We start from the raw sequence: 56,163 nt of genomic DNA on the forward strand, positions 1-56,163 counted from the left end.
CGTCCGCCGCTTGGATCGGGTGATCATCCGGTTCGCGGGTGACTCGGGTGACGGTATGCAGCTCACCGGTGACCGCTTCACCTCGGAGACGGCGTCGTTCGGGAACGACCTGTCCACGCTGCCGAACTTCCCGGCTGAGATCCGGGCCCCCGCGGGCACCCTGCCGGGTGTGTCGTCCTTCCAGCTGCATTTCGCGGACCACGACATCCTCACTCCGGGGGACGCGCCGAACGTGCTGGTGGCGATGAACCCGGCGGCGCTGAAGGCGAACGTCGGAGACCTGCCGCGTGGTGCGGAGATCATCGTCAACACCGACGAGTTCACCAAGCGCGCGATGCAGAAGGTCGGCTACGCCGCCTCCCCGCTGGAGGACGGCTCGCTGGACGGCTACCACCTGCATCCGGTGCCGCTGACCACGTTGACGGTCGAGGCCCTCAAGGAATTCGACCTGTCCCGCAAGGAGGCCGAGCGCAGCAAGAACATGTTCGCGCTGGGCCTGCTGAGCTGGATGTACCACCGGCCGACGGAGGGCACGGAGAAGTTCCTGCGGACGAAGTTCGCCCGGAAGCCGGACATCGCGGCGGCGAACGTGGCGGCGTTCCGCGCGGGCTGGAACTTCGGTGAGACGACGGAGGACTTCGCGGTCTCCTACGAGGTGGCCCCGGCCGCCAAGGCCTTCCCCGTCGGCACGTACCGCAACATCTCCGGGAACCTGGCCCTGGCCTACGGTCTGGTGGCGGCGTCCCGCCAGGCGGACCTGCCGCTGTTCTTGGGCTCGTACCCGATCACCCCGGCCTCGGACATCCTGCACGAGCTGTCCAAGCACAAGAACTTCGGTGTGCGGACCTTCCAGGCCGAGGACGAGATCGCCGGCATCGGCGCCGCACTCGGGGCCGCCTTCGGCGGGTCCCTCGCCGTCACCACCACCTCCGGCCCCGGCGTGGCCCTGAAGTCGGAGACGATCGGTCTCGCGGTGTCGCTGGAGCTGCCGCTGGTGGTGGTGGACATCCAGCGCGGCGGCCCGTCCACCGGCCTGCCGACCAAGACCGAGCAGGCCGACCTGTTGCAGGCGATGTACGGCCGCAACGGCGAGGCACCGGTCCCGGTCGTCGCCCCCTGCACCCCGGCGGACTGCTTCGACGCCGCCCTGGAGGCGGCCCGGATCGCGCTGACGTACCGCACCCCGGTGTTCCTGCTCTCCGACGGCTACCTCGCCAACGGCTCCGAACCCTGGCGCATCCCGGACCTGGACGAACTGCCGGAGCTGAGCGTGCAGTTCGCACAGGGCCCCAACCACACGCTGGACGACGGCACCGAGGTGTTCTGGCCGTACAAGCGCGACGCCGAGACCCTGGCCCGCCCGTGGGCGATCCCGGGCACGCCGGGCCTGGAGCACCGGGTCGGCGGCATCGAGAAGCAGGACGGCACCGGCAACATCTCCTACGACCCCGCCAACCACGACTTCATGGTCCGCACCCGGCAGGCCAAGATCGACGGCATCGAGGTCCCCGACATCGAGGTCGACGACCCGGACGGGGCACGCACCCTCGTCCTGGGCTGGGGCTCGACCTACGGGCCGATCACGGCAGCGGTGCGCCGGCTGCGCGCGGCCGGGGAGTCCATCGCGCAGGCCCACCTGCGCCACCTCAACCCCTTCCCGAAGAACCTCGGCGCCCTCCTGAAGCGTTACGACAAGGTGGTGATCCCCGAGATGAACCTCGGCCAGCTCGCCACTCTGGTGCGGGCGAAGTACCTGGTGGACGCGCACTCGTACAACCAGGTCAACGGCATGCCGTTCAAGGCGGAACAGCTCGCCACGGCTCTCAAGGAGGCCATCGATGGCTGAGACGTCCACGGAAGGCACGGGCACGGCCGAGGCGCTCTCCCTGGTGCCGAAGGCCCAGGCCCGGCAGTCCATGAAGGACTTCAAGTCGGACCAGGAAGTGCGCTGGTGCCCCGGCTGCGGCGACTACGCGATCCTGGCGGCCGTCCAGGGCTTCATGCCCGAGCTGGGGCTGGCCAGGGAGAACATCGTCTTCGTCTCCGGCATCGGCTGCTCCTCCCGCTTCCCGTACTACCTGAACACCTACGGGATGCACTCCATCCACGGCCGCGCCCCCGCCATCGCCACCGGCCTGGCCACCTCGCGGCGCGACCTGAGCGTGTGGGTCGTCACCGGCGACGGCGACGCGCTGTCCATCGGCGGCAACCACCTCATCCACGCCCTGCGCCGCAACGTCAACCTCAAGATCCTGCTGTTCAACAACCGGATCTACGGTCTGACCAAGGGCCAGTACAGCCCCACCTCCGAGATCGGCAAGATCACCAAGTCGACGCCGATGGGCTCCCTCGACGCCCCCTTCAACCCGGTCTCCCTCGCGATCGGCGCCGAGGCGTCCTTCGTCGCGCGCACCATCGACTCCGACCGCAAACACCTCACCGAGGTGCTGCGCCAGGCCGCCGCCCACCCCGGCACGGCGCTGATCGAGATCTACCAGAACTGCAACATCTTCAACGACGGCGCCTTCGAGGCCCTCAAGGACCGGCAGCAGGCCCAGGAGGCCGTGATCCGCCTGGAGCACGGGCAGCCGATCCGCTTCGGCGCGGACCGCGAGCGCGGTGTCGTCCGGGACGCGCGCACCGGTGACCTGTCCGTCGTGGACGTCACCCCGGACAACGAGTCCGAGATCCTCGTCCACGACGCCCACGCGGCCTCCCCCACCACGGCGTTCGCGCTGTCCCGGCTGGCCGACCCCGACACCCTCCACCACACCCCGATCGGCGTCCTCCGGTCCGTCGACCGCCCGGTCTACGACACCGCGATGGCCGACCAACTGGACGAGGCGATCGAGCAGCGGGGCAAGGGCGACCTGGCCGCGCTGCTGGCCGGCGGGGACACCTGGACGGTCGTCGGCTGAGCGGCCCACTCCGTCTCACGAGGCCCGGGTCCGTGCGGCCCGGGCCTCGTCGTCGCGCCCGGGGCTGAGCGGCACCGGGGAAGTACCGGGGAGGACAGCGGGAAAACCGTCACCCGCCCGTCATGACCGTTTGGCCATACGGACATGACAGGCGGGGGCGCGTGGCGCTACCTTCTTTGATGCCCGTCGCACGGCACGCGGCCGGCACGAAGGAGGAACGAGTGAGCGAGAAGCCGAGGGGTGAACGGCGCACAGGACTGCTGAACGGCATCGCCGCCTACGGGATGTGGGGCCTCGTCCCCATGTTCTGGCCGCTGCTCAAACCCTCCGGGGCGATCGAGATCCTCGCCCACCGCATGGTGTGGTCCCTCGCTTTCGTGGCCGTCGCCCTGCTCGTCGTACGCCGCTGGGCCTGGGCCGGTGAGCTGCTGCGCCAGCCGCGCCGGCTGGCCCTCGTCGTGATCGCCGCCGCCGTGATCACCGTCAACTGGGGCGTCTACATCTGGTCCGTCAACAGCGGGCACGTGGTGGAGGCCTCCCTCGGCTACTTCATCAACCCGCTGGTCACCATCGCGATGGGCGTGCTGCTCCTCAAGGAGCGGCTGCGGCCCGTGCAGTGGGCGGCGGTCGGCACCGGCGCCGCCGCCGTCGTCGTGCTCACCGTCGGCTACGGCCGCCCGCCGTGGATCTCCCTCTGCCTCGCCTTCTCCTTCGCCACCTACGGCCTGGTGAAGAAGAAGGTCAACCTCGGCGGCGTCGAGTCGCTGGCCGCCGAGACCGCGGTCCAGTTCCTGCCCGCCCTGGGCTACCTGCTGTGGCTGGGCGCGCACGGCACCTCGACGTTCGCCGCCGAGGGCGCCGGGCACGCCGCCCTGCTCGCCTCCACCGGCATCGTCACCGCGCTGCCGCTGGTCTGCTTCGGCGCGGCCGCGATACGGGTGCCGCTGTCCACCCTGGGCCTGCTGCAGTACATGGCCCCGGTCTTCCAGTTCGGGCTCGGCGTCGCCTACTTCCACGAGTCCATGCCGGCCGAGCGCTGGGCCGGCTTCGCCCTGGTCTGGCTGGCCCTGACCATGCTGACCTGGGACGGACTGCGTACCGCCCGACGGGCGGCACAGCTCAGGGCCCGGCTCGCCGCCGCCCCCAGGACCGCGGCGACGGCGCAGGCCGACCCGGTGGACGCATAGCCGCTGCCGCGGACGTGCCGCGGGCGGCGCGTCCGCGGCACGCTAGGGCCTGTCGGGATGGCCCGCGTCGAGCGTGCGCGGGGTGCGGGCGCGGTGGGCTCGCACCTTCTCCCGGTTGCCGCAGTGCTCCATCGCGCACCAGCGCCGCCGGCCCGGACGTGAGGTGTCGACGAACAGCAGGTAGCAGTCGTGGGCACCGCATTCGCGGACGCGGTCGGCGTGCGGACCGGTGAACAGGTCGATGGCGTCCCGGGCCACCGTCGACAGCAGCCGCGTGCCGGTGGCGCCTGGCGCCCAGATCCGGGTGCCGGCCGGGGTGAGCCGGGAGACGAGGGACGGTTCGGCCGCCGTCTCGTTGACCGTGGCCACGTGGCCCGGCTGGAGCGGACGGCCGTGCGCGCGGTCGGCGGTGAGCAGGAACAGGGCGTCGCGGAAGACGCGGGCGCGCTCCACCTCGTCCTCGCCGACCGTCAGTTCCAGCCCCGGGGCGAGCCTGCTGCGACCGGCCCAGGCGACCAGGTCGGCGGGGCCGTGCAGCATCTCGTAGCGGGCGAAGGCGCCCGGGCCGCCCGTCGTCAGCAACTCCAGGCACAGCGCCCCCGGATCGAAGCGGTAGGGCTTTCCGTCGTGCGAGACGAGCGTCAGACCGGTGGCGGATTTCCGCGTTTCCCTGGCACGCGCACTCATGTAACCACTATAACTGGTTACATGACTCGGACACCCACGGGCTCCGCGCCCGCCCCGCTGCACTGGAAGCTCGTCGTCGACGCCGCCGACCCGCACGCGCAGGCCGACTTCTGGGCCGCCGCGCTGCACTACGAGGTGGAGGACAACAGCGCGTTGGTCGAGCGGCTGCTGGAGCTGGGGGCACTGCCGGGCGCGGCCACCGTCGAGTTCCACGGCCGCCCGGCCTTCCGGGACCTGATCGGCGTACGGCACCCGGACGACCCGTACGACAAGGAGCGCGGCACCGGTCTGGGGAGGCGGCTGCTGTTCCAGCGGGTACCGGAGGCCAGGTCCGGCAAGAACCGGCTCCACCTCGACCTGCACCCCGGTGAGGGCCGGCGCGCGGACGAGGTGGAGCGGCTGAAGGACCTCGGGGCACGGGTGCTGCGGCACGTGCGGGAGCCCGCTGGGGAGTGGACGGTGCTGGAGGACCCGGAGGGCAACGTGTTCTGCGTGGCGTAGGGCGCCGCTCAGCCTGTGGGCGGCGGTGTCGCGGTGCGGGCCCGCTGGGCCAGGCGGTCCATGCGGGCGCGGGCGGACTCCAGTTGTTCGATGTCGTCGGCGGCCGGGCCGTCCTCGGCGGCGAGTTCGGCCCACAGGTCGATCAGGTCGCGGCCGAGCCGCAGGCCCTGCTCGGGGTCGCGGACCGCGCGCCAGGCGGCCGAGGCGCTCTGCACGTCGCCGTAGGCGGCATCCGTGTCCCGGGCCCGGTGGCGGATGCGGGCGAGGGCGAGGGAGATGCCGAAGGAACGGAGCGGATCGCCCGCCAGGTAGGCGATGTAGGCGGTGAGTTCGCGCACCCGCAGCACCTCGGGATGCTCCGGGCCGAGCGTGCCGGACGCGTCCGCGACGGTGCGTTCGGCCAGGGTCGCCGCCTCCTCGATCCGGCCCTCCTTCACGGCCTCGTTGACGCGCGCCAGGGGTTCGGCGAGCAGGACGACGCCCGCTTCCCCGGCCGCGGTCCTGGGATCCTCCCCGAGCACCGCCTCAGCCACCGCGTCGAACCCCCGGGCGGGGGTGGGCTTGGGATCGGGTTCGAGCGGCTCGGGTGCAGCGCGGTCAGGTACAGCCCGGTCGGGCACAGCTCGGTCAGGTGCGGCTCGGTTGGGCACGAGCGGATCAGGTGCGGCCCGGTCGGGTACGGCCTGGTCGGGCACGGCTCGGTCGGGGTCCGTGCCCGGGTGCGGGTGCGCATGCCGGGGTGGGTGGGAGGTCGCGGCTGCCCCGGGGACGGCGGGCGCACAGGCCTGGCAGCCGGACGCCGGGTCCTGATCGGCGGGCGCGAGGTCCCGGTCGGCAGACACGGGGATCTGATCGGCGGGCGTCAGAGTCCGGTCGAGGGGCGCGGGGATCTGATCGGCGGGCGTCAGAGTCCGGTCGAGGGGCGCGGGGATCTGATCGGCGGGCGTCAGAGTCCGGTCGAGGGGCGCGGGGATCTGATCGGCGGGCGCGAGAGTCCGGTCGATGGGCGCGGGCGGTTGCGGGTTCGGGTCGGCCGGGCTTGCGTCCATCGCCGGGGGCGGGCCGAACACCCCTGTGGGGGCGACGGCCGTGCCGAAGGGCGTGTCGCTCGGCGGTTCCGGCAACGCCGGCGAGGCGAACGCCGGTGCCACCCCGGTGGACGGCGCCTGCGGCTCGGGAGCCGCCCGCAACGGGAAGGTGGGCGCGTTCCCGGCATGCGGGGTCCTGCCGGCCTCCCGGGGCTCGCGAGGCGGTTCCGGGAGCTGCTTCAGGACGTGCGTCACCCTGTCGTCCTCCGGCCGCGCGGCCGGGCCCGGTCCGGGTACGCCGGCCGGCGGGTCCGGCGGTGCCGTGCGCAGGGGCTCCGCCGCGAACGCGCTGGAGCCGTCGGTGCGGACCTGGAGGGGGACGACGTAGCCGATGCGCTCGTCGGTGACCGTGGCGAGGACGGGGTGGCCGCAGGTGAGGGCGATGCGGTGGAGGTGGTTCAGGACGGCCTGCTGGACCTCCTCACCGGGAGCCGGCTGGACCGGTACGCCGCCGACCGAGGCCCCGGCGCCGTCCGCCGGCACATGGACGGCGACCGGCGTCGCCACGGGTGCTGCCGACTGCGCGGCGCGCTCGTGTTCCCGCTTCTTCCCGCGGCTCAGTCGAGACATCGGCTCCCTCACTCGGATGAGTGTGCCATCCGGTCGTTCGCGTCCATTCGAGTCTCTCCGCCCGCCTGCCCTGCCCGCGTCACCACGACGTCACAGCCTCGCACCAGGAACCGTGCTCCTGTGACGCGGGTAACGTTTCGCGGGCGAGGATCGCCGGGATGGCGCGGAAGGGGGACGGAAATGCGAACAAACGCACGACAGGGGCCGGAGATCTGGGTCCGCGGACCGGTGCCCGACACCCGCGCCGAGCCCGGCGGGTGGGAGGACGGGCCCGAACGGCCCGCAGGCCGGTCCGTCACGCCCCGCCGGTTCTCCTGGCTGGCCACCCACGGCGGCGCGGGCACGACCACGCTCGCGGTCGTCTACGGGGGTCACGACTGCGGACGCGCCTGGCCGGAGCCCGGCGCCCCCACGTCGGTCCTGCTGGTCGCCAGGACCCACGCGGCCGGGCTGGACGCCGTCACCCGGGCCCTGGAGGTGTTCCGCGGGGGCGAGGCGCCCGCCGGGCTCGACCTGGACGCCGTGGTGCTCGTCGCGGACGCGCCGGGACGGCTGCCGCGGCGGCTCGCCCAGCGGGTGAAGCCGATCGAGGCCGTGATCGACGTCTACCGCGTCCCGTGGATGGAGGCCTGGCGGGTGGGCGACCTGAGCGGGGCGCCGCCACGGGAGAGCGAACCACTGGCCCGTCTCACCGGGGCGGGGAGGACCCGCGCGGAAAACCCCTGACCCCTGGCGCGGGCGGCCCCTAGGCCGTGATGTCCTTCGCCGTGAACCGCGCCCACGCCGCCGACCCGAACACCGCCGCGTACAGGGCCTGCAACTCCAGGTTCTTCAGCAGGCCGTCCCAGTAGACCGGCTCACGCATGAGGTCGGCGAAGGACAGCCAGTAGTGGGGGAAGAGGTACGGCTGGATCGCGTGCAGCTGGGGGATCTGGTCCACGATCTGAACGGTGATCAGCAGGCCCACGGTCGTGGCCATCGCCGCGATCCCGCTGTTGGTGAGCGTCGAGACGAACAGGCCGAGTGCGGCGAGGCCGATCAGGGAAGCGGCGACGACGAGGGCGATCAGCACCGCCCGGCCCAGTCCGTCGGCGAAGCTGATCCGCGTGCCGGAGATGGTCGTCAGATCGCCCAGGGGGAACAGCAACGCGCCCACGAGGAGCGCCGAGACGGCGACCACGAGGGTGGCGACCAGGCAGAAGGCCATCGTCGTGGCGTACTTGGCGAGCAGCAGGCGGGTGCGGCCGGCGGGGGCGACCAGCAGGTAGCGCAGGGTGCCCGCGTTCGCCTCCCCGGCGACGGCGTCACCCGCGATCACGCCCACGGCCATCGGCAGGAAGAACGGCAGGGTGGCGGCCAGTGCGGTGAAGACCAGGAACAGTCCGTTGTTGGTGACCTGCGCGATGAACGCCGGTCCCTCGCCGCCCCCGCCGCCGACGGACGAACCGCCCCGCGTCTCGATCCTGACGGCCACCCCGACCAGGACCGGCACACCGGCCAGCACGCCCAGCAGCGCGACGGTGCGCCAGCGCCGGAAGGTGGTCACCAGCTCGCTGCGCAGCAGTCCGAAGGTCCACAGCGGACCGGGGGCGCGGACGGCCCCGTCCGCGGTCCGCCCCGGCGAGACCTCAGCCCGCGACATCGAAACCCTCCCCCGTGAGTGCCACGAACGCGTCCTCCAGCGAGGCCCGTTCGACCCCGAAGCCGCGGACGCGCACGCCCGCCGTCACCAGTGCGGCGTTCACGTCGGCGAGGTCGCGCTCCGGGGGATCGCCGGTCACCCGGCCCTCGCCCACGACGACGTCGCCGGCGCCCTGCTCCTTCAGCACCCGGGCCGCCTCCCCCGTGTCGGGCGTGGTCACCACCAGCCGGCCGCGCGCTCCCGCGGCCAGCTCCGCCACGGCTCCCTGGGTGATCAGCCGCCCCTGCGCCATGACCGCCGCATGGCTGCACACCTGCTCGATCTCGTCCAGCAGATGGGAGGAGAGGAACACGGTCGTCCCGTCGGACGCCAACTCCCGGACCAGGGAGCGGATCTCCCGCATGCCCTGCGGGTCGAGACCGTTGGTCGGCTCGTCCAGGACGAGCAGTCTGCGCGGCTGGAGCAGCGCGGCGGCCAGGCCCAGGCGCTGTTTCATGCCCAGGGAGTAGGCCTTGGCCTTCTTGCCCTCCGCGGCCGTCAGGCCCACCCGGTCCAGGGCGGCCGCGACCCGGCGGCGCCGGGTGCGGGGGTCGGCGGTCGGGTCGGCGGCGTCGTAGCGCAGCAGGTTGTCCCGGCCGGAGAGGAAGCCGTACAGAGCCGGGCCCTCGATGAGCGCGCCGACCTGTGGGAGCACGGTGCGCGAGGACCGGGGCATGGGGCGCCCCAGCACCCGCGCCGTGCCGGACGTGGGCTCGATGAGTCCCATCAGCATGCGGATGGTGGTGGTCTTGCCCGAGCCGTTCGGGCCGAGGAAGCCGAAGACGCTGCCCGCCGGGACGGTCAGGTCGAGGCCGTCGACGGCGAGCTGTCCGCCGCGGTAGCGCTTGGTGAGCCCCCGCGTGTGGATGACGCCGTCGTCCTCTTCGTCCATCGGCTCCCCCGATCCTCGTGCCCGTCGGTCCTTACTTCCCGGCGTTCGCCGCCTTCACCAGCGTGTCCTTGGTGACGGCGCCGACGTACACCTTGCCGTTGTCCGTGATCAGGGCGTTGACCAGGCGGGTGGAGAAGACCGTGCCCTTGCCGAACGAGCCGCTGACCTGGTCGCCGAGCGAGTCGAGGAACCCGCTCAGGTCGCCCTTGCCGGCGGAGGACGGGACGCCGCCCTTGGTGCCGGTGTCGAACACGGCGATGGAGTTCCAGCCCTTGCCGAGGACCTTCGGACCGTTCTCGGCCAGGCCCTTCTCCTGCGTACCGGGCTCGTGGAACGGGCGGCCCGGGCCGGTCTTCCGCCCGCTGTCCTTTCCGGCGTCCTTCCTGGCGGCCTTGTCCGCGTCCTTCCCCTCGGTGATCTTCGCGCCCTTGGGCGGGGTGAAGTCGAAGGTCGAGGCGGCCGGCTTGGCGAAGCTGATCCGGGTGAAGCCCGCGTCCAGCACGGCGGCGCCGCCGCTCGCCGGGGTGAGCGTGAACTTCAGCGGCAGCCCGGTCTTGGCGTCCACCGCGATGCTGATCACGCCGACCGTGGTGCCGGAGGCGTGCTTCGGCTCGATGACCAGCCTGTAGGCGTCGCGTCCGGCGACCTGCGCGGTGCCGTCGACCTTCACCGAGGTGGTGTCGTCGACCGACTTCAGGGCCTCGTCGGCGAAGTTCTTGGGCGTGGCGGGGGCCTCGTCCCGGTGTTTGCCGGCGCTGTCGCCCGCGGTGCTGTGGAAGACCTCGTTCGACTTGCTGTCGTAGCCCCAGACGTCCTTGCCGTTGTGGATGAGGCTGTACTCGGCGGCGCTCTCGATCAGCGAGACCTTCTGCCGGTCCTCGCCGTCGGACGCGACGCGCAGGGTGTGCGTGCCGGAGGCCAGCTCGGGCAGCTTTGACGCCGGGTCGGCTGACGAACCGTCACCATCCCTGGCCGCGCCGGAGGCCAGGCCGCTTTCCAGGCCGCCGAGGTTCGGCAGGCCGAGGTCCGTGCTGACCTTGACGGTTCCGGACAGGTGCTGGACGTCCGACTGGGCGATCTTCTCTATGAGTTGCTGTGCGCTGATCTTCGGCAGGTCGGGGTCGCCGGACGCGGCGAGTGCCGGGACGAGCCCGATGGTCGCCGCCGCCACCCCCACCACCGTGACCGGGACGACGTAGCGCGCGGCCTTGCGGCGCCCCGCGCGCAGGTCGTCGGCTTCGGATCCGTTCGGTGCCATGTGTGCCCTACCTCCGTCTTCGGCGGCGGCTGTCCTTCTGCACGGGGATGTCACCCTCAGCCGCCATTCTCACCCAGATCGGTGAGGAGTGGTGTGTGGTCCGTGGTGTCCATCTGACCAAATCGGCCGGGTGAAAGCGTCAGACCGCGGAGCCAACTCCGTGTACGCCTGCGGTATGACACGCGAAGGGCGACGCCTCCCCCACCCCGTAGGGGTCAGGGTGGAGAACGCCGCTCGAAGGGGCCGCCCGGCGGGGGTGTCCGGCGGGGGTGTCCGGTGAGGTCGCGGAGCCGGACAGGCGTCAGCCGGCCCGGTGCACCACGGCGTCGCAGAGCTGGAGCAGCGCGGCCTTCGCGTCGCACTCCCGCAGCGGCGCCAGCGCGGCCCGCGCCTCCTCGGCGTAGCGCACGGTGTCCCGGCGGGCCTGTTCCAGCGCCGGGTGCACCCGCAGTGCCGCCAGCGCCTGAGCGTGCCGCGCGTCGTCGGTCAGGTCGGAGTCCAGCAGCTCGCACAGGGCGATGTCCTCGGGCAGCCCCAGCCGGGCCGCGCGCTCGCGCAGCCGCAGCACCGGCAGCGTGGCGATGCCCTCGCGCAGATCGGTGCCGGGCGTCTTGCCCGACTCGTGCGAGTCGGAGGCGATGTCCAGGACGTCGTCCGCCAGCTGGAAGGCGACGCCCAGCCGCTCGCCGTACTGCGTCAGCACGTCCACGACCGTCTCGTCGGCGCCGGACATCATCGCGCCGAACCGGCACGACACCGCCACCAGCGATCCGGTCTTGCCGCCCAGCACGTCCAGGTAGTGGTCGACCGGGTCCCGGCCGTCCTGCGGCCCGGCGGTCTCCAGGATCTGCCCGGTGACCAGCCGCTCGAACGCCACGGCCTGCACCCGCACGGCCTCCGGGCCGAGGTCGGCGAGGATCTGCGAGGCCCGGGCGAACAGGAAGTCGCCGGTCAGGACCGCGACGGAGTTGCCCCAGCGGGTGTTGGCGCTGGCCACCCCGCGACGCACGGCGGCCTCGTCCATCACGTCGTCGTGGTAGAGGGTCGCCAGGTGGGTCAGCTCCACCACCACGGCCGACGGCACGATCCCCGGCGCGTACCGGTCCCCGAACTGGGACGCGAGCATCACGAGCAGCGGCCGGAACCGCTTCCCACCAGCCCTGACGAGGTGCTGGGCGGCCCCCGTGATGAACGGGACCTCGCTCTTGGTGGCTTCGAGCAGCCCTTCCTCGACAGCCGCCAATCCGGCCTGGACATCGGCTTCGAGAGCCTGGTCCCGCACGGTCAGCCCGAATGGCCCGACGACGGTCACGAGGGGTCTCCTGTCTGCTGGTGTCTGCTGGGATTACACGGTTTGTCGATAGGTCGCTGCCCTCACTCAAGTCAGCGTATCCGGTCACGTTTCGATCACCGATATCGCCCACCTATACGGGCCAGGGCACATCACCCGACGTGACCACCGTCACGCACCCGCCCCACAGCTCCCTCCGCGCTCACCCATGCGGTCCGATTTGCCCCTATTGGGGTTTCAATTCTCTTTAGTGGTAATTGCCCGTCAGGCGCCCACCCCGTGAGTTGGGTCACGCCGCCCTCCGTTCACGTCACCCCTCGCACTCCTTCACATTGCCTTTACGCGCAGCCGAGTTGAACCCTGGCAGCCACAAAGGATCAAGCACCACATACACGCCGGACCAAGGTCAAATAGTGCGATGTGTGATTCCGGCACTTGTTCGGGACATCTGGTCTCGCATACGTTCCCGGCCATCGGGCGGAACGCCGAATCCTGCCGCCGCCCGTAACCCCAACGACCGAACGAACCATGGCAGGAGCGGGGGACCCAGGTAAGTCGCCGGGCCGGGCTCGTACGTCCTACGTCGTACGCCGCGCCGGAACGGCTCGGGGTGAAGCCGCGCCTTTCGGGGCGCGGCCGGGCACCTCCCCGCCCGAACCCGACAGCTCACCTCGCAGGCGACGGAGAGGAACACCCCCATGCCTGCAAACGGTCAGCGCCGCTCTACCCGTACCGCCCGCCTCGTTCGCGCCCTCGCCGTCACCGGCACCGGCGCAGCCGTCCTCGCCGTGCCGCTGCTCGGCGCGACGACCGCGTCCGCCGCGACCCCGGTCTCGTCCAACGTGACCACCCTCAAGACGGCCTCGAACCTCGGCTACCCGAACAACCTCGACGGCTGGATCCGGGCCTCCCTCCAGGTCATGGCCGAGAAGGGCATCCCGGGCTCCTACAACGGCATCTACCGCAACATCATCCGCGAGTCCTCCGGCAACCCGCGGGCCATCAACCTCTGGGACTCCAACGCGGCCAAGGGCATCCCGTCCAAGGGCCTGCTCCAGGTCATCGACCCGACCTTCAGGGCCTACCACGTGAACGGCACGTCGTGGGACATCTACGACCCGGTCGCCAACATCACGGCCGCCTGCAACTACGCGGCCAAGCGGTACGGCTCGATGGACAACGTCTACAGCGCCTACTGACAGGTCCGCTGCCGGCCCGCACACCGGCTAGCCAAGCAATCGTTCGAGGACGACGGCGATGCCGTCGTCCTCGTTCGACGTCGTGACCTCGTCGGCCACCGCCTTGAGCTCGGGGTGGGCGTTGGCCATGGCGACCCCCCGGGCGGCCCACCGGAACATCGGGATGTCGTTGGGCATGTCGCCGAAGGCGAGGGCGCGCTCGCGGCCCAGTCCCAGGTGTTCGGCGGCCAGCGCCAGTCCGGTCGCCTTGGTGATGCCGCAGGGCTGGAGTTCGACGGTCCCGGGTCCCGACATGGTGACGGTGGCGAGGGAGCCCACCGCGCCGCGGGCCGCCGCCGCCAGCTCGTCGTCGGACAGCACCGGGTGGCGCAGCAGCACCTTGCTGATGGGCGCGCGCCACAGGTCGTCGCGCCGTTCGACCCGTACGGCGGGCAGCGCCGGGTGCGGCATGAGGTACCCCGGCTCGATGAGCGTGAGCCCCTCGGCCCCGTCCTGGTCGACCGCGGCGTACACCTCCCCCACCTCCGCCTCGATCTTGCCGAGCGCGGTCTCGGCCTGTTCCCGGTCCAGGGTGACCGACCACAGCAGGCGGTCGCTGCCGGCGTCGTAGAGCTGTGCGCCCTGACCGCACACCGCGAGTCCCGTGGTGCCGAGGACGCCGAGCAGTTCCCGCACCCTCGGCGCCGGCCGTCCGGTCACCACGAGGTGCCGGGCACCGGCGGCCGCCGCCCTCGCGAGCGCGGTGAGGGACCGCTCGGAGACGGTGTCGTCGCCGCGCAGCAGCGTTCCGTCCAGGTCGGTGGCGATGAGGTCGAATGCGAGGGCGGCCATGATCAGAGAATACGGATGCCCCGGCCCGCCGACTCGACCGGAGCCGGACCACCGCGGCGGTCACCGCGTTCCCGGCTCCCCTCCCTCCAACTCCCTTACTGATGAGGGTCCTTGAGCGTGACCGGCGAGGTGGCGCTCAACCGTGGGTCGCCGCAGGACGGCCGGCCGGCCGTCGCGCCGCCGCGTCGGTTGGTCCGCCACAGCTGATAGAGGTGCCGGGCGCCCGGCCGCACGAAGCGCGCGAGCATCGTGACGAACGGCAACGGGTCGTCCCCCGCGAACCAGGCCAGCTCCGTGCCGCTCGCCCTCGCCGGCGCGTGCGGCGTCGTGTAGCCGCTGCGGCGGTAGGCGAGGAGGGCGGGCAGGTCGATGTTCTCCACGACATACCGGTGGCCGGCGCGCTGCCCGCCCTCCGGAACGGGGCGGCCGGTCAGGTCCAGGTGCATGGCCCGTACGACGTCCACGCCCGACCCGCTCTCGAAGAGCCGGAACTGCGCGCCCATCCGCGGATTGAAGTCGAGGAGCTTGTACTGCCCGTCGCGCCGGTCGTAACGCAGGTCGAGGTCGACGATGCCGGTGAAGCCGATCTGCTTGATGAACCGTGCGGCGAGGTCGGCGAGTTCCGGGTTGTCGACGACGTACGCGTTCGCCGTCATACCCGCGTGCGGCGGCCAGGAGCGGACCTTGACACCGGTGAACATCGCCAGCGGCGTGGAGTCCCGGTCGAAGTAGGCGTGCACGATCCAGTCCTCGGCCTCCTCCCGCGGCAGGTACTCCTGGAGGATCACGCCGGGCCGCTCGCCCCAGTCGCGCGCCAGGGCCAGCAGGCCTTCGCGGGTGTTGATCCTCGTGGTGCCGTTCACCGCGGGGCTGCTGCGCCGCACGAACGCCTCGCGGTTCTTGGCCACCACCGGGAAGCGGGTCTTCTCGGCGAACGCCACGATGTCGTCGTACGACTGCGGGAAGGCGGCCGCGGGGCTCGGGATGCCGTGCTCCACGCACAGTTCGTGCAGGCCCTGCTTGCTGGCCAGACGGCGCGGCAGGCAGGGGGCGACGGGCGGGAAGAGGAAGGGGCCCCGGAGCGCGTCCTGGTGCTCGGCGATCAGGACAGCGGCCTCCTCGTCGGTGGGCACCAGGACAGTGGGCCGGCCGATGCGGCGGCCGATCCGCAGCAGGCCCTCCACCAGACGGTCCGCGCCCTCGGTGCCCCTGGTCGGCCAGACGAACGCGCGTTTGAGATAACGGGAGGAGGCCGCCGGTGTGTAGGCGTCCTCGGTGATCGCGTACATGGGCACGCCCAGGCGGCCGAGGCTGCGGATCGCGCCCACCCCGCCGTGGTGCAGCGGGTAGTCGCCGAACTTCACGATCAGGCCGGGGACCTCACGGTCGGCCCGGAAAGGCACACTGACGGCATTCCTGGCCACGGGTCCCCCCACGTGTCCCCCCTATGGAGCGGACCCACCCCGTCCGCGTCCTCAGAGGACGCTAAGCCGGAATTACCCCCTCCCACAAGACCAATTCGGGCATTGCAAACTCTTTAGGCCCTGCCCAAGACATGGGACGCCCCCGTAACGTGTGGCCCGATCACATGGAATTCGGGAAAGGAAGGCAGCACCCATGCCCCCCTTCGAGGTCCCCGAGGGCGACCCCTTCGGCCCGCACAACCTTCCCTACGGCGTCTTCTCCCGCGCCGGGTCGACGGAGAGGACCGTGGGCGTCCGGCTCGGCGACCACGTGCTCGACGCGGGGGCGGCGGCGCGGGCGCTCGGTTCTCCCCACGCCGGCCTGCTCGCGCAGCCGAACCTGAACCCGCTGCTGGCCGTGGGCCGCGCCGCGTGGTCCGACGTGCGGCGCGCGCTGACCTCGTGGCTGACGGAGCCGGCCCACCGGGAGACCGTCGCCCCCTTCCTGCACCCGCTGTCCTCGGTGACCCTGCACCTCCCCTTCGAGGTCGCGGACTACGTCGACTTCTACGCCTCGGAGAACCACGCCCGGAACGTGGGCCGGATCTTCCGCCCGGACGCCGAGGACTCGCTGACCCCCAACTGGAAGCACCTGCCGATCGGCTACCACGGCCGCTCCGGCACGGTGGTGGTCTCCGGCACGGACGTGCTGCGCCCGTCGGGCCAGCGGAAGGCCCCCACGGACCCCGCGCCGGTGTTCGGCCCGTCGGTCCGGCTGGACATCGAGGCGGAGGTCGGTTTTGTGGTGGGCGTGCCCTCGCGGCTCGGACAGCCGGTCGCGCTCGGTGACTTCCGCGAGCACGTCTTCGGGCTGTGCCTGCTGAACGACTGGTCGGCGCGCGACATCCAGGCCTGGGAGTACGTCCCGCTCGGGCCGTTCCTCGGCAAGTCCTTCGCCACGTCGGTGTCGGCGTGGATCACTCCGCTGGACGCGCTGGAGGAGGCGCGGGTGGCCCCGCCGCGGCGCACGCACCCGCTGCTGCCCTACCTCGACGACTCCGCGGACGAGCCCGGCGGTTACGACCTGCGGATCTCCGTCGCGATCAACGGCCATGTGGTGTCCGAGCCACCCTTCTCCACCATGTACTGGACGGCCGCGCAGCAACTCGCCCACATGACGGTCAACGGCGCCTCCCTGCGCACGGGCGACCTGTACGGCTCGGGCACGGTGAGCGGATCGTCCGAGCGTGAGCGCGGCTCACTGCTCGAGCTGACCTGGAACGGCCAAGAGCCCCTGGAACTCCCGGACGGCAAGCGGGCGTTCCTGGAGGACGGCGACGTGGTGACACTCTCGGCCTGGGCGCCGGGCGCGGACGGCGCCCGGGTGGGGCTCGGGGAGGTGACGGGGCGGGTCGTGTCGGGCTGAGTCAAGGTCCTGCGGCCCTTGCCTCGCGGGGAAATTGATGGTCTCGGACCCTGACTCCCGGTGTCCGCGGCCGTCATACTGGCGGCAGGCCGTGCGCGCCCCACGCGCCGGCCGGCCGCACAGCACGCTTCACCGCACGACCCCGACACCCGCCCACCTCCGACGAGGATCCGGAGTCCGAGGCATGACCGCCTGCCTGCTCCTGCTGAGCGCCGTCGCACTGACGCTCGCCGTGCCGGTTCCCCGCACGCTGGCCCGGGCGTGGTGGCCCGAACGGGAGCCCGTCGTCGCGCTGTGGGTGTGGCAGTGCCTGGTCGCCACCGTCCTGTTGTGCTGCCTCGCGGGGCTCGTGCTGGGCACCGCGGCCGTCTTCGGCACTGTCCACGACCGGGTCTTCGCCCCCGCGCCGCCGGCCGTGACGGCCGCCTACGACCTGTCGGTGGCGCCCGTCTGGGCCGCCGGCCTCACCCTGCTGCTGGCCGGCGGCGCCGCCTGGACCACCGCGATGCTCGCCCGCGAGTTCGTCGAGGCCCGCCGCCGGCGCGGCCTGACCCGCGCGCATCTGCGCGAACGCGCCCCCGATCTGCCGGCAGGCCTTCCGGCGGCCCGCGGACCGCTGCTGGTGCTGGAGGACGAGTACCCCGACGCCTGGTGGATGCCCGGTCATCCGCCCCAGCTCGTCGTCACCACCGGCGCGCTGCACCGGCTCACCGGTCACCAGCTCGACGCCGTCCTCGCGCACGAGCGCGGCCACGCCCGCGCGCGCCACGACTGGCTGCTGCACCTGTCGACCGCGCTGGCGACCGGCTTCCCGCACGTCCCGCTGTTCGCGCAGTTCTGCGAGCAGACCCACCGCCTGGTCGAGCTGGCCGCCGACGACACGGCCTCCCGCCGCCACGGCCACCTCACCACGGCCCTCGCCCTGATCGAGCTCAACCAGCACCGCGGGGTACTGTCCTGCGCCTCCAGCAACCGCCTGCTGAGCGAGCGGGTGGACCGTCTGCTGAAGCCCCCGCCTCGGCTGGCCCGCAGGCGCCGTGCGCTGGCCGCCGCGGTGGCGGCCCTGGTGCCGCTCCTCCCGCTCCTGATCACGTTCGCCCCGGGCCTGACGGCGCTGGGCTGAGCGGCGGGCCCGCCCGCACCGGGCCCGTGACCGGTGCGGCCCCGCTACATCCAGTCCTCCGGTTCCGGCTCGGGCAGATCCTCCACGGGTTCCGGTTCGTCCGCTCGGCGCATCCCCGTCCCGGCCGCGGAGCCGTCGGACGGCCCGGCCAGCGACTCCAGCACCGCGAGCACGCCTTCCCCGTACGTCGCCAGTTTCTTCTCGCCGACGCCGCCGACCGTGCCGAGCTGTGCCACCGACGTCGGCCAGATCGTGACGATCTCCCGGAGCGTGGCGTCGTGGAAGATGACGTATGCCGGGACGCCCTGCTCGCGGGCCTGTTCGGCGCGCCAGGCGCGCAGGGCCTCGAAGGCGGGGAGCAGTTCCTCGGGCAGCTCGGCCGCCGCCGCCTTCGGCTTGCGGTCGTCCCGGGTGCCCGAAGCCCGCGCGGTGGCGGCCGGCTTCTTCGGCTCCTTGCGCAGCGGCACCTCCCGCTCGCCGCGCAGCACCGCCCCGCTGCCGTCGGTCAGCACCAGCGTGCCGTACTCGCCCTCGACCGCGAGCAGTCCCTGCGCCAGCAACTGCCGTACCGCACCGCGCCATTCGCCCTCGGTGAGCTCGTCGCCGATGCCGAACACGGACAGCTGGTCGTGGTCGAACTGGATCACCTTGCCGGTGCGCTTGCCGAGCAGGATGTCGATGATCTGGCCCGCGCCGAACTTCTGCCCCCGCTCCCGCTTCAGCCGCACCACCGTCGACAGCACCTTCTGGGCCGCGACCGTGCCGTCCCACGTCTCGGGCGGGGTCAGGCAGGTGTCGCAGTTGCCGCAGCCGGCCGGGCCCGGTTCCTGGCCGAAGTAGGCGAGGAGCTGGCCGCGGCGGCACCGGGCCGTCTCGCACAGGGCGAGCATCGCGTCCAGGTGGGACTGGGCGCGGCGGCGGAACGCGTCGTCGCCCTCACCGGACTGGATGAGCTTGCGCTGCTGCACGACGTCGTTCAGGCCGTAGGCCATCCAGGCCGTCGACGGCAGGCCGTCCCGGCCCGCGCGGCCCGTCTCCTGGTAGTAGCCCTCCACCGACTTGGGCAGGTCGAGGTGGGCGACGAACCGGACGTCGGGCTTGTCGATGCCCATGCCGAAGGCGATGGTGGCGACCACGACCAGGCCGTCCTCGCGCAGGAAGCGGGACTGGTGCGCAGCACGGGTGCCCGCGTCCAGGCCGGCGTGGTACGGCACCGCCTCGACGCCGTTGCGGGTGAGGAACTCGGCCGTCTTCTCCACCGAGTTGCGCGACAGGCAGTACACGATGCCCGCGTCGCCCGGGTGCTCCTGGCGCAGGAAGGTCAGCAGCTGCTTCTTGGCGTCGGCCTTGGGCACGATCCGGTACTGGATGTTCGGCCGGTCGAAGCTGGCCACGAAGTGCCGGGCCCGCGGCATGCCCAGCCGCTGGGTGATCTCCTGGTGCGTGGCGTGGGTGGCCGTCGCCGTGAGCGCGACCCGCGGCACGTCCGGCCAGCGCTCGCCCAGCAGGGACAGCGCCAGGTAGTCGGGGCGGAAGTCGTGGCCCCACTGGGACACGCAGTGCGCCTCGTCGATGGCGAAGACGGAGATCTTGCCGCGGGAGAGCAGGTCGAGCGTGGCGTCCAGGCGCAGCCGCTCCGGTGCCAGGTAGAGCAGGTCGAGCTCGCCGGCCAGGAACTCCGCCTCGACCACCCGGCGCTCGTCGAAGTCCTGCGTGGAGTTCACGAACCCGGCGCGCACGCCCAGCGCCCGCAGCGCGTCCACCTGGTCCTGCATCAGCGCGATGAGCGGCGACACCACGATGCCCGTACCCGGTCTGACCAGGGACGGAAGTTGGTAGCACAGCGACTTTCCGCCACCGGTGGGCATGAGCACGACGGCGTCGCCGCCCTCCACCACATGCTCGACGACCGCTTCCTGCTCACCCCGGAAGTCCTCGTACCCGAAGACCCGGCGCAACGTCGCGAGCGCCTCGCTCTCCGTCACTGCCATGCCGGTGACACCACCCGTCGCGCCCATCGCCTCGTCCCCCACACCTCGCTCCACAACCACTGCCTCCACGATAGGGGTCCGCACGGACAGCCCCGGACTTGTCCACAGGCCGGCCCCATGGCCCCGGTCAACGACACGACCGTCGTTCACACGTACGCGGGAACCCCGCCCGTCCCCGGCCGGCGATGTGAACGCACGGGCGAGACTGCCTCCCGTGGAAGCCCCGACGAACACCGCGCCGAAGGCCGCCGTGCCCGCCTGGCCGGTCCCCCCTGAGGGCGGATGGACCGCTGATGACCTGGACTGCCTCCCGAACCTGCCGGCACACACCCAGCTGATCGACGCGACTCTGGTCTTTCCGTGCCCGCACTCGGTCTTTCACGAGCGCGCGATGAGCTTCTTCGGCCGGCAGCTCGGCAGCGCCGCGCCACCCGATCTCGAGGCGCTCTGCAGGTTCACCGTCGACATCGACCGGCAGAACAGACCCGAACCGGACGTGGTCGTTGTACGAAGGGACGCCCTGGGCAGCCACGACCGGACCCGAGTCCCCGCGACAGCTGTCGTACTGACCGTCGAGGTCGTCGGACCGGACTCCGTCTCCCGGGACCGCGAGACCAAGCCGCTGAAGTACGCGCGGGCGAAAATCCCCCACTACTGGCGGGTCGAGAACGAGAACGACCGCGCCGCGGTGCATGCCTTCGAGCTGGAACCCACGACCGGCGCCTACACCGGCGTCGGCATCTTCAGGGAGCGGATGAAGGTGGACGCGCCGTTCTCCGTGAACCTGGACCTCACCGGGATCAGGGCGCGCCACGGCAAGGGCAGGTAGGTCCGGACACGGCGGAACGCGGTGGCCCGGTCCCCCCAGGGGGCCGGGCCACCGCGTTCCGGTGGTGGCTCAGCGCACGAACACTCCCGCCTGGTTCGCCAGGTCCAGGAAGTACTGCGGGGCCACGCCGAGGACCACCGTGACCGCCACACCCACGCCGATCGCGGTCATCGTGAGCGGGGACGGGACCGCCACCGTCGGGCCCTCCGGGTGCGGCTCGCTGAAGAACATCAGCACGATGACGCGGATGTAGAAGAAGGCCGCGATCGCCGACGAGATCACACCGATCACGACCAGCGGCACCGCGCCGCCCTCGGCCGCCGCCTTGAACACCGCGAACTTCCCGGCGAAGCCGGAGGTCAGCGGAATGCCCGCGAAGGCCAGCAGGAACACCGCGAACACGGCCGCCACCAGCGGGGAACGCCGGCCGAGCCCCGCCCACTTGGACAGGTGCGTCGCCTCGCCGCCCGCGTCGCGCACCAGCGTGACCACGGCGAACGCGCCGATGGTCACGAAGGAGTACGCGGCCAGGTAGAACAGGACGGACGAGACGCCGTCCTTCGAGGTCGCGATGACACCGGCGAGGATGAAGCCCGCGTGGGCGATCGACGAGTACGCGAGCAGCCGCTTGATGTCGGTCTGGGTGATGGCGACGATCGCGCCGCCCAGCATGGTGACGATCGCGACGCCCCACATGACCGGCCGCCAGTCCCAGCGCATCCCCGGCAGGACGACGTACAGCAGCCGCAGCAGCGCGCCGAAGGCCGCCACCTTGGTCGCCGCCGCCATGAACCCGGTGACCGGGGTCGGGGCGCCCTGGTAGACGTCCGGCGTCCACATGTGGAACGGAACCGCGCCCACCTTGAACAGCAGACCCATCACGATCATCGCGGCGCCGATGAGCAGCAGCGCGTCGTTGCCCATGGTGCCCGCGAGCGCCGGGTCCATGGTCGCCACCTTGCCGTCGACGACCTGCGCGATCGTGGCGTACGACACCGAGCCCGCGTACCCGTACAGCAGCGCGATGCCGAACAGGGTGAACGCGGAGGCGAAGGCGCCCAGCAGGAAGTACTTGACCGCGGACTCCTGCGACATGAGCCGCTTGCGGCGGGCCAGCGCGCACAGGAGGTACAGCGGCAGGGAGAAGACCTCCAGGGCCACGAACAGGGTCAGCAGGTCGTTGGCCGAGGGGAACACCAGCATGCCGGCGACCGCGAACAGCAGGAGCGGGAAGACCTCGGTGGTGGTGAAACCGGCCTTGACCGCGGCCTTCTCGCTCTCGCTGCCGGGTACGGCCGCCGCCTGGGCGGCGAAGGAGTCGACGCGGTTGCCGTGCGCCGCCGGATCCAGTCGCCGTTCGGCGAAGGTGAACAGGGCGACCAGGCTCGCCAGCAGGATCGTGCCCTGGAGGAAGAGCGAGGGTCCGTCGACGGAGATGGCCCCCATGGCCGCGATGTGCGCCTTCGTGGTGCCGTATCCGTCCGCCGCGAGCGCGACGACCGCGGCGAACGCGGCGGCGAGCGCGACGACGGACACGAACACCTGCGCGTAGTAGCGCGACCTGCGCGGGACGAACGCCTCGATGAGCATTCCGACGATCGCCGCGCCCACGACGATCAGGGTGGGCGACAACTGCCCGTATTCGATCTTCGGCGCCCCGATCTTCGAGATCGGGTCGGCCGCGGTTGTCCACAGGCTGTGGACGGCTGCTCCGCTCACTTGGCCGCCTCCACTGCGGGCTTCGGGTCGGTCTTGTGTACGTCGGACATGGTCTGCTTGACCGCCGGGTTGACGATGTCCGTGACAGGCTTCGGATAGACGCCCAGGAAGATCAGCAGCACCACCAGCGGGGCCACGACCACCAGTTCCCGCACCCGCAGGTCCGGCATCGCCGAGACCTCCGGCTTGACGGGGCCGGTCATCGTCCGCTGGTACAGGACGAGCGTGTACAGCGCGGCGAGCACGATGCCGAAGGTGGCGACGATGCCGATCGCCGGGTGGCGCGTGAACGTGCCGACCAGGACCAGGAACTCACTGACGAAGGGCGCGAGCCCCGGCAGGGACAGGGTGGCGAGGCCGCCGATCAGGAACGTGCCGGCGAGCACCGGAGCGACCTTCTGCACACCGCCGTAGTCGGAGATGAGCCGCGAGCCGCGCCGGGAGATCAGGAAGCCGGCGATCAGCATGAGCACGGCCGTCGAAAGGCCGTGGTTGACCATGTAGAGCGTCGCCCCGGACTGGCCCTGGCTGGTCATCGCGAAGATGCCCATGATGATGAAGCCGAAGTGCGAGATCGACGCGTACGCGATCAGGCGCTTGATGTCCCGCTGGCCCACCGCGAGCAGCGCCCCGTAGATGATGCTGATCACGGCGAGGACGAGGATGGTCGGCGTCGCCCACTTGCTCGCCTCCGGGAACAGCTGGAGGCAGAAGCGGAGCATCGCGAAGGTGCCCACCTTGTCGACGACCGCGGTGATGAGGACGGCGACCGGCGCGGTCGACTCCTGCATCGCGTTGGGCAGCCAGGTGTGCAGCGGCCACAGTGGCGCCTTCACCGCGAAGGCGAAGAAGAAGCCGAGGAACAGCCAGCGTTCGACGTCGGTCGCCATGTGCAGCGAGCCGCTCGCGCGGGCCTGCGCGATCTCGGTGAGCGAGAAGCTCCCGGTGACCACGTACAGCCCGATCACCGCGGCCAGCATGATCAGACCGCCGGTCAGGTTGTAGAGGAGGAACTTCACCGCCGCGTACGACCGCTGGGTCGACGCCGTCTCCTCACCCCGCGCCCCGGTGGCGGCAGAACGGTACGAGCCGTGGGCACGGTCCCCGAAGCCGCCGATGAGGAAGTACATCGGGATCAGCATGGCTTCGAAGAAGATGTAGAAGAGGAAGACGTCGGTGGCCTCGAACGAGATGATCACCATCGCCTCGACGGCGAGCATCAGAGCGAAGTAGCCCTGAGTGGGCCGCCACCGCTTGCTGCCTGTCTCCTGCGGGTCGGCGTCGTGCCAGCCCGCCAGGATCACGAACGGGATGAGCAGGGCGGTCAGCCCGATCAGCGCCACCCCGATGCCGTCCACGCCCAGTTCGTACCGGACGCCGAAGGACGCGATCCAGGCGTGGGACTCGGTGAGCTGGTAACGGGCGCCGCCCGGGTCGAAGCGGATCAGGACGGTGACGGCCAGCGCGAGCGTGGCCAGCGAGGCGACCAGCGCGAGCCACTTCGCGGCGGTGCGCCGGGCGGCCGGCACGGCCGCCGTGGCGACGGCCCCGAGGGCCGGGAGCACCGCCGTCGCTGTCAGCAGAGGAAAGGACATCGGTATCAGACCGCCCTCATCAGCAGGGTCGCGGCGACCAGGAGTGCCGCACCGCCGAACATCGAGACCGCGTAGGAGCGCGCGAAGCCGTTCTGGAGCCGGCGCATCCGCCCGGACAGGCCGCCGACCGAGGCCGCCGTGCCATTGACGACTCCGTCGACCAGGGTGTGGTCGACGTACACCAGGGACCGCGTGAGGTGCTCACCGCCGCGGACCAGGACGACGTGGTTGAAGTCGTCCTGGAGCAGGTCCCGCCGGGCTGCCCGGGTGAGCAGCGACCCGCGCGGGGCGACGGCCGGGACCGGCTTGCGGCCGTACTGGGCCCAGGCGAGGGCCACGCCGACGACCAGGCACACCATCGTGGCGCCGGTGACCGTCCACGCGCTGAGCGGCGAGTTGCCCTCGCTGTGCCCGGTGACCGGCTCCAGCCAGTGCAGGAAGCGGTCGCCGATGCTGAAGAACGCGCCGCCCAGGACCGAGCCGACCGCCAGCACGATCATCGGGATCGTCATGGCCCTGGGCGACTCGTGCGGGTGCGGCTCGTTGCCGTTCCCCGCGGCGGAGCCGCTGTCGGACGCAGTGGGCTGCCAGCGCTTCTCGCCGAAGAACGTCATCAGCATCACGCGCGTCATGTAGAACGCCGTGATGGCCGCGCCCAGCAGGGCCGCGCCGCCGAGGATCCAGCCCTCGGCGCCGCCCTTGGCGAAGGCCGCCTCGATGATCTTGTCCTTGGAGAAGAAGCCGGACAGGCCCGGGAAGCCGATGATGGCGAGGTAGCCGAGGCCGAAGGTGACGAAGGTGATGGGCATGTACGAGCGCAGCCCGCCGTACCTGCGCATGTCCACCTCGTCGTTCATGCCGTGCATGACCGAACCGGCGCCGAGGAACAGCCCGGCCTTGAAGAAGCCGTGCGTCACCAGGTGCATGATCGCGAAGACGTAGCCGATGGGGCCGAGGCCCGCGGCCAGCACCATGTAGCCGATCTGCGACATGGTCGAGCCGGCCAGCGCCTTCTTGATGTCGTCCTTCGCGCAACCGACGATCGCACCGAACAGGAGCGTGACCGCGCCGACGACGGTGACCACGAGCTGGGCGTTCGGCGCCGCGTTGAAGATCGCCGCGGAGCGGACGATGAGGTAGACGCCCGCCGTCACCATGGTCGCGGCGTGGATGAGGGCCGAGACCGGGGTCGGGCCCTCCATCGCGTCGCCGAGCCAGGACTGCAGCGGCACCTGGGCCGACTTGCCACAGGCGGCGAGCAGCAGCATCAGCGCGATGGCGGTGAGCTTGCCCTCGGAGGCGTCGCCGACGTGACTGAACACCGGTCCGAAGGCGAAGCTGCCGAACGTCACGAACATCAGCATGATCGCGATGGACAGGCCCATGTCGCCGACCCGGTTGACCAGGAAGGCCTTCTTCGCCGCGGTCGCCGCGCTGGGCTTGTGCTGCCAGAAGCCGATCAGCAGGTAGGAGGCGAGACCGACGCCCTCCCAGCCGACGTACAGCAGCAGGTAGTTGTCGGCGAGGACGAGCAGCAGCATCGCCGCGAGGAACAGGTTGAGGTAGCCGAAGAAGCGGCGGCGCCGCTCGTCGTGCTCCATGTACGCGACCGAGTACAGGTGGATCAGCGAGCCGACACCGGTGATCAGCAGGACGAACGTCATCGACAGCTGGTCCAGCCGGAACGTGACGTCCGCCTGGAAGCCGGACACCGGGATCCAGCTGAACAGGTGCTGGGTCAGGGTTCGGTGGTCGGCGCTTCTGCCGAGCAGGTCGGCGAAGAGGACCAGGCCGATCACGAAGGAGACGGCCGCGAGCAGGGTGCCGAGCCAGTGGCCGACGGCGTCGAGTCGCCGGCCGCCGACCAGGAGGACGGCCGCTCCGAGCAGGGGCGCCGCGATCAGCAGCGCAATCAGGTTCTCCACGATTCTTCCGACCCCTTACAGCTTCATCAGGCTGGCGTCGTCGACCGAGGCCGAGTGGCGGGAACGGAACACCGACACGATGATCGCGAGCCCGACCACGACCTCCGCTGCGGCGACGACCATCGTGAAGAACGCGATGATCTGGCCGTCGAGGTTGCCGTGCATCCGGGAGAAGGTGACGAGCGTGAGGTTGCAGGCGTTCAGCATCAGCTCGATGCACATGAAGACCACGATGGCGTTGCGCCGGATCAGTACGCCGGTGGCGCCGATCGTGAACAACAGGGCGGCGAGGTAGAGGTAGTTCACGGGGTTCACTTCGACGCCTCCTCGGACTGCTTGAAGGCCGTCGGCTCGATCTCGGTGCGCTCGAGGCGTTCCGCGGCGCGCTGCTCCAGGGCCTTGAGGTCGTTGAGGGCCTCGGCCGAGACGTCACGGATCTGCCCGCGCTCGCGCAGCGTCTTGCTGACGGTGAGCTCGGACGGGGTGCCGTCGGGCAGCAGTCCGGCGATGTCCACGGCGTTGTGCCGGGCGTAGACGCCGGGCGCCGGCAGCGGCGGTACGTGCGTGCCCTCACGCACGCGCTGCTCGGACAGCTCGCGCTGGGTCCTGGCCCGCTCGGTGCGCTCCCGGTGGGTGAGCACCATGGCGCCGACGGTGGCCGTGATCAGCAGGGCGCCGGTGAGTTCGAAGGCGAAGACGTACCGGGTGAACAGGAGGGAGGCCAGACCCTCCACGTTGCCGCCCGCGTTGGCCCTGCCGATGCCGTTGAACTCCTTCAGGGAGGCGTTGGCGATGCCGGCGACGAGCAGGATGCCGAAGCCGAGCCCACACAACAGGGCCAGCCAGCGCTGGCCCTTGATGGTCTCCTTCAGGGAGTCCGCCGCGGTCACGCCGACGAGCATCACCACGAACAGGAACAGCATCATGATCGCGCCGGTGTAGACGACGATCTGCACGATGCCCAGGAAGTAGGCGCCGTTGGTGAGGTAGAACACCGCCAGGACGATCATGGTGGCGGCCAGGCACAGCGCGCTGTGCACGGCCCGCTTCATGAAGACGGTGCACAGGGCGCCGATCACCGCGACGGTGCCGAGCACCCAGAACTGGAAGGCCTCTCCGGTGGAGGTGGAGTAGGCGGCGAGCTGCGCGCTCATGCGTCAGCCCCCTGTTCCTCGGGCCTCTCACCCTTGGAGACGGCGACCTGGCGCACCGTGCCCGGCGCGGCCTCCGTCACCAGGCCCCGGTAGTAGTCCTGCTCGTCCGTCCCCGGGTAGATGGCGTGCGGTGTTTCGACCATGCCCTCTTCGAGACCGGCGAGCAGCTGCTCCTTGGTGTAGATGAGGTTGGCGCGGCTGGAGTCGGCGAGTTCGAACTCGTTGGTCATCGTCAGCGCGCGCGTGGGGCACGCCTCGATGCACAGGCCGCACAGGATGCAACGGGCGTAGTTGATCTGGTACACGCGCCCGTACCGCTCGCCCGGCGAGTAGCGCTCCTCGTCGGTGTTGTCGGCGCCTTCCACGTAGATGGCGTCGGCGGGGCACGCCCAGGCGCACAGCTCGCAGCCGACGCACTTCTCCAGGCCGTCCGGATGGCGGTTGAGCTGGTGCCGTCCGTGGAAGCGCGGAGCCGTGGTCTTCTGCTGCTCCGGGTACTGCTCGGTCAGCCGCTTCTTGAACATGGCCTTGAAGGTCACACCGAAGCCGGCCACGGGGTTCAGGAAACCGGGTTTGGTCTCCTTGGGCTCCTCAGCCATCGGACGCCTCCTTTCCATCCAGAGGTCCGTCACTGGCAGTGTCCGACCCACCACTGACAATCAACTCCCGCTCTCCCCCACGCTCGAATTCGCTCGCGCGGGGGGACCCCCTCCGCGAGCGGCGCCGCGGCACCGGCGGCAGTTCCTGCCCCGGCAGCGGCGGTACGGGGAATCCGCCGGCCATCGCGTCGAAGGCGGCCGGCCCGGCCTCGGGCTTCTCCGCGTCCTTCGCCCGCTCGCGGAACATGTCGGCGACGAAGGACAGGATCAGCACCGTCAGCACCGCACCGGCGACGTAGAGGGCGATGTCGGTGAAGCCGTAGTTCTGGTTCCGCAGCACCCGGACGGTCGCGACGAGCATCAGCCAGACCACGGAGGCCGGGATGAGGACCTTCCAGCCGAGCTTCATCAGCTGGTCGTAGCGGACCCGCGGGAGCGTGCCGCGCAGCCAGATGAAGAAGAACAGCAGCAATTGGACCTTGATCACGAACCAGAGCAGCGGCCACCAGCCGTGGTTGGCGCCCTCCCAGAAGGTGCTGATCGGCCAGGGGGCCCGCCAGCCGCCCAGGAAGAGCGTGGTCGACACCGCGGAGACCGTCACCATGTTCACGTACTCGGCGAGCATGAACATCGCGAACTTGATCGACGAGTACTCGGTGTTGAAGCCACCGACCAGGTCGCCCTCGGACTCCGGCATGTCGAACGGCGCGCGGTTGGTCTCCCCGACCATCGTGACGATGTAGAGGACGAACGAGACCGGCAGCAGCAGGATGTACCAGCGGTCGTGCTGCTGCTCGACGATCGTCGACGTGGACATCGAGCCCGAGTACAGGAAGACCGAGGCGAACGCGGCGCCCATGGCGATCTCGTAGGAGATCATCTGCGCGCAGGACCGCAGGCCGCCCAGGAGCGGGTAGGTCGATCCGGAGCTCCAGCCCGCCAGCACGATGCCGTAGATGCCGACGGAGGCGACCGCGAGGATGTACAGCATCGCGATCGGCAGGTCGGTCAACTGCATCGCGGTGCGGTGGCCGAAGATCGAGACCTCGTTGTTCGCCGGTCCGAAGGGGATCACGGCGATCGCCATGAACGCCGGGATGGCCGCGACGATCGGCGCGAGGACGTAGACCACCTTGTCCGCGCGCTTGACGACGACGTCCTCCTTGAGCATCAGCTTCACGCCGTCGGCGAGCGACTGGAGCATGCCCCAGGGCCCGTTCCGGTTGGGGCCGATGCGCAGCTGCATCCAGGCGACGACCTTGCGCTCCCAGACGATGGAGAACAGCACGGTCACCATCAGGAAGGCGAAGCAGAACACCGCCTTGACGACGACCAGCCACCAGGGATCGGTGCCGAACATCGACAGGTTCTCAGCGGCGAGGTACGGGCTCATGCCTCCACCTCCTTGGGGGCCTCGGTCGAGGACGTCGCCGGGCCGATGCGGACGAGGGAGCCGGGCAGCGCCCCGGTGTCGGAGGTGACGCCCCCGCCGACGGAGTTCAGCGGGAGCCACACCACCCGGTCGGGCATCTCGGTGATCTCCAGCGGGAGTTCGACCGTTCCGGCCGGACCGGTCACGGCGAGCACGGCGGAGTCCGCGACGCCCGCCTCGGCGGCCGTGGCGGCCGACACGCGCGCGCGTGCGGCGTGCCGGGTTCCGGCGAGCGCCTCGTCGCCCTCCTGGAGGACACCCTGGTCGAGCAGCAGCCGGTGCCCCGCGAGCACGGCCTCCCCGGCGGCCGGCCGCGGTGCCGGGCCCGCGCTGCCCTCCGGGTCGGTGGCGCGCGGCCCGGTCCAGGCACCCAGCCGGTCCAGCTCGGCGCGCACGGTCCGCAGGTCCGGCAGACCCAGGTGGACGTCCATGGCGTCGGCCAGCATCTGGAGCACGCGCGCGTCGGTGGGCGCCAGGGTGCGGGTCATCTGGTCGGGCTTGAGCGCGGCCTCGAAGGAGCGGACCCGGCCCTCCCAGTTGAGGAAGGAACCGGCCTTCTCGGCGACGGCGGCGACGGGCAGGACCACGTCCGCGTGTGCGGTGACCTCGCTGGGCCGCAGCTCCAGCGACACCACGAAGCCCGCCTCGGACAGGGCCGCACGCGCGCGTGCCGGATCGGGCAGGTCGGCGACCTCCACGCCGGCGACGAGCAGGGCCTGGAGCTGGCCCGCCGCCACGGCCTCGACGATCTGTCCGGTGTCGCGGCCGTAGCGGTGCGGGAGCTCGGCGACGCCCCAGAGCGCGGCGACCTCCTCCCGCGCGCGCGGATCGGTGGCCGGGCGCCCGCCCGGCAGCAGCGACGGCAGCGCGCCGGCCTCGACGGCGCCGCGCTCACCGGCCCGGCGCGGCATCCACACCAGCTGTGCGCCGGTCGCGGCGGCGGCCCGTACGGCGGCGGTCGGGCCGCCGGCGACCGAGGCGAGCCGCTCGCCGACGACGATGACCGCGCCCTCGGCCCGCAGGGCCTCGGCGGCCCGGGTGCCGTCGTCCTCCAGTCCGACGCCGCCGGCCAGCGCGTCCAGCCACTCGCTCTCGGTGCCGGGCGCGGCCGGCAGCAGGGTGCCGCCCGTCTTCTCCAGGCCCCGGGTGGCGTGCGCGGCCAGCGCGAACACCTTCTGCCCGTGCCCCCGCCAGGCCTTGCGCAGCCGGAGGAAGACGCCGGGCGCCTCCTCCTCGGACTCGAGCCCGACGAGCAGCACGGCGGGCGCCTTCTCCAGCGCGGTGTACGTGACACCGCCGCCGTCGAGGTCCCGGCCTCGGCCGGCGATCCGGGAGGCGAGGAAGTCGGCCTCCTCGCCGCTGTGCACGCGCGCGCGGAAGTCGATGTCGTTGGTGTCGAGCGCGACGCGCGCGAACTTGCTGTACGCGTAGGCGTCCTCGACGGTGAGCCGGCCGCCGGTGAGGACACCGGTCCGCCCGCGCGAGGCGAGCAGGCCCTGGGCGGCGATCTCCAGCGCCTCCGGCCAGGACGCCGGCACCAGCTCGCCCTCGGGGTTGCGCACCAGCGGTGTGGTCAGGCGGTCCTTCAGCTGCGCGTACCGGAACGCGAAGCGCCCCTTGTCGCAGATCCACTCCTCGTTGACCTCGGGGTCGTTGGCGGCGAGCCGCCGCATGACCTTGCCGCGCCGGTGGTCGGTGCGGGTGGCGCAGCCGCCCGAGCAGTGCTCGCACACCGACGGCGAGGAGACCAGGTCGAAGGGGCGGGAGCGGAAGCGGTACGCCGCCGAGGTGAGCGCCCCGACGGGGCAGATCTGGATGGTGTTGCCGGAGAAGTACGACTCGAAGGGGTCGCCCTCGCCGGTGCCGACCTGCTGGAGCGCGCCCCGCTCGATCAGCTCGATCATCGGGTCGCCGGCGATCTGGTTCGAGAACCGGGTGCAGCGGGCGCACAGCACGCACCGCTCCCGGTCGAGCAGCACCTGCGTGGAGATCGGCACGGGCTTCTCGTAGGTCCGCTTCTTGCCCTCGAAGCGGGACTCGGCGTTGCCGTGCGACATGGCCTGGTTCTGCAGCGGGCACTCGCCGCCCTTGTCGCAGACCGGGCAGTCCAGCGGGTGGTTGATGAGCAGCAGCTCCATCACACCGTGCTGGGCCTTCTCGGCGACCGGAGAGGTGAGCTGGGTCCTGACGACCATCCCGTCCGTGCAGGTGATCGTGCAGGAGGCCATCGGCTTGCGCTGGCCCTCGACCTCCACGATGCACTGGCGGCAGGCGCCGGCCGGGTCGAGCAGGGGGTGGTCGCAGAACCGGGGGATCTCGATGCCGAGCTGTTCGGCGGCCCGGATGACCAGGGTGCCCTTGGGCACGCTGATCTCGGCTCCGTCGATCGTCAGCGTCACGAGATCGTCCGGCGGGACCGCCGCCTCTCCCCCGCCCGCGGGAGCGTTGGTGGTCACGGTCATGGGTTCACCTCCGTGCGATCGGCCCAGGCCGTGGACTTGGCCGGGTCGAAGGGGCAGCCCCGGCCCGTGATGTGCTGCTCGTACTCCTCGCGGAAGAACTTCAGGGAGGAGAAGATCGGGGAGGCGGCACCGTCACCGAGGGCGCAGAAGGACTTGCCGTTGATGTTGTCGGCGATGTCGTTCAGCTTGTCGAGGTCGGACATCGCGCCCTTGCCGGCCTCGATGTCCCGCATCAACTGCACCAGCCAGTACGTTCCTTCACGGCACGGCGTGCACTTGCCGCAGGACTCGTGGGCGTAGAACTCGGTCCACCGGGTCACCGCCCGCACCACGCACGTCGTCTCGTCGAAGCACTGGAGGGCCTTGGTGCCGAGCATCGAGCCCGCGGCGCCCACGCCCTCGTAGTCGAGCGGCACGTCGAGGTGCTCGTCGGTGAACATCGGCGTGGAGGAACCGCCCGGCGTCCAGAACTTCAGCCGGTGCCCGGGGCGCATGCCGCCGCTCATGTCGAGCAGCTGACGCAGCGTGATGCCGAGCGGGGCCTCGTACTGGCCGGGGTTCGCGACATGGCCGCTGAGCGAGTAGAGCGTGAAGCCGGGGGACTTCTCGCTGCCCATCGACCTGAACCAGTCCTTGCCGTGGTGCAGGATCGCGGGAACCGACGCGATGGACTCGACGTTGTTCACCACAGTGGGGCACGCGTAGAGGCCGGCGACGGCCGGGAAGGGAGGACGCAGCCGCGGTTGGCCACGGCGGCCCTCGAGCGAGTCCAGCAGCGCGGTCTCCTCACCGCAGATGTACGCGCCGGCGCCGGCGTGCACGGTGAGGTCGAGGTCGAGGCCGCTGCCCAGGACGTTCTTGCCGAGGTAGCCGGCCGCGTAGGCCTCGCGTACGGCCGCGTGCAACCGCCGCAGTACGGGGACGACTTCGCCCCGCAGGTAGATGAAGGCATGCGACGACCTGATGGCGTAGCACGCGATGACGATGCCCTCGATGAGGCTGTGCGGGTTCGCGAAGAGGAGCGGGATGTCCTTGCAGGTCCCGGGCTCCGATTCGTCGGCGTTGACAACGAGATAGTGCGGCTTGCCATCGCCCTGGGGAATGAACTGCCACTTCATTCCCGTGGGGAACCCGGCGCCGCCGCGGCCGCGCAGACCGGATTCCTTGACGTACGCGATCACGTCGTCCGGCGACATGGCGAGCGCCTTGCGGAGTCCCTCGTACCCCTCGTGCCTCCGGTAGACGTCCAGCGTCCAGGACCTGTCCTCGTCCCAGAAGGCCGACAGCACGGGTACGAGCAGCTTCTCGGGGCTGCTCTCGTCGATTTCCGGTGCCAAGGTCATCCCTCCCCCTCCTCTCCGACTGCGTCCTGCGGTGCGGCGTCCTGCGGTCCGCCGTCACGGGGGTGGACCACGCGCGCGGGTGCGGCCTCTCCCTTGGCCAGGCGCAGGCCCACCAGCGAGGCGGGTCCGGCGCTGCCGCCGGACTCCGTCGCCCCTTCGCGCTCGTCGGGGAAGCCGGCCAGGATCCGGGCGGTCTCCTTGAACGTGCACAGGGGCGCGCCGCGCGTGGGCGTCACCGCCCGGTCCGCGCGCAGGTCGTCGACCAGGCGCTTGACGGTCGCCGGGGTCTGGTTGTCGAAGAACTCCCAGTTGACCATCACGACCGGCGCGTAGTCGCAGGCCGCGTTGCACTCGATGTGCTCCAGGGTGACCTTGCCGTCGTCGGTGGTCTCGCCGTTGCCGACGCCGAGGTGCTCCTGGAGGGCCTCGAAGATGGCGTCGCCGCCCATCACGGCGCACAGGGTGTTGGTGCAGACCCCCACCTGGTAGTCGCCGGACGGCTTGCGCCGGTACATGGTGTAGAAGGTGGCGACGGCGGTGACCTCGGCCGTGGTCAGGCCGAGCACCTCCGCGCAGAACCGCATCCCGGCGCGCGTGACGTAGCCCTCCTCCGACTGCACCAGGTGCAGCAGCGGCAGCAGGGCGGACCGGGAGTCGGGGTAGCGGGCGACGATCTCGCGCGCGTCCCGCTCGAGCCGCGTGCGGACGTCGTCCGGGTAGTCGGGCGCGGGCAGTTCGGGCATGCCCAGGCTGACGCCCCGCTCCGAAGGACTGGTGGTCACCGGTCGACGCCTCCCATCACGGGGTCGATGGACGCGACGGCGACGATGACGTCGGCGACCTGGCCGCCCTCGCACATCGCCGCCATCGCCTGAAGGTTGGTGAAGGACGGGTCCCGGAAGTGGACCCGGTAGGGGCGGGTGCCTCCGTCGGAGACGACGTGCACTCCGAGTTCGCCCTTGGGCGACTCGACCGCCGCGTACGCCTGTCCCGGCGGGACGCGGAAGCCCTCGGTGACCAGCTTGAAGTGGTGGATCAGGGCCTCCATGGAGGTGCCCATGATCTTCTTGATGTGGTCGAGGGAGTTGCCCAGTCCGTCCGGTCCCAGGGCGAGCTGGGCGGGCCAGGCGATCTTCTTGTCGGCGACCATGACCGGGCCCGGCTCCAGCCGGTCCAGGCACTGCTCGACGATCCTGAGCGACTGGCGCATCTCCTCCAGGCGGATCAGGAAGCGGCCGTAGGAGTCGCAGGTGTCGGCGGTCGGGATGTCGAAGTCGTAGGTCTCGTAGCCGCAGTAGGGCTGGGTCTTGCGCAGGTCGTGCGGCAGGCCGGTGGAGCGCAGGATCGGGCCGGTGGCGCCGAGGGCCATGCAGCCGGCCAGGTCGAGGTAGCCGACGTCCTGCATCCGGGCCTTGAAGATGGGGTTCCCGGTGGCGAGCGCGTCGTACTCCGGGAGGTTCTTCGTCATCTTCTTCACGAACTCGCGGATCTGGTCCACCGCGCCGGGCGGCAGGTCCTGGGCGAGTCCGCCGGGCCGGATGTACGCGTGGTTCATCCGGAGGCCCGTGATGAGCTCGTAGAGGTCGAGAATCATTTCACGATCACGGAATCCGTAGATCATGATCGTGGTGGCGCCCAGCTCCATGCCGCCGGTGGCGATGCACACCAGGTGGGAGGAGAGCCGGTTCAGCTCCATCAGGAGCACCCGGATGATCTTGGCGCGCTCGGTGATCTGGTCCTCGATGCCGAGGAGTTTCTCGACGGCGAGGCAGTAGGCGGTCTCGTTGAAGAAGGACGTCAGGTAATCCATGCGCGTGACGAAGGTGGTGCCCTGCGTCCACGTGCGGAACTCGAGGTTCTTCTCGATGCCGGTGTGCAGATAGCCGATGCCGCAGCGGGCCTCGGTGACCGTCTCGCCGTCGATCTCCAGGATCAGCCGGAGCACGCCGTGGGTGGACGGGTGCTGGGGGCCCATGTTGACGACGATGCGCTCGTCGTCGGCGCGGGCCGCGGACCGGGCGACCTCGTCCCAGTCGCCACCGGTGACCGTGTAGACCGTGCCCTCGGTGGTCTCGCGCGCCGAGGCGGACGAGGGGGTGTGCGTGCTCATGAGTACGACCTCCGCTGGTCCGGAGCCGGGATCTGGGCGCCCTTGTACTCGACGGGGATGCCGCCGAGGGGATAGTCCTTGCGCTGCGGATGGCCCTGCCAGTCGTCCGGCATCATGATCCGCGTCAGGGCCGGGTGGCCGTCGAAGACGATCCCGAAGAAGTCGTACGTCTCGCGCTCGTGCCAGTCGTTGGTCGGATAGACGGGGACCAGCGACGGGACGTGCGGGTCGGCGTCGGGGGCGCTGACCTCCAGGCGGACCAGCCGGTTGTGGGTGATCGAGCGCAGGTGGTACACGGCGTGCAGCTCGCGGCCCTTGTCCTGCGGGTAGTGGACACCGCTGACGCCGGTGCACAGCTCGAAGCGCAGGGCGGGGTCGTCGCGCAGGGTGCGGGCGACGCGCACCAGGTGCTCGCGCTCGATGTGGAAGGTCAGTTCGCCGCGGTCGACGACCGTCTTCTCGATCGCGTTCTCCGGGAGGAGGCCCTGCTCCTCCAGCGCGCCCTCGAGTTCGTCGGCGATCTCGTCGAAGGCTCCGCCGGGGCCGCCGTAGGGACGGCTCGCCGGGCCCGGGAGCCGGACCGAGCGGACCAGGCCGCCGTAGCCGGAGGTGTCGCCGCCGTTGTTGGCGCCGAACATGCCGCGCTGGACGCGGATCTCCTCGCCACCCTGGCCGCGCTGGCCGGGGAGGTTGTCGGCTGACAGGTCCTTCTCGGGGTTCACCCCGTTCGCGGACCCGTTCACGTCCTTGCCGTGTCCGTCGCTCATCGCAGCAGCCCCTTCATCTCGATCGTGGGCAGGGCCTTGAGCGCGGCCTCCTCCGCCTCGCGGGCGGCCTCCTCGGCGTTCACGCCGAGCTTGGTGGACTGGATCTTCTGGTGCAGCTTGAGGATCGCGTCCATCAGCATCTCGGGCCGGGGCGGACAGCCCGGCAGGTAGATGTCGACCGGCACGATGTGGTCGACGCCCTGGACGATCGCGTAGTTGTTGAACATGCCGCCCGAGGAGGCGCAGACGCCCATCGAGATCACCCACTTGGGGTTGGGCATCTGGTCGTAGACCTGCCGCAGGACCGGCGCCATCTTCTGGCTGACCCGGCCGGCCACGATCATCAGGTCCGCCTGGCGGGGCGAACCGCGGAAGACCTCCATGCCGAAGCGCGCCAGGTCGTAGCGGCCGGCGCCGGTGGTCATCATCTCGATCGCGCAGCAGGCGAGGCCGAAGGTGGCCGGAAAGACGGACGCCTTGCGCACCCAGCCCGCGGCCTGCTCGACGGTCGTCAGCAGGAAGCCGCTCGGCAGCTTTTCTTCGAGTCCCATGTCGTTAAAGGCCCCTCAGTCCCATTCCAGGCCGCCGCGCCGCCATACGTACGCGTACGCGACGAAGACGGTGAGCACGAAGAGCAGCATCTCCACGAGCCCGAATACACCCAGGGCGTCGAAGGTGACGGCCCACGGGTAGAGGAAGACGATCTCGATGTCGAAGACGATGAAGAGCATCGCCGTCAGGTAGTACTTGATGGGGAAGCGCCCGCCGCCGGCCGGCGTGGGGGTCGGCTCGATACCGCACTCGTACGCCTCGAGTTTGGCGCGGTTGTACCGCTTCGGTCCGATCAGCGTGGCCATGACCACGGAGAAGATCGCAAAGCCTGCCCCGAGGGCTCCCAGTACGAGGATGGGCGCATACGCGTTCACCGCTCCTCGCTCCTCTCAGTCGGCACTGACTGCTGGCGGTCGCTGGGCCCACAGCCGCCTCACCGGCCCCCCGATCCCCGGCCCGTTCGACCAAGATCGAGAACATGTGAAGCAGGTCACAAGCCCAACTGCCTCGCATCCTATGCCCGACGCTCTGTGATCTGCGACACGGGGTATTGCATGGACTTTGTGATCTCCACCACCTGACGAACGATCATCAAGTCGGATGAGCGGTGATCTTCGCACGCGAAGCACCTGTGTGATCACTACTGGTCACATTTTACCTCGTATTTGCAGGTCGGAGAGGGTGTGCACTATCAGATGCACGGAGTCCGGCGCAAAGTGGCGAACGGTGTCAAGACCTTGATATGGGCCCTCTTTTCACACATCAGAGGGACGGCGGCGCGGGATGTGGACACGTTCACCCGCTCACAAGCCGAGCGGTGCGACACAGGAGGCCGCTCGGGCGCACTTTCACCAATGGGGCGCAAGTGACAAATGGGACCGGTGAGTCAGCCCGCGCGTCGGCCGCGCGGACGCACCGCGGGGCGGTGGCCGTTCCGTGACCTCCGTCACGTCCATGAGAGAACTCTGAGAGTCGGGCTTGGCCAACGATCCACACGGATGGTAGGTCCGGAGCAATTCGGGCGTAACAGCGAAAGACCATGATCAAAGGCATGATCACGTCCGCCCGCAATGTCCGTTACGGCGTCAATAAGGAACCTCGGCACCGGGATTTGCCCGCCCCGTTGAGCAAATGTGGCGCACCACACGTTTCTTGAAGATATGAAGGAGCCCCTGGTACCGGTTGTTCCCATGTCCCACACCGCTCACATACGCAGCCACCGGAAGCCCCGCCGTAGCGCGTCGAGAGTCGCGATGCGGGCCGGAGTGGCCGGCGGCGTCCTCGGCACCCTGGCAGTGGCCGGCTCGTCGGCCTCGGCGAACGCCGCCGAGCCGGTGACCCAGACCCTCGAACTCCCCACGCTGACCGCCGACCTGGCCGCCCAGGTGGCCCAGTCGGCGGACGCCACGGAGCAGGCCGCCGCCAACTACCGGCTCGGCGCCGAACGCGACGCGGCCGCCGCAAAGGCCGCGAAGCAGGCCAAGGCGGACCTTGCCGACGCCAAGAAGAAGGCGGAGGCCCGCAAGAAGGCCGCCGAGGCCGCCCGGAAGAGGGCCGCCGCCCGCGCGGCCGCCGAGCGCGCCTCGCGCACGACCGATCGGCCGACGCTCAGCGCCTCGGTGGGCGTCGGCAGCACCTCCACGAGCGTGTCCACGGCGACCGGTTCGGCCGCGGCGGTCATCTCGTTCGTCAAGGCCCAGGTCGGCAAGGCCTACGTCTCCGGCGCCACCGGCCCGTCCGCCTACGACTGCTCCGGCCTGGTGCAGACCGCCTTCAAGCAGGTCGGCATCAGCCTCCCGCGGGTCTCCCAGGACCAGTCGACCGCCGGTACCCAGGTGTCGCTGTCCAACCTCCAGCCGGGCGACATCCTCTACTGGGGCGGCGCGGGCAGCGCGTACCACGTGGGTGTCTACGTCGGTGACGGTATGTTCGTCGGTGCGCAGAACCCGTCCACGGGCGTCGTCGAGCGTCCGCTGTCCTACGACCCGCCGTCCGGCGCGGTCCGGGTGCTCTGAGGACGCCCGCGCACTGCCGTGACGACTGAAGGGCCGCAGCCGCTCGGGGGCAGCGGCCCTTCGGTCCGTCACCGATTCGCCCGTTTCGCCGGCTTCACCCGCTGACGCGAACGTTCACCCCCTATGACACGAACGTTCGTCCCCTGAGACGCGAACGGGGCCGGCTCGCCCACGAGCCGGCCCCGTTGTCGTCCCCGCGGGTGCTACGCCTTCGGGGCCACCTTGCTCAGGCCGTTGATGATGCGGTCCATCGCGTCGCCGCCCGTCGGGTCGGTGAGGTTGGCCAGGAGCTTGAGGGTGAACTTCATCAGCAGCGGGTGGGTCAGCCCGCGCTGGGCGGCGATCTGCATGACCTTCGGGTTGCCGATGAGCTTCACGAAGGCGCGGCCCAGCGTGTAGTAGCCGCCGTAGGTGTCCTTCAGGATCCGCGGGTAGCGCCGCAGGGCGAGCTCGCGCTGCGCCGGGGTGGCCCGGGAGTGGGCCTGGACGATGACGTCGGCGGCGAGCTGGCCGGACTCCATCGCATAGGCGATGCCCTCGCCGTTGAACGGGTTGACCAGGCCACCCGCGTCGCCGACGAGCAGCAGGCCCCGCGTGTAGTGGGGCTGGCGGTTGAAGGCCATGGGCAGGGCGGCGCCGCGGATCGGTCCTGTCATGTTGTCCGGGGTGTAGCCCCAGTCCTCGGGCATCGACGCGCACCAGGCCTTGAGGACCTCGCGCCAGTCCAGCTCCTTGAAGGACTCGGAGGTGTTGAGCACGCCCAGGCCGACGTTGGAGGTGCCGTCGCCCATGCCGAAGATCCAGCCGTAGCCGGGCAGCAGCCGGTCCTGGGGGCCGCGCCGGTCCCACAGCTCCAGCCAGGACTCCAGGTAGTCGTCTTCGTGGCGGGGGCTGGTGAAGTACGTGCGCACCGCGACGCCCATCGGGCGGTCCTCGCGGCGGTGCAGTCCCATCGCCAGGGACAGCCGGGTGGAGTTGCCGTCGGCGGCGACCACGAGCGGCGCGTGGAAGGTGACCTCGCGCTTTTCCTCACCCAGCTTGGCCCTGACCCCGGTGATGCGGCCGGTGCGGTCGTCGACGAGGGGCGCGGACACGTTGCAGCGCTCGAACAGCCGGGCGCCCGCCTTCTGCGCCTGCCGGGCGAGCTGCTCGTCGAAGTCGTCGCGCTTGCGCACGAGCCCGTAGTCGGGGAAGGAGGCGAGGTCGGGCCAGTCCAGCTGGAGGCGGACACCTCCGCCGACGATCCTCAGGCCCTTGTTGCGCAGCCAGCCGGCCTCCTCGGAGATGTCGACGCCCATCGCGACGAGCTGCTTGACGGCGCGTGGGGTGAGACCGTCGCCGCAGACCTTCTCCCTCGGGAACTCGGTCTTCTCCAGCAGGAGTACGTCGAGTCCGGCCCGGGCGAGGTGGTAGGCGGTGGTGGACCCGGCCGGCCCCGCGCCCACGACGATCACATCGGCGGTGTTCTCGGAGAGGGGCTCAGTCACGGACACGGCGGGATCTCCCCAAGGTTCGGAATCTGTGTGCCGACCGGCACTGGACATGGGCAGTCTATGCAGCAGAATTGATCACCCGGCTGAAGGGCTGCCCCGTGAACCGAGCTCTCCCCGTCGTACGACTGCGTGTCCCCACCGATGAGGACGCCGTCACCTGGCACCGGATCTTCGCCGACCCGGACGTGATGGAGTTCCAGGGCGGCCGTCCCGCCGAGCTGTCCGCCTACGAGGAGCTGACCGCCCGTCAGCGGCGGCACGACGCCGAACGCGGCTTCTGCCTGTGGACGATGCTCGACGAGTCCGGCCGGGTCATCGGCTTCACGGGTGCCCAGCCGTGGGAGCGGGACTGGGGCCCCACGGGCGAGATCGAGATCGGCTGGCGGCTCGGCCGCGAGCACTGGGGGCGCGGATACGTCACGGCGGCCGCCCGGATGACCCTGGAGCGGCTGCGCACGGCCGGCCTGACGAGCGTGGTGGCCATGGTCGACGCCCGCAACCAGCGGTCCATCGCGGTCACCGAACGCCTCGGCATGCGCCTGGCGGAGACCTTCGTGACGCCGACGTCGCAGCGGCAGGGCCACTGCTACCGGCTGGAGCTGTGACCACAACTGATTACTTTGGGTAGTCAATTGTCACAGAAAGGCACCCGGCGCTTCCGGGTGGCACCCCTGGCCGGTTACCCTGCCGGTACCGCTGGGGGTGACGTCTGTGTACAGGACACCCGAGACACCCGAAGTGCGCGTGCCGCGCCTGGTCGGACTGATGGCCGTGGACGCGCGCGAGACCGCCCGGGCCCAGGGCCTGTTCCTCAACGCGCCGGACCGCCCGGACTTCTTTCGCACGGTCGTCGACCACGTCGTCCGCCAGTACCCGCAGCCCGGCGCCGAGGTGCCGCGGGACTCCCTCGTGTACGTGTGGTTCGACTTCGGCGCGGGCGAGGGTGGCGGAGGCGTCCGCGAGCCGCGCCTGACGCGACCGCCCACCGGGGGCCTCCAGCGCGAACTCGACGAACCGGGCGATCCGTACGCGGTCAGTCCCGTGTGACGGTCCGGGCGGCCGTCAGGCCTTGAACCCCCGGTGCAGGGACACGATCCCGCCGCTGAGGTTGCGCCAGGCCACCTTCGACCAGCCGGCGGTGCGCAGCAGCCCGGCCAGCGCGGGCTGGTCGGGCCAGGCCCGGATGGACTCGGCGAGGTAGACGTAGGCGTCCGGGTTGGAGGACACCGCGCGCGCCACGGGCGGCAGGGCGCGCATCAGGTACTCGGTGTAGACGGTGCGGAACGGCGCCCAGGTGGGGTGGGAGAACTCGCAGATGACCACCCGGCCGCCGGGCCGGGTCACCCGGTACATCTCGCGCAGGGCCGTCTCGGTGTCCTGCACGTTGCGCAGCCCGAAGGAGATGGTGACAGCGTCGAAGGTGTCGTCCTTGAACGGCAGCCGCGTCGCGTCGCCCGCCGTGAACGGCAGCCAGGTGTGCCGCCGCTTGCCGACCCGGAGCATCCCGAGCGAGAAGTCGCAGGGGACCACGTAGGCGCCGGCGCGGGTGAAGGGCAACGAGGAGGTGGCCGTGCCGGCGGCGAGATCGAGGATCTTCTGCGCGGGCCGGGCGTCGACCGCCCTGGCGACCTCCTTCCGCCACCGCCGGTCCTGCCCCAGGGACAGCACGTCGTTGGTCAGGTCGTACCGATCCGCCACGTCGTCGAACATCGAGGCGACGTCGTGCGGCTGCTTCTCCAGGGATGCGCGGGTCACCGGCCCATTGTGGCAGGCGGGGGTGACGCCCGGCCGAAGTGCCCCGGCGCCACGGCTTTGGATGGCAGGCTCGAAGACGCGGCTCCCGGACCTGCCAGGCCCTCGATGAAGGCTCTGCTCGGTCCGGGATCCCGCTGTGTTTGGATTCCCGGACGGACGTCACGAAGGCTGGTGCATGCGCAATGAGGAGTTTCCTGACGCCGGCGGCCGGGCTCACCTGCCTGTTCGCCCTGGCCGCCACGGGCTGCTCCACGGCGTCCGGCGGCGCCTCGGACGGGGCGCCCGGATCCGGCACCTCGTACGCCCCGTACGTGAGCGCCACCACCGCTGCGGGCACCGACTCCGCGGGCTCGCCCGGCACGTACAACCTCGCCTTCGTCATCTCCGGCGGCGGTGAGTGCACACCGCGGTGGGACGGCGTGTCCGGGACGGGCGACGCCGACGTGAGGTCCCGGATCGCGAAACTGAAGAAGTCGGGCGCCACGGTGCGCGTCTCCTTCGGCGGCGCCTCCGGCAAGGAGCTGGCGACGACCTGTGACAGCCCCTCCGCGCTGGCCGACGCGTACGGCAAGGCACTGGACGCGGCGGGCTCGTCCCAGGCCGACTTCGACATCGAGGGCCGCACGTTGACCGACGCCGCCTCCGTCGACCTGCGCTCGCGGGCGATCGCGCGCCTTCAGAAGCAGCGTCCCGACCTGGAGGTGTCCTTCACGCTGCCCGTCATGCCCTCCGGGCTGGACTCCCACGGCCTGGCCCTGCTGGAGTCCGCGAACGAGCGCGACGTCCAGGTCGCGACCGTCAACCTCATGACCATGAACTACGCCGAGTCCTACACCGGCGACATGGGCGACTACGCCCTCACCGCCGCGAAGGCCGCCCACACCCAGCTGAAGAAGGTCTTCGGCCTCTCGGACGCCGCCGCCTGGGAGGGCATGGCGCTCACCTCGATGATCGGCGCCAACGACATCGCCGGCGAGACCTTCACGCTCGAGGACGCGGCCCAGGTGCGCTCCTTCGCCGAGAAGAAGGGGATCGCCTGGGTGTCGATGTGGTCCACCTTCCGCGACCGGCAGTGCGTCAAGGGCGCCCCGTCCCGGGACGACGCGGCGACCGACTGCAGCGGAGTGCGGCAGAAGCCGGGGGCGTTCGGCCGGGCGTTCGGCGGCTGAGACGGGCGGGCGCTCCACCGCTGGGACGGGCCGGCGCTCCACCGCTGGGACGGGCCGGCGCTCCGTCGCTGGGACGGGAGTTCGGCGGCTGAGCCCGGCGGCGGCCTCAGCGCCTGCGGTGCACCAGGCGCCCCGCGCACACCGTGGCGAGGCAGGCGCCGTCGTCGTCGAAGACGGCGAGGTCGGCACGGCCGCCCTCCACCACCGCCGCCGGCCGGGACCCGGCGAGGACGGCGACGTCGTTGCGGGCGGCGGCCTCCCGCACCCCGGACGCGTCCGCGTACCCGGCGAGCACGGCCGTCGCGCCGAGCTTGAGGACCGCGTGGACACGCTCGCGCGGACTCGGCGCGTCGGGCAGCGGCCCTTCGTGGACGCGCGCGGGCCCGAGCACGCCCGGCCAGCGCCGCACGCGCGCGTGCGGAAACCGCCGCTCCAGTTCGGCGAGCGTCCCCACGGCCGCGACCCGGGCGCCCTCGACGGCGACCGCGCCGCCCTCGACGGGTTCCGCGTCCCAGCCGGCGCGGACCTCGTCGGCCGCGTGAATCGTCAGCACCGGTACCTCGTACCTCAGTTGGAGGTGAGCAGCTTCAGCTCGGGGTGGGCCGTCCCGCCCGCGATCGCCGTCGACGAGATGTGGGACATCACGCGGTCGTCGACCGGGTCGTTCGCCGGGTCGTCGTGGACGACGAGGTGCTCGTACGTCGTCGCCCGCTGCGCCGGGACCCGCCCCGCCTTCCGGATCAGCTCGATGATCTCCATCCGGTTGGACCGGTGCTTGGCGCCGGCCGACGACACGACGTTCTCCTCGAGCATGATCGAGCCCAGGTCGTCGGCGCCGTAGTGCAGGGTCAGTTGGCCGACTTCCTTGCCCGTGGTCAGCCAGGAGCCCTGGATGTGCATCACGTTGTCGAGGAAGAGGCGCGCGATGGCGATCATCCGCAGGTACTCGAAGAGGGTGGCCTGTGTACGGCCCTTCAGGTGGTTGTTCTCCGGCTGGTAGGTGTACGGGATGAACGCCCGGAAGCCGCCGGTGCGGTCCTGCACGTCACGGATCATCCGCAGGTGCTCGATCCGCTCGGCGTTGGTCTCACCGGTGCCCATGAGCATCGTCGAGGTGGACTCCACCCCCAGCCGGTGCGCGGTCTCCATGATCTCCAGCCAGCGTTCCCCGGACTCCTTCAGCGGGGCGATGGCCTTGCGCGGCCGCTCCGGCAGCAGTTCGGCGCCGGCGCCGGCGAAGGAGTCCAGGCCGGCCGCGTGGATGCGCGTGATGGCCTCCTCCACCGACACACCCGAGATCCGCGCCATGTGCTCCACCTCGGAGGCGCCCAGCGAGTGGATCACCAGCTGCGGGAAGGCCTCCTTGATGGCGCTGAAGTGCTTCTCGTAGTACTCGACGCCGTAGTCCGGGTGGTGGCCGCCCTGGAACATGATCTGCGTGCCGCCGAGTTCGACGGTCTCGGCGCAGCGCCGCAGGATGTCGTCGAGGTCGCGGGTCCACCCCTTGGCGGTGTCCTTGGGGGCGGCGTAGAAGGCGCAGAACCTGCACGCCGTGACGCACACGTTCGTGTAGTTGATGTTGCGCTCGATGATGTACGTCGCGATGTGCTCGGTGCCCGCGTACTTCCGGCGGCGCACGGCGTCGGCAGCGGCGCCCAGCGCGTGCAGCGGCGCGTCGCGGTAGAGGTCGAGCGCTTCCTCGGGGCTGATCCGTCCGCCCGCGGCGGCACGGTCGAGGACGGACTGAAGGTCGGCCTTCTCGGTCACCGGGCGTCCCTTTCGCAAGGTTCGTAAGGGGTTGTGGACGGACCGAACCAGCCTACGCCAGGCGTTTCACGGCGGGGTCCTCAGGTTGCGTACGCGCCGATCAGGACGGCGGTGAAGGCACCCGCGAGCAGGAACGGCCCGAACGCGATCGCCGTCTTGCGGCCGGCCCGCCGTACGACGACGAGCGCGCCGCCGTACAGCGCGCCGAACAGGAACCCGGCGAAGGTGCCCAGCATGACGGTGGGCCAGCCGTACCAGCCGAGGACGGCGCCCGCCCCGAGCGCCAGTTTCACGTCGCCGAACCCCATCCCGGCGGGGTTGACGAGGAACAGCACGAAGTAGCAGCCGCCGAGCGCGAGCGCGCCGTACAGGGCGGTCGGCCAGTGACCGGCGTGCCCGGGGACCAGGGCGGCCATGCCGAGGAACGCGAGGGCGGCGCCCGCGAGGGGCAGGGTCAGCACGTCGGGCAGCCGCCGCACCCGCGCGTCGACCACCGCGAGCAGGACGCCGACCGGCGCGAGCACCAGCCAGACGACGAGTTCGGGCCGGGCACCGGTGGCGGCGGCGAGCGCGGCACAGACCAGGGCGGTACCGACGGCCGTCGACAGGGCGCGGGGGCCGTAGGGGGCGCTGTCGCGGGTGGGGGTGGGAATGGGGGTCGGGGTGGCGGTGGGGGTGACTGCCGAGCCGTCGGCTGAGGCGGCGGCCGGGTCGTCGGCAGAGGCGACAGCCGGACCGTCGGCAGGAGCGGCAGCCGGGCCGTCAACACAGGCGGCAGCTGAGCCATCGGCAGGAGCGGCAGCCGGGCCGTCAACACAGGTGGCAGCTGAGCCGTCGGCGGGGGCGGCGGCCGGATGGTCGGCAGCGGCCGCGGCGCACTGCCCGCACCGCCCGCGCCCCACCCAGCCCCGTACGGGATGCCCGTCCGGGCAGTGCTCCCGCCAGGCCTCCCCCGACGGCACGGAGAACCGGTACGCGGCCCGTGGCAGCGACGCGCCCGCCACCGCGCCCCACAGCGCGGCGGCGGCGACCAGCGGCAGCCCGGCCGGCGGCACGGCGCTCAGCCCGCCGCGGCGACGGCGCTGCGCCAGGTCGGCAGCAGTTCGTCGAGCAGGGCCTCGGTGCGCGGCGGCAGGCCACGCGCGCCGCCGCGGCCGACGAGGTCGGTGGCGAGCGCCTCGAGGCGGGCGGTGTCGCCGGTGGCGTGCGTGGCGCGCAGCAGCTCGTTCCACAGGCGCTCGTCGGCCGGGGCGGTGCGCAGCGCGGCGTCCAGCGCCTCGATCGCCTTCTGAGCGCGGTCCTTCTCCAGGTGGAAGGAGGACAGGGCGAGCCCGATGTCCGCGACGATGAGGGGCAGTTGGGCCTCGACGATCTCGTGGGTGAGCCACCGGTAGCGGCCCTCGGGCCGGTCGGCGAGCAGCGGTCCGCGCACCACCACCAGCGCGTCGGTGAGCAGCCGTCCGCGTACGGCCCGGCTCTGAGCGCCCTTGCCCTGCGTGGCCTCGTGGTACAGCGAGCGCAGCACGTCCAGGTCGGAGACGACGGACTTGGCGAGGGTGAGCCGGCCGGCGTCGTCCGTACCCAGCCGGGGGGTGCCGTCGGGGTCGGTGCCGAGCCAGGAGCGCAGCCGCTCGACGAGCGCGTCCCGCACGTCGTCGGTGACCCCGCGCGGCCACAACGCGGAGGACAGCACCCGCGGATGCACGCCCTCCCGGTGCAGGAGCAGCAGCGCCAGCGCCTCGTGCAGCAGCGCGCTGCGCTCGTCGTCCGGGGTGTCGAGGCCGATGATCTCGTACGGGCCCACGAGCCGCGCGTACACCGCGGGCCGCCCCTGCTCGCTGATGTCGACGAGGAACGGCGGGGTGGGCGCCGGCCCGTCGGGCCCGCTCTCCGGGTCGGCCTCGACGAACAGCTCGACCACCGCCCGCTGTTCGGCCGACGGCAGCATCTGGGCGTCGAGTTCGAGCCCGAGCAGCGGGGCGAGCAGCCTGCCCTCGGCGGTGATCTCCATCTCCCAGGCGGCGCCGGGCAGTTCACCGGAGTCGGCGCCAACGAGGTAGCCGATGCCCAACCGGCTGGCGTCGGCGGCGAGTTCGGCGAGCCTGCGGGCGTCCTCGGCCGAGGGCTCGGCGGCCAGCAGCACCAGCTGCGGGGCCCAACGGGTGTGCTGGGCGGGCCCGGTGCGGCCGGTGAGGACGGAGTCGTGTCCGGCGGCGCCCAGTGCGCCGCGCCGCTGCCGCGTCTCGGCCTCCATGGTCTCCAGGAGCGCCTCGACGTCGTCGAGGTGGCGCAGCCGGCTGGGGGCGAGCGGGGTGAGGTCCTCACCGAAGCCGACGACGGTCACGGTCATGCGGTCCGACCAGCCGTTGGTGGCGAGTTCGGCGGCGACGGAGGCGAACACGGCGGCCCGGTCGGCGGCGCGGCCGCTCAGCGAGACGATGCCGGGCACGGCCTCCAGGTTGAGCAGCAGGCGGGAGTCGTCCATGGTGCCGAGGCTGACCAGCCCCGGGTACGGAGCGGCGGTGTCGGCGTCCTCGTACTGCTCGGCGTCGGCGCGCGCCAGCATCCAGAACGTCTCGTCCTGCCCGGTCTGCCAGGGCGCCGGGGGCTTGCCGGCCGGCTGCGCGAGCTGGAGGTGCAGGTCGCCTCCGGTGAGCCAGGCGGCGTAGACGACGGGCAGCGGCCGGGACTCGGTGGCGAGGGCGGCGGCGAGTCCGCGCAGGGACCGGTCGAGCCGCCGTACGCCCTCGGGGTCGGCGCCCACCAGCAGCGCGTCCTGCACGTCCAGCGCGTCCCCGGTCGGCGTCGGCGGCTCCATGCCGCGCCGCCCGCCGACGGCACCGAGCGCCGACTGCCACAGCGCCTGCCGGCGCCGGTGGCCGAGTGCGCCGAGGAGACCGGCGGCGAGGAGCGGGGCTGCGAGGAGGGCTTCGGGCAGCCCGAAGGAACGCCCGGCGGAGGCGGGGGTGGCGGCGGTGGCGCCACCGTGCTGCTGCCCCTGTCCCTGCCCGGTGTCGGGGGCGGGCCGCTGGGCGGGAACGGAGGCGTGGGCGCCGCCGCCCTGCTGCTGGCCGCCGCCCTGGGCGTGGTCGCCGGTCTTGGCGTAGTCGTGGATCTGCTGCTGCACCTGCTCGGAGACGCCGGGCGCGCCGTCGGGCAGCTCGACGAGCTCGCCGCCGTGCGCGTCCGCGGGCATCTCCATGATCCAGCCGGGCCGGATGAGGCTGGCCTCGGACAGCCGGGAGCCGTCGGGCTGGACCCGGTCCTTGTTGAGCTCGTAGATCTCCTTGTACCGGCGCCCGTCGCCGAGGTGCCGCTGGGCGATCTCCCACAGGGAGTCGTGGTGGCGTCCCTCGGGCGGCTGGATCCGGTAGTACTTCGTGTCGCCCTGCTTGGCCTCCGCCTTCGCGGCGGCGCTCGCGGCCTGCTCGGCGACGGCCGCCGCGGTGTTCGCGGCCTGCTCCCGCTGCTGCCCGAACAACCCGCCCGGCGTCTGCTGCGCGGCGGCGACGGTCCCCTTCTGGTTCCCCTCCAGGCTGTGCCCGAGCTGCGACAGGCCCGGCGTGAGGCTGGCGGCCGTGGCCCCGACGAGCAGCAGCGCGGCGACGAGCTGCCGCGCGAGCAGCTGGCTGGGTCCGGACCCGGGCACCCGCCCGGGCACCCCGACCCCGGAGAGCGCGGCCTTCATCTCCACGAGCACACAGGCGGTGAACTGCGCCCAGGCGAGCCAGACGACGACCGTCAGGATGTTCAGGAAGGTCTGGACGGTGATCTCCTGCTGGAGCCAGTCCAGGCTCGGCACTCCGTGCGGCAGCGGCCATCCGAACTGCACGGCCAGCGCCAGTGGTACGCCGACGAGCAGGACGAGCAGGGCCAGGAAGGCGAGGAACGCCTTCACGAAGTCCCCGACCGTGCGCCGCCGCACCCGCACCGGCTGCGGCGTCCGGTTCCTCGGGGCCGTCGAGCTTCCCGTCGGGCTTCCCGTCGGGCTTCCCGTCGAGCTTGAACTACGGCGTCGCGGCATGGCGGGTGTCCTGATGGTGTGTGAAGTGGGCGCGATACAGGGGGCGTACTGAGCCTACAGAGATCCTGGGGACGGGGGCGACACAGCTTCCGCCCGTCAACGTCAGACGCCCCCACCCCGTTCACATCAGCCACTCCACGTCTCTCGACTTCCCCCACAATCCCCCTCCGACCGCCCCAATCCTCCCCTGTCGCCCCTGATAGCTTCGTTGTCCGCTGCACACGTCGTCGTCTTCCGGGGGAGAACCACCGTGGCCCGCCGCGCCCTACCCGCAACCGCCACCGCGCTCACCACCATCGCGACCGTCCTGCTCACCGCGTGCGGCGGGGGCGGGGACGCCAAGTCGGACGACATCAAGGGGGCGGACACGGCGGGTGGCAGTCCGTCGGCCTCCGCCTCGGCATCGCCGGCGTCCGGGGTCCAGCGCCCCGAGATCAAGCTCCCGGCGGAGTTCCAGCTGACGTTCGACAGCTGGACGAGCAGTGACAGCGTCGAGCAGGCCGTCCTCGACGACACCAGAGAACAACTCCGGGCGGGCTACGCCGCGATCACCGCCAACGAACCGGACGGTGGCGACGCCCTCGCCTTCTACGACACCAAGTCGGGTCTGTCACAGGACCAGCAGTGGATCAGGACCTATACGGGCAAGGACCTCACCGTCTTCGGCGAACTGCCGGCGTACGGCCCCCGGACCACCCTCCTCGGTGGCGGGAAGACGCGTGCCGTGGTGACGTACTGCACGGACGAGAGCAAGGCGTACACCAGGAACCGCAAGACGAAGGAAGTCCAGGGGAATCCCGCGGGTACGGATCCGAAGGTCTTCTACACCGTCACACTGACCAAGAACGCCGACGGCGTCTGGCAGAACGTGTCCACCCGTGCGAAGAGGGGTGGCTGCTGAGGTGAGGCCCAGGCACGCCATTCCGACGACGACGGTGGCTGTGGCCGGGATTCTCCTCGCCTCCGCGCCTGCCCACGCCATCGGCGGCGGAGGCACCAACGACGGAACGCACGGCGGCACCAAGCACAAGGACATCTATGCCTCCGCCACGTACTCCCGGATCAAGGTCCGTCAGGTGAGCGGCCCCACCGGCGGAACGCGCGGCGCCCTGTCCTCGGTCGATGTGAACTGGGAGCCGCCCGCCTGTTGGTACGAGCCCGTGTTCACCGGCGAAGAGCTCAAGGCCTTCGTCGACAAGACAGACGGCGACGGCGACGTGGGAATCCACGAATCCTGGTTCGGCAAGGGGCTCTGGACCGACCACTACCAGGACGGCAAGCCCGAGACCAACTTCGACGACGAGCACAGCACCGCCAAGGGCTACAAGGACTACAACGTCGGCAAGAACGGCTACTTCTGGCGCAGCGTCGCCCCGGACGCCTCGGACCCCAAGTCCTGGGACTGCGGCAGGATCATGTTCTGGCAGGATGCCGACGAGGTTCCGAAGATCCCGCACGCCCCGACGCCCGAGATGCTGGCCGACTACGCGTACAACGAGATCAAGGTCCCCGACACCGAGATCGAATTGAAGCCAGCCGGCAAGTCCACGGTGAACCTCCCTACTTGGGTCTGGCTGGACAAGGGGACCTTCAGGGAGATCAAGGTCCGCGCGGAACTCCCCCGCACGAACCTGTGGGCGGAGACGACAGCCAAGCCGGTCGCCCTCCACCTGACCCCCGGCACGGACGACGCCGAGACCTACCCGTCCTCCGGCGACTGCACGATCAACGACGACGGCTCGATCGGCACCCCGTACGCGAAGGGCAACGCGGACAAGACCCCGCCGTGCGGCATCAGATACCTCCGCGCCACGAACGGCCAGCCGTACCGCCTCAAGGCCTCGATCACCTGGAAGATCACCTGGCAAGGCACGGGCGGAAGCGGTGGCGACCTCCCCGACGGCACCTTCGAGACGACCCAGGACATGAACGTCCAGGAAATCCAGTCGATCAACCGCTGAGACGCGCCGGGCGCCCCAGAAGAGCTACGCCGCCACCAGGTCACACCACACGTACTTGCCCCGGTTGCCCTCCCTGGACAGCGGCTGCCAGCCCCACAGGTCGGCGCAGGCTCGGACCAGGGCGAGCCCGCGCCCCTCTTCCAGGTCGACGACCTGCTCCAGTGGCATCGGCGGCTCGGGCGGCGCGGGGTCGGTGTCCCACGCCCCGATCCGCAGTACGCCCACCGACCAGCGCACCCGCAGTGCCGCCGGCCCCTTGGTGTGCCGTACGGCGTTGGAGACCAGCTCCGTCGCCAGCAACTCGGCCGTGTCGACGAGGCGGACGAGGCCGTGCATCGTGAGGATCAGACGGAGGGTCCGGCGGGAGATCGTGACGGCACGGGCGTCGTTCGGGATGTACAGGGTGTACTCCCACGGTTCGTTTTCGGGCATGGGGCACTCCAGTGACGTGAGGCGGGGTAGGAATGACGCCGCGATGGCGGGCGGTGGCCTTGCCGCAGCCGTCGTGGCAGGACGGAGCGGTGCGCTTCCGGAGCCCCGGACTGCCGCAGCGTGTGCGTCGCGTGACCGACAGTAGGGGCCAATTTTGGCCCCGCGCAAGCTGTTACGTAATGTGCCGCTCGAACGAGGCACCAGCGAAGGGCGGTTGGCCCGAGGAAGGAAGCCATGCCACGCAGGCAGCAGGCGACTGCACGCCAGGAGCGCCTCGGCGCCGAGCTACGAAAGCTGCGCGAGGCGGCAGGCCTCAACGGACGTGACGCCGCAGCACTGATCGGAACCGACTCGGCACGAGTGAGCCAGATCGAGGCCGGGGTCGCCGGCATCAGCGAAACCCGCCTGCGCCTGGTCGCGGCTCACTACTCCTGTGCAGACCAGAAGTTGATCGACGCATTGGTGGACATGGCGACCACCCGCACACGCGGTTGGTGGGAGCAATACCAGGGCTCTTTGCCCAACTCATTCCTGGATCTGTCCGAGTTGGAGCACCACGCCCGCTATCGCTGGGACGTCGACTTCCTGCACGTTCCCGGTCTTCTACAGACAGAAAGTTACGCCCGCGCCCTCTTCTCCTACGTCAACCCCGACTTCCCGGAGGGTGAGGTGGAGCGCCGGGTGGAGCACCGCATGAAGCGCAGGATCATCATTGAGCGCTCCAACCCGATCCGGTACGAGACCGTTGTCCACGAGGCTGCTTTGCGCATCAAGGTCGGTGCCCCCGCCACAGCCCGTGCCCAGCTCCTCCGGATCATGGAACTCTCGGAGGCCGATCACGTCACCGTGCGGGTCATCCCCTTCGATCTCGACGGCTTCGCCGGAGCAGGCAGCGCCATGGTGTACGCCGGCGGCCAAGTCCCCCAGCTGGACACCGTGGTACGCGACGGGCCCCACGGCACCGTGTTCATCGACGCCGATGCCCAACTCCGGCGTTTTCGAACCCTCTTTCGTAGGGTAGAGGCGGTCTCACTCGAACCCACACGTTCGCGTGACTTCATCCACAGGCTGGCGAAGGAGCTGTAAGCCACACCATGACCACACCCGACACCTGGCAGAAGTCGTCCTACTCCGGCGGGGGCGACGGCAACGCCTGCGTAGAGATCGCCCACCGCCGCACCCGCATAGCCGTACGCGACTCAAAAGCTCCCGCCCGAGCCACCCTCTCCTTCCCGGCGGCAGCCTTCGCCACCTTCCTCGGCTCGCTCAAAGCGGCGGCAAAAGGGGAGATTTGAGCCTGCGGCGGCACCTGAAGAAGCTGCTGCGCGAAACGGCACAGAACGTCGCGTACGTCGAATCCCTGGGCGCACCGAACGTTCGGCTCGACGTTGACTTTTCGTACTCAACACAGATCCCGTGGCCGTCACTCCGGAAGTTCGCGCAGTTCGCGTACCTTGCCGAGCAGTACGGGTACCGCTACGCCGGGCTGGATCCGGACCCGCGAGAGTCCGGCACGCCCCTCTTCGTCTTCCGGCGCCTGCCGGACGAGCCTGAGCGGGCCGCGCATACGAGGGAACTGTTTCCCGATGCCACCGACGGCGGTCGGCTCCCTGGGATGCGTTCCTGGCGTGTGCCGGTACTGACGCTGCCGGAGGCGCGCAGCGAGGTGAAGCAGCTGCACGCCAGGATCGTCATCGACTACTACGGTGCGATCGGGCGGCAGCCGTTGCGGCCGGTGCTCATCGGCATCCCGCTCGTCGTTCTTCTCGTTCTGCTGGTGAACGACGAGCTGCATGCCGCAGGACTGTGGGTTGGGGCCGGTACGGTCGCGGCTCTGCTGCTCGCGCTGGGAGCCTCCCGGATCTTCATGCGTCGGCGCATCGCGGCGTACCGGCGGTTGCTGTCAGAGTGAGAGCGTCTTCGCGATCTCGTCGGCCTGCTGCTCGGCCGGCTCGTCCAGGACCGCTTCCGTCCAGGAGACCAGCATCGTGAGGGCCGCCTCCATGCCGTCCGGGCGGACGCCGTAGAACACCGTGTGGATCACCGGGCGCGGGCCGAAGAAGCCCTTCTTCTCGCCGATGAGGTTCTGCCGGATGCGGACGGCGTCGCCGAGAGGGAGCCGTACCTCGCGGACGTCCGGTTCGCCGAAGTCGTGGCCGGACATGTGCTCGACCAGCAGGTCGAGGGTGACCTCGGGGAGCGTCTCGTCGGGGTGGATGGCGTCGAGCTCCATGATGGCCGCCACCGTCTCGTGGCCGCTCACGTACCAGCCGAAGGCGGCCAGCGGATCGCGGGTGTGGCAGTCGGCGGCCCTGCGCTTCAGGTCCCGTGCCAGGCGGCGGGCGTCGCCCGTCTCGCCGTCCTGCGCGTACCGTACGGCGAGTTCCTCGGCCTGGCTCCTGGCCCAGTAGTCCAGGTCCACGCTCCCGGCGACGGGGAAGGGCACCCAGTCCTCCGAGCACTCCAGGCCGAGGTTGGAAAGGTCGTCAGTCATGTTCTCGGTCAATCCGTCCAGGTGAAAGAGCCGGCGATCGCGTCGAAGAGTCCGGCCATCGCGTCGGCGATGGCCTCGAGCGGCGTGGAGAAGGTCAACAGCAGGAACGCGCTGGTGCCGGGCACGGGGAGGTGATACTCCACCGAGAGCGAGTTGTGCGGGGGCTCAGCGCCTTCCTCGTCCGTGTCCTGCGGTGTCAGCCTGCGGACTCGGACGGCGGGTCCCGAGCTCAGCTCCTCGATGCTCACCGATCCCTCGCCTTCTTCGGCGAACCGCTGCGCCAGGGCTTCGAGCGGCAGCGGCTCGGGGTGCCGCGGTGGCGCCAGGGTGACCAGCAGCGAGGCCGGAATGGTGACGGGGCCGACCTCCTGGAGGCTGAGGTACAGCTCGATACCACCGCTGCGGTACGCCTTGGCGGTACGGCGCCGCATGTCCCTGCGGAGATCCTCCTTGAGGTGCGGCGCGTTGTCGATGCCGTCGAACTGGCGCTCCACTAGCGCCTCGATCGCCTTGTCCCGCTGCTCGGGCTCCAGGAGGATCCGGAACCACCCGTCGGGAAGCAGCAGCCGGTAGTCGGCCGGAGGAGCGGCCTCCTCGGTCTGGTTCACGCGGGTTGCTCCGTGGGGGTCTGATGCGGTGCCGGTCGCTCCAGCCAGAGCCGGCTGCGTAGCTGGTGTGCGGCGTAGGGCACCGCCTGCAGGACGAGGCCGACCGCCCCTGCGAGGGACGCCACCATGCCCGCTCCGGGGTGGGCGTTCTCGATCCACTGGCCCTGGGCGATGGAAAGGTACGAGCCAACCGCCATGAAGGCGGAGGACAACCCGGCAGCAATGGTGCTGGGGAAGCGGGCCAACTCCCGAGCCGTCTTGGCGGAGTCGGGCAGTCGGCCGAGTACCGGCCCCTCGGGCCATTTGTCCTTCCCGGTCAGCCTGTACTCGGATGCGGTCAGTCCGGTGGCCCGGCACAGCCTGGACCAGTGGTCCGCGCCGCTCCCGCCGCCGAACCAGGTCTGCCACGGAAGTACGGCTCGCACCTGGTCGCGCGGGCCGCGCAGTTCGACCCCGAGGTATTGACCCGTCCGGTCGCGCACCAGTACCAGGGAAGCCAGGGCGTGTGGGCCGGTGAGCGGAAACCAGTACTCACGCCCACCGAGGACGCGCAGGACGAGATCGCGGTCCTGTATACGCAACTCTGTGTCCCGGTAAAACCTGACGGTCGCTGCCGTTCCCTCCACGGGCGCGGGCCGGATCCGCTCCCGTACGACGGGGACGCACCGCCGCATACGCAACCGGGTCCACACCCGCACCGCCAACCGTGCCACCGGGGCGACGAAGGCAGTAGCGGCCTGCAACAGAATGAGCCACGGCTCGCTCGTCCCGGAGAACAGGGTCACCATGAACACGAGGACCCAGGTCGCTCCGGCCACGAGACGGAGTCGCCAGTACCAATGTGGGAAGTCAGGCCCCGGTCCGAGAGACTTGGCTCGACCCCAGCGTGAACCGGGTGCCAATAGTGGATCGTCCCTGTCCTTCACCACATGCAGGGGAATGTGTGCGGCCTTGAGTAGGGCGGCCACGCCCGTACGGTCGAGCAGCTCCTCGCCCTTCACGTATCGCTTCGAGAGCGCAGGCGACTCCGGCAGCCAGTTCTCGATGTCGAAGCTACCGACCAGCGCACCATTGCGGTCCTGTAGCTGAACCTTCCCCCATGAGCCCCGGATCGTGGGCCCGATGCGTTCCATGTCGGCACCGGGGAGGTCGAGGAAGACCGCGCGCGTGATCCCGCCGTCTCCGATCGGAAATCGCAGCGTACGCGTGCGGCTCCGCAGAACGAGGTCGCCGCCGTCCCGGTAGAACCGTGAACGGTGGCACACTTCAAGGCCCGGGCCACGCGCCGCGGCGGGCCTGAGCGCCGGCTCGGAAATCAATGGATAACCTTGTGGTAGAGATCCTGCATCGGTCCGTAGACGCCCTCGATTCCCGCAACCAATCCCGTAGCGGTCGTCCCCGTCCAGACGTGGGCCTGCCCCGAGAAACTGCTCAGCCCGCGGGCGACGTCCGGCATGTCCTGAGCCATGGATGCGAGTCTCTCAAGTTCGAAGGCATCCTTCGCAAGCTCGGGGCTCACTGAGACCGCTGGACCGATTGCGGTCGCCTCGTGCAGTCCTTGCTGCCATGCCTCTTTGGAGAACGCGCCTTTGATCGACTTCACGCCCTCAACGGTATCCTTGTATATGGAACGCGGGCTGAACCCCTCCCCGAGATTGCTCAGCGACGGCAACTTCCCCTTCGGCATACCCTCCAGGGCCTTCACCCCGGCCTTTCCACGGAGCGCGCCTGGAATGGCGCGGTTGACGAAGTTCCACGCCTTGTTCGACTTCATGCCCGAGGCGATGGCCTGCTTGTACAGGTTGCTGCGCGCCAGGACCTTGGTCCCGGCCGCCGCTCCCTTGGCGCCCGCCATCGCCGCCCGCCCGATACCGAAGGTCAGCAGTCCCACGGTGTCGAGCAACACCGACGT

The 56,163-nt window shown here is 70.8% G+C and carries 52 protein-coding genes and 1 riboswitch (1 of these 53 only partly in view); of the genes, 18 read left to right on the forward strand and 34 right to left on the reverse strand.

Features of this window, described 5'->3' with window-relative positions; translation table 11 throughout:
* The 3 genes from ACTYVM_RS25510 to rarD form a co-directional block, all read left to right on the forward strand.
* The coding region (locus ACTYVM_RS25510) for a 2-oxoacid:acceptor oxidoreductase subunit alpha (protein WP_445528201.1) at positions 1-1,846 on the forward strand (1,846 nt) is incomplete at its 5' end.
* On the forward strand, positions 1,839-2,918 hold the full coding sequence (locus ACTYVM_RS25515; protein ID WP_445528202.1) for a 2-oxoacid:ferredoxin oxidoreductase subunit beta: 1,080 nt from the start codon (positions 1,839-1,841) through the stop codon (positions 2,916-2,918). The genes ACTYVM_RS25510 and ACTYVM_RS25515, both read left to right, overlap by 8 nt.
* Before the next feature lie 179 nt (positions 2,919-3,097).
* Positions 3,098-4,105: an EamA family transporter RarD gene (gene rarD / locus ACTYVM_RS25520; RefSeq protein ID WP_445528203.1), complete on the forward strand. Its 1,008-nt coding sequence runs from the start codon at positions 3,098-3,100 to the stop codon at positions 4,103-4,105.
* A 42-nt stretch (positions 4,106-4,147) separates the two neighbouring features.
* Here the strand turns inward: rarD and ACTYVM_RS25525 are convergent, their stop codons facing one another.
* Complete coding sequence (locus tag ACTYVM_RS25525; RefSeq protein ID WP_445528204.1) at positions 4,148-4,792, reverse strand: CGNR zinc finger domain-containing protein; 645 nt, start codon at positions 4,790-4,792, stop codon at positions 4,148-4,150.
* A 21-nt stretch (positions 4,793-4,813) separates the two neighbouring features.
* On the opposite strand from ACTYVM_RS25525, the gene ACTYVM_RS25530 reads away from it, so the two are divergent.
* A complete protein-coding gene (locus ACTYVM_RS25530; RefSeq protein ID WP_445528205.1) occupies positions 4,814-5,293 on the forward strand; it encodes a VOC family protein in 480 nt (159 codons plus the stop codon).
* Between the two features lie 8 nt (positions 5,294-5,301).
* Here the strand turns inward: ACTYVM_RS25530 and ACTYVM_RS25535 are convergent, their stop codons facing one another.
* Positions 5,302-6,951, reverse strand: a complete 1,650-nt coding sequence (locus ACTYVM_RS25535) for a tetratricopeptide repeat protein (protein ID WP_445528206.1) — start codon at positions 6,949-6,951, stop codon at positions 5,302-5,304.
* A 180-nt stretch (positions 6,952-7,131) separates the two neighbouring features.
* On the opposite strand from ACTYVM_RS25535, the gene ACTYVM_RS25540 reads away from it, so the two are divergent.
* Positions 7,132-7,677 (forward strand): DUF6668 family protein, encoded by a 546-nt coding sequence (locus ACTYVM_RS25540; protein ID WP_445528207.1) that lies wholly within the window; start codon positions 7,132-7,134, stop codon positions 7,675-7,677.
* A 19-nt stretch (positions 7,678-7,696) separates the two neighbouring features.
* Here the strand turns inward: ACTYVM_RS25540 and ACTYVM_RS25545 are convergent, their stop codons facing one another.
* The 4 genes from ACTYVM_RS25545 to ACTYVM_RS25560 form a co-directional block, all read right to left on the reverse strand.
* A complete protein-coding gene (locus tag ACTYVM_RS25545) occupies positions 7,697-8,593 on the reverse strand; it encodes an ABC transporter permease (RefSeq protein WP_445528208.1) in 897 nt (298 codons plus the stop codon).
* A complete protein-coding gene (locus ACTYVM_RS25550; protein ID WP_445528209.1) occupies positions 8,580-9,524 on the reverse strand; it encodes an ABC transporter ATP-binding protein in 945 nt (314 codons plus the stop codon). The genes ACTYVM_RS25545 and ACTYVM_RS25550 overlap by 14 nt, the downstream gene beginning before the upstream one ends.
* A gap of 31 nt (positions 9,525-9,555) precedes the next feature.
* Positions 9,556-10,782 carry a LolA family protein gene (locus ACTYVM_RS25555; RefSeq protein WP_445528210.1) on the reverse strand — a complete coding sequence of 409 codons (1,227 nt, stop codon included), beginning with the start codon at positions 10,780-10,782 and terminating at the stop codon, positions 9,556-9,558.
* Between the two features lie 301 nt (positions 10,783-11,083).
* The gene (locus tag ACTYVM_RS25560) at positions 11,084-12,094 is read right to left on the reverse strand and encodes a polyprenyl synthetase family protein (protein ID WP_445528211.1); all 1,011 of its coding nucleotides are present in this window, start codon (positions 12,092-12,094) and stop codon (positions 11,084-11,086) included.
* A gap of 484 nt (positions 12,095-12,578) precedes the next feature.
* A riboswitch (cyclic di-AMP (ydaO/yuaA leader) is annotated at positions 12,579-12,766 on the forward strand.
* Between the two features lie 5 nt (positions 12,767-12,771).
* On the opposite strand from ACTYVM_RS25560, the gene ACTYVM_RS25565 reads away from it, so the two are divergent.
* Positions 12,772-13,272 (forward strand): transglycosylase SLT domain-containing protein, encoded by a 501-nt coding sequence (locus ACTYVM_RS25565; RefSeq protein WP_445528212.1) that lies wholly within the window; start codon positions 12,772-12,774, stop codon positions 13,270-13,272.
* 27 nt (positions 13,273-13,299) lie between these two features.
* Here the strand turns inward: ACTYVM_RS25565 and ACTYVM_RS25570 are convergent, their stop codons facing one another.
* Together ACTYVM_RS25570 and ACTYVM_RS25575 are read right to left on the reverse strand one after the other, a co-directional pair.
* Complete coding sequence (locus ACTYVM_RS25570; protein ID WP_445528213.1) at positions 13,300-14,103, reverse strand: HAD family hydrolase; 804 nt, start codon at positions 14,101-14,103, stop codon at positions 13,300-13,302.
* Between the two features lie 95 nt (positions 14,104-14,198).
* Positions 14,199-15,506: a carboxylate--amine ligase gene (locus tag ACTYVM_RS25575; protein ID WP_445528214.1), complete on the reverse strand. Its 1,308-nt coding sequence runs from the start codon at positions 15,504-15,506 to the stop codon at positions 14,199-14,201.
* A gap of 214 nt (positions 15,507-15,720) precedes the next feature.
* Between ACTYVM_RS25575 and fahA the strand changes: the two genes are divergently transcribed.
* Both fahA and ACTYVM_RS25585 read left to right on the forward strand, forming a co-directional pair.
* The gene (fahA, locus tag ACTYVM_RS25580) at positions 15,721-16,932 is read left to right on the forward strand and encodes a fumarylacetoacetase (protein WP_445528215.1); all 1,212 of its coding nucleotides are present in this window, start codon (positions 15,721-15,723) and stop codon (positions 16,930-16,932) included.
* 184 nt (positions 16,933-17,116) lie between these two features.
* Positions 17,117-18,055 carry a M56 family metallopeptidase gene (locus tag ACTYVM_RS25585; protein ID WP_445528216.1) on the forward strand — a complete coding sequence of 313 codons (939 nt, stop codon included), beginning with the start codon at positions 17,117-17,119 and terminating at the stop codon, positions 18,053-18,055.
* 44 nt (positions 18,056-18,099) lie between these two features.
* Here ACTYVM_RS25585 and recQ read toward each other — a convergent pair whose 3' ends face one another.
* Entirely contained in the window at positions 18,100-20,073 is a 1,974-nt protein-coding gene (recQ, locus tag ACTYVM_RS25590) for a DNA helicase RecQ (RefSeq protein WP_445528318.1), read from the reverse strand.
* A 187-nt stretch (positions 20,074-20,260) separates the two neighbouring features.
* On the opposite strand from recQ, the gene ACTYVM_RS25595 reads away from it, so the two are divergent.
* Positions 20,261-20,875, forward strand: coding sequence for a Uma2 family endonuclease (locus ACTYVM_RS25595; RefSeq protein ID WP_445528217.1), 615 nt, complete (start codon positions 20,261-20,263; stop codon positions 20,873-20,875).
* A 69-nt stretch (positions 20,876-20,944) separates the two neighbouring features.
* On the opposite strand, the gene nuoN is transcribed toward ACTYVM_RS25595, so the two are convergent.
* Genes nuoN through ACTYVM_RS25665 form a run of 14 tightly spaced genes read right to left on the reverse strand, consistent with a single transcriptional unit; the run spans position 20,945 to position 36,907 of the window.
* Positions 20,945-22,594: an NADH-quinone oxidoreductase subunit NuoN gene (nuoN, locus tag ACTYVM_RS25600; RefSeq protein ID WP_445528218.1), complete on the reverse strand. Its 1,650-nt coding sequence runs from the start codon at positions 22,592-22,594 to the stop codon at positions 20,945-20,947.
* Positions 22,591-24,189: an NADH-quinone oxidoreductase subunit M gene (locus tag ACTYVM_RS25605; protein ID WP_400033078.1), complete on the reverse strand. Its 1,599-nt coding sequence runs from the start codon at positions 24,187-24,189 to the stop codon at positions 22,591-22,593. Before ACTYVM_RS25605 ends, nuoN begins: the two co-directional genes overlap by 4 nt.
* Before the next feature lie 5 nt (positions 24,190-24,194).
* Positions 24,195-26,114 carry an NADH-quinone oxidoreductase subunit L gene (nuoL, locus tag ACTYVM_RS25610; protein ID WP_445528219.1) on the reverse strand — a complete coding sequence of 640 codons (1,920 nt, stop codon included), beginning with the start codon at positions 26,112-26,114 and terminating at the stop codon, positions 24,195-24,197.
* A gap of 15 nt (positions 26,115-26,129) precedes the next feature.
* The gene (gene nuoK, locus ACTYVM_RS25615; RefSeq protein ID WP_400033082.1) at positions 26,130-26,429 is read right to left on the reverse strand and encodes an NADH-quinone oxidoreductase subunit NuoK; all 300 of its coding nucleotides are present in this window, start codon (positions 26,427-26,429) and stop codon (positions 26,130-26,132) included.
* Positions 26,426-27,268, reverse strand: coding sequence for an NADH-quinone oxidoreductase subunit J (locus ACTYVM_RS25620; protein WP_445528220.1), 843 nt, complete (start codon positions 27,266-27,268; stop codon positions 26,426-26,428). Before ACTYVM_RS25620 ends, nuoK begins: the two co-directional genes overlap by 4 nt.
* A complete protein-coding gene (gene nuoI, locus ACTYVM_RS25625; RefSeq protein WP_445528221.1) occupies positions 27,265-27,867 on the reverse strand; it encodes an NADH-quinone oxidoreductase subunit NuoI in 603 nt (200 codons plus the stop codon). Before nuoI ends, ACTYVM_RS25620 begins: the two co-directional genes overlap by 4 nt.
* Complete coding sequence (nuoH, locus tag ACTYVM_RS25630) at positions 27,860-29,260, reverse strand: NADH-quinone oxidoreductase subunit NuoH (RefSeq protein ID WP_445528222.1); 1,401 nt, start codon at positions 29,258-29,260, stop codon at positions 27,860-27,862. Before nuoH ends, nuoI begins: the two co-directional genes overlap by 8 nt.
* Positions 29,257-31,761 carry an NADH-quinone oxidoreductase subunit G gene (locus ACTYVM_RS25635; protein WP_445528223.1) on the reverse strand — a complete coding sequence of 835 codons (2,505 nt, stop codon included), beginning with the start codon at positions 31,759-31,761 and terminating at the stop codon, positions 29,257-29,259. The genes nuoH and ACTYVM_RS25635 overlap by 4 nt, the downstream gene beginning before the upstream one ends.
* Entirely contained in the window at positions 31,758-33,104 is a 1,347-nt protein-coding gene (gene nuoF, locus ACTYVM_RS25640; RefSeq protein WP_445528224.1) for an NADH-quinone oxidoreductase subunit NuoF, read from the reverse strand. The genes ACTYVM_RS25635 and nuoF overlap by 4 nt, the downstream gene beginning before the upstream one ends.
* Positions 33,101-33,886, reverse strand: a complete 786-nt coding sequence (gene nuoE / locus ACTYVM_RS25645; RefSeq protein WP_445528225.1) for an NADH-quinone oxidoreductase subunit NuoE — start codon at positions 33,884-33,886, stop codon at positions 33,101-33,103. Before nuoE ends, nuoF begins: the two co-directional genes overlap by 4 nt.
* A complete protein-coding gene (locus tag ACTYVM_RS25650; protein ID WP_445528226.1) occupies positions 33,883-35,214 on the reverse strand; it encodes an NADH-quinone oxidoreductase subunit D in 1,332 nt (443 codons plus the stop codon). Before ACTYVM_RS25650 ends, nuoE begins: the two co-directional genes overlap by 4 nt.
* Entirely contained in the window at positions 35,211-35,981 is a 771-nt protein-coding gene (locus tag ACTYVM_RS25655; RefSeq protein WP_445528227.1) for an NADH-quinone oxidoreductase subunit C, read from the reverse strand. Before ACTYVM_RS25655 ends, ACTYVM_RS25650 begins: the two co-directional genes overlap by 4 nt.
* On the reverse strand, positions 35,978-36,532 hold the full coding sequence (locus tag ACTYVM_RS25660) for a NuoB/complex I 20 kDa subunit family protein (RefSeq protein ID WP_009190037.1): 555 nt from the start codon (positions 36,530-36,532) through the stop codon (positions 35,978-35,980). Before ACTYVM_RS25660 ends, ACTYVM_RS25655 begins: the two co-directional genes overlap by 4 nt.
* Before the next feature lie 15 nt (positions 36,533-36,547).
* Positions 36,548-36,907 carry an NADH-quinone oxidoreductase subunit A gene (locus tag ACTYVM_RS25665; protein WP_007383963.1) on the reverse strand — a complete coding sequence of 120 codons (360 nt, stop codon included), beginning with the start codon at positions 36,905-36,907 and terminating at the stop codon, positions 36,548-36,550.
* Between the two features lie 816 nt (positions 36,908-37,723).
* Here ACTYVM_RS25665 and ACTYVM_RS25670 point away from each other — a divergent pair.
* Positions 37,724-38,548 carry a C40 family peptidase gene (locus tag ACTYVM_RS25670; protein WP_445528228.1) on the forward strand — a complete coding sequence of 275 codons (825 nt, stop codon included), beginning with the start codon at positions 37,724-37,726 and terminating at the stop codon, positions 38,546-38,548.
* Positions 38,549-38,751: 203 nt separating this feature from the next.
* On the opposite strand, the gene ACTYVM_RS25675 is transcribed toward ACTYVM_RS25670, so the two are convergent.
* Entirely contained in the window at positions 38,752-40,092 is a 1,341-nt protein-coding gene (locus tag ACTYVM_RS25675) for a geranylgeranyl reductase family protein (RefSeq protein WP_445528229.1), read from the reverse strand.
* A gap of 47 nt (positions 40,093-40,139) precedes the next feature.
* Here ACTYVM_RS25675 and ACTYVM_RS25680 point away from each other — a divergent pair, with 47 nt between their 5' ends.
* A complete protein-coding gene (locus ACTYVM_RS25680; protein WP_445528230.1) occupies positions 40,140-40,646 on the forward strand; it encodes a GNAT family N-acetyltransferase in 507 nt (168 codons plus the stop codon).
* A gap of 106 nt (positions 40,647-40,752) precedes the next feature.
* Positions 40,753-41,088: a PASTA domain-containing protein gene (locus tag ACTYVM_RS25685; protein ID WP_445528231.1), complete on the forward strand. Its 336-nt coding sequence runs from the start codon at positions 40,753-40,755 to the stop codon at positions 41,086-41,088.
* Between the two features lie 15 nt (positions 41,089-41,103).
* Here ACTYVM_RS25685 and ACTYVM_RS25690 read toward each other — a convergent pair whose 3' ends face one another.
* Positions 41,104-41,796, reverse strand: a complete 693-nt coding sequence (locus ACTYVM_RS25690) for a demethylmenaquinone methyltransferase (protein ID WP_445528232.1) — start codon at positions 41,794-41,796, stop codon at positions 41,104-41,106.
* A 182-nt stretch (positions 41,797-41,978) separates the two neighbouring features.
* Here ACTYVM_RS25690 and ACTYVM_RS25695 point away from each other — a divergent pair, with 182 nt between their 5' ends.
* A complete protein-coding gene (locus ACTYVM_RS25695) occupies positions 41,979-42,965 on the forward strand; it encodes a chitinase (RefSeq protein ID WP_445528233.1) in 987 nt (328 codons plus the stop codon).
* Between the two features lie 106 nt (positions 42,966-43,071).
* Here ACTYVM_RS25695 and ACTYVM_RS25700 read toward each other — a convergent pair whose 3' ends face one another.
* The 4 genes from ACTYVM_RS25700 to ACTYVM_RS25715 all read right to left on the reverse strand — a co-directional run bounded on the left by ACTYVM_RS25700 (position 43,072) and on the right by ACTYVM_RS25715 (position 48,756).
* A complete protein-coding gene (locus ACTYVM_RS25700; RefSeq protein WP_445528234.1) occupies positions 43,072-43,518 on the reverse strand; it encodes an imidazolonepropionase-like domain-containing protein in 447 nt (148 codons plus the stop codon).
* 14 nt (positions 43,519-43,532) lie between these two features.
* Positions 43,533-44,732 carry a cyclic dehypoxanthinyl futalosine synthase gene (gene mqnC, locus ACTYVM_RS25705; protein WP_400033115.1) on the reverse strand — a complete coding sequence of 400 codons (1,200 nt, stop codon included), beginning with the start codon at positions 44,730-44,732 and terminating at the stop codon, positions 43,533-43,535.
* Positions 44,733-44,812: 80 nt separating this feature from the next.
* A complete protein-coding gene (locus ACTYVM_RS25710; RefSeq protein WP_445528235.1) occupies positions 44,813-45,787 on the reverse strand; it encodes a prepilin peptidase in 975 nt (324 codons plus the stop codon).
* 5 nt (positions 45,788-45,792) lie between these two features.
* A complete protein-coding gene (locus ACTYVM_RS25715) occupies positions 45,793-48,756 on the reverse strand; it encodes a BTAD domain-containing putative transcriptional regulator (RefSeq protein ID WP_445528236.1) in 2,964 nt (987 codons plus the stop codon).
* A gap of 208 nt (positions 48,757-48,964) precedes the next feature.
* Between ACTYVM_RS25715 and ACTYVM_RS25720 the strand changes: the two genes are divergently transcribed.
* Both ACTYVM_RS25720 and ACTYVM_RS25725 read left to right on the forward strand, forming a co-directional pair.
* Entirely contained in the window at positions 48,965-49,657 is a 693-nt protein-coding gene (locus ACTYVM_RS25720) for a hypothetical protein (RefSeq protein WP_445528237.1), read from the forward strand.
* Positions 49,658-49,706: 49 nt separating this feature from the next.
* Entirely contained in the window at positions 49,707-50,717 is a 1,011-nt protein-coding gene (locus tag ACTYVM_RS25725) for a hypothetical protein (RefSeq protein ID WP_445528319.1), read from the forward strand.
* Between the two features lie 24 nt (positions 50,718-50,741).
* Here ACTYVM_RS25725 and ACTYVM_RS25730 read toward each other — a convergent pair whose 3' ends face one another.
* Positions 50,742-51,149: an ATP-binding protein gene (locus ACTYVM_RS25730; RefSeq protein ID WP_445528238.1), complete on the reverse strand. Its 408-nt coding sequence runs from the start codon at positions 51,147-51,149 to the stop codon at positions 50,742-50,744.
* A 234-nt stretch (positions 51,150-51,383) separates the two neighbouring features.
* On the opposite strand from ACTYVM_RS25730, the gene ACTYVM_RS25735 reads away from it, so the two are divergent.
* The 3 genes from ACTYVM_RS25735 to ACTYVM_RS25745 are packed head-to-tail and all read left to right on the forward strand — an operon-like array spanning position 51,384 to position 53,061.
* On the forward strand, positions 51,384-52,235 hold the full coding sequence (locus ACTYVM_RS25735; protein ID WP_445528239.1) for a helix-turn-helix domain-containing protein: 852 nt from the start codon (positions 51,384-51,386) through the stop codon (positions 52,233-52,235).
* Between the two features lie 8 nt (positions 52,236-52,243).
* The gene (locus tag ACTYVM_RS25740; RefSeq protein WP_445528240.1) at positions 52,244-52,444 is read left to right on the forward strand and encodes a DUF397 domain-containing protein; all 201 of its coding nucleotides are present in this window, start codon (positions 52,244-52,246) and stop codon (positions 52,442-52,444) included.
* Complete coding sequence (locus ACTYVM_RS25745; RefSeq protein WP_445528241.1) at positions 52,441-53,061, forward strand: hypothetical protein; 621 nt, start codon at positions 52,441-52,443, stop codon at positions 53,059-53,061. The genes ACTYVM_RS25740 and ACTYVM_RS25745 overlap by 4 nt, the downstream gene beginning before the upstream one ends.
* Here ACTYVM_RS25745 and ACTYVM_RS25750 read toward each other — a convergent pair.
* The 4 genes in view from ACTYVM_RS25750 to ACTYVM_RS25765 are tightly spaced (at most 8 nt apart) and all read right to left on the reverse strand, a layout consistent with a single transcriptional unit that may run on beyond the window.
* Entirely contained in the window at positions 53,053-53,643 is a 591-nt protein-coding gene (locus ACTYVM_RS25750) for a hypothetical protein (RefSeq protein WP_445528242.1), read from the reverse strand. The two genes, ACTYVM_RS25745 and ACTYVM_RS25750, sit on opposite strands and share 9 nt — an antisense overlap.
* 8 nt (positions 53,644-53,651) lie before the next feature.
* Entirely contained in the window at positions 53,652-54,251 is a 600-nt protein-coding gene (locus tag ACTYVM_RS25755) for a hypothetical protein (protein ID WP_445528243.1), read from the reverse strand.
* Positions 54,248-55,570: a hypothetical protein gene (locus ACTYVM_RS25760; RefSeq protein WP_445528244.1), complete on the reverse strand. Its 1,323-nt coding sequence runs from the start codon at positions 55,568-55,570 to the stop codon at positions 54,248-54,250. The genes ACTYVM_RS25755 and ACTYVM_RS25760 overlap by 4 nt, the downstream gene beginning before the upstream one ends.
* Positions 55,567-56,163, reverse strand: the final stretch of a protein-coding gene (locus tag ACTYVM_RS25765) for a putative T7SS-secreted protein (protein WP_445528245.1). It continues 798 nt past the right edge of the window; only the last 597 of its 1,395 coding nucleotides appear in the window; its start codon lies beyond the right edge, outside the window — the gene reads right to left on this strand; the stop codon is at positions 55,567-55,569. Before ACTYVM_RS25765 ends, ACTYVM_RS25760 begins: the two co-directional genes overlap by 4 nt.

It is taken from the genome of Streptomyces cyslabdanicus (genome assembly GCF_052663305.1).

Excerpts from the sequence above, each read along its gene's own strand:
- ACTYVM_RS25515 (WP_445528202.1), top strand. The coding sequence starts at position 1,839 with ATGGCTGAGACGTCCACGGAAGGCACGGGCACGGCCGAGGCGCTCTCC.
- rarD (WP_445528203.1), top strand. The coding sequence starts at position 3,098 with ATGCCCGTCGCACGGCACGCGGCCGGCACGAAGGAGGAACGAGTGAGC.
- ACTYVM_RS25525 (WP_445528204.1), bottom strand. The coding sequence starts at position 4,792 with ATGAGTGCGCGTGCCAGGGAAACGCGGAAATCCGCCACCGGTCTGACG.
- ACTYVM_RS25530 (WP_445528205.1), top strand. The coding sequence starts at position 4,814 with ATGACTCGGACACCCACGGGCTCCGCGCCCGCCCCGCTGCACTGGAAG.
- ACTYVM_RS25535 (WP_445528206.1), bottom strand. The coding sequence starts at position 6,951 with ATGTCTCGACTGAGCCGCGGGAAGAAGCGGGAACACGAGCGCGCCGCG.
- ACTYVM_RS25540 (WP_445528207.1), top strand. The coding sequence starts at position 7,132 with ATGCGAACAAACGCACGACAGGGGCCGGAGATCTGGGTCCGCGGACCG.
- ACTYVM_RS25545 (WP_445528208.1), bottom strand. The coding sequence starts at position 8,593 with ATGTCGCGGGCTGAGGTCTCGCCGGGGCGGACCGCGGACGGGGCCGTC.
- ACTYVM_RS25550 (WP_445528209.1), bottom strand. The coding sequence starts at position 9,524 with ATGGACGAAGAGGACGACGGCGTCATCCACACGCGGGGGCTCACCAAG.
- ACTYVM_RS25555 (WP_445528210.1), bottom strand. The coding sequence starts at position 10,782 with ATGGCACCGAACGGATCCGAAGCCGACGACCTGCGCGCGGGGCGCCGC.
- ACTYVM_RS25565 (WP_445528212.1), top strand. The coding sequence starts at position 12,772 with ATGCCTGCAAACGGTCAGCGCCGCTCTACCCGTACCGCCCGCCTCGTT.
- ACTYVM_RS25570 (WP_445528213.1), bottom strand. The coding sequence starts at position 14,103 with ATGGCCGCCCTCGCATTCGACCTCATCGCCACCGACCTGGACGGAACG.
- fahA (WP_445528215.1), top strand. The coding sequence starts at position 15,721 with ATGCCCCCCTTCGAGGTCCCCGAGGGCGACCCCTTCGGCCCGCACAAC.
- ACTYVM_RS25585 (WP_445528216.1), top strand. The coding sequence starts at position 17,117 with ATGACCGCCTGCCTGCTCCTGCTGAGCGCCGTCGCACTGACGCTCGCC.
- recQ (WP_445528318.1), bottom strand. The coding sequence starts at position 20,073 with ATGGGCGCGACGGGTGGTGTCACCGGCATGGCAGTGACGGAGAGCGAG.
- ACTYVM_RS25605 (WP_400033078.1), bottom strand. The coding sequence starts at position 24,189 with ATGTCCTTTCCTCTGCTGACAGCGACGGCGGTGCTCCCGGCCCTCGGG.
- ACTYVM_RS25620 (WP_445528220.1), bottom strand. The coding sequence starts at position 27,268 with ATGAGCGCGCAGCTCGCCGCCTACTCCACCTCCACCGGAGAGGCCTTC.
- nuoI (WP_445528221.1), bottom strand. The coding sequence starts at position 27,867 with ATGGCTGAGGAGCCCAAGGAGACCAAACCCGGTTTCCTGAACCCCGTG.
- nuoH (WP_445528222.1), bottom strand. The coding sequence starts at position 29,260 with ATGAGCCCGTACCTCGCCGCTGAGAACCTGTCGATGTTCGGCACCGAT.
- ACTYVM_RS25635 (WP_445528223.1), bottom strand. The coding sequence starts at position 31,761 with ATGACCGTGACCACCAACGCTCCCGCGGGCGGGGGAGAGGCGGCGGTC.
- nuoF (WP_445528224.1), bottom strand. The coding sequence starts at position 33,104 with ATGACCTTGGCACCGGAAATCGACGAGAGCAGCCCCGAGAAGCTGCTC.
- ACTYVM_RS25650 (WP_445528226.1), bottom strand. The coding sequence starts at position 35,214 with ATGAGCACGCACACCCCCTCGTCCGCCTCGGCGCGCGAGACCACCGAG.
- ACTYVM_RS25655 (WP_445528227.1), bottom strand. The coding sequence starts at position 35,981 with ATGAGCGACGGACACGGCAAGGACGTGAACGGGTCCGCGAACGGGGTG.
- ACTYVM_RS25660 (WP_009190037.1), bottom strand. The coding sequence starts at position 36,532 with ATGGGACTCGAAGAAAAGCTGCCGAGCGGCTTCCTGCTGACGACCGTC.
- ACTYVM_RS25670 (WP_445528228.1), top strand. The coding sequence starts at position 37,724 with ATGTCCCACACCGCTCACATACGCAGCCACCGGAAGCCCCGCCGTAGC.
- ACTYVM_RS25675 (WP_445528229.1), bottom strand. The coding sequence starts at position 40,092 with ATGTCCAGTGCCGGTCGGCACACAGATTCCGAACCTTGGGGAGATCCC.
- ACTYVM_RS25695 (WP_445528233.1), top strand. The coding sequence starts at position 41,979 with ATGAGGAGTTTCCTGACGCCGGCGGCCGGGCTCACCTGCCTGTTCGCC.
- ACTYVM_RS25715 (WP_445528236.1), bottom strand. The coding sequence starts at position 48,756 with ATGCCGCGACGCCGTAGTTCAAGCTCGACGGGAAGCCCGACGGGAAGC.
- ACTYVM_RS25730 (WP_445528238.1), bottom strand. The coding sequence starts at position 51,149 with ATGCCCGAAAACGAACCGTGGGAGTACACCCTGTACATCCCGAACGAC.
- ACTYVM_RS25735 (WP_445528239.1), top strand. The coding sequence starts at position 51,384 with ATGCCACGCAGGCAGCAGGCGACTGCACGCCAGGAGCGCCTCGGCGCC.
- ACTYVM_RS25740 (WP_445528240.1), top strand. The coding sequence starts at position 52,244 with ATGACCACACCCGACACCTGGCAGAAGTCGTCCTACTCCGGCGGGGGC.
- ACTYVM_RS25750 (WP_445528242.1), bottom strand. The coding sequence starts at position 53,643 with ATGACTGACGACCTTTCCAACCTCGGCCTGGAGTGCTCGGAGGACTGG.